Genomic DNA, 57,671 nt, shown 5'->3' on the forward strand with positions numbered 1-57,671 from the left:
ACTGCTTAAAAACCTGACCCACCGTGGCGCGGTCGGTGCTGACATATATGCAGGCGACGGCGCAGGCATTTTGATTCAAATGCCCGATGCTTTCTTGCGCGCAGAATGCGGCAAATTAGACATATCCCTCCCGGCCGCAGGCGATTATGCCGCCGGCATGGTGTTTTTGCCGCGTGACGCAGCCAATCGAGCGACTTGCGAAAAATTATTAACCGACATTATTGCGCGGGAAAAAGCCGTACTGTTGGGTTGGCGCGATGTACCTGTCGATAACCGCACACTGGGCGAGTCGGTCAAACTGGTCGAGCCGTTTATCCGGCAGATTTTTATTGGCCGTGGCGAAGATTGCGCAGACCAGGATGCGTTCGAGCGCAAGCTGTTTGTAATCCGCAAGCAAGTCGAAAACGCCGTCCGTGATTTGAAGCTGGATGGCGGTCATGCGTTTTATATCCCATCCTTATCGTCACGCACCATCGTATACAAAGGCATGCTGCTGGCAGACCAGGTCGGATCATTCTACGCCGACTTAAGCGATGAAAGCATGGTCAGCGCCCTGGCATTGGTTCATCAGCGCTTTTCAACCAACACTTTCCCAACCTGGGATTTAGCGCATCCTTTCCGCCTGATAGCCCATAACGGCGAAATCAACACTTTGCGCGGCAATGTTAACGGCATGGCGGCGCGTCGCCATTCTATTGCGTCCAAAGTATTGGGCGACGACATGCACAAACTGTGGCCTTTAATCGACGAAGCACAATCGGATTCAGCCTGCTTCGACAATGCGCTTGAATTATTAGTCGCAGGCGGCTATTCAATGGCCCACGCGATGATGCTGCTGATTCCCGAAGCCTGGGCCGGCAACGTCCTGATGGATGAAAAACTGCGCGCGTTTTACGAATATAACGCCGCCCTGATGGAGCCTTGGGACGGCCCCGCCGCCATCGCTTTTACCGACGGCCGCCAAATCGGCGCGACCTTGGATCGCAACGGCTTGCGCCCTGCCCGCTATCTGGTCACCGATGACGATTTCGTCATTATGGCGTCGGAAATGGGCGTATTGGAAGTTCCCCAACACAAAATCATCAAAAAATGGCGTTTGCAACCGGGCAAAATGCTGCTGATCGACACCGAGCAGGGCCGCATCATCGATGACGCGGAACTGAAAGCTAATTTGGCATCGCTCCACCCTTACGCTGAATGGCTGACCAAGACACAAATCCTGCTCGCCGAACTGCCGCCCGAAGTTTCAGCCATGGCACCGGACGCGCATACCCTTTTGGATCGGCAACAAGCATTCGGTTATACCCGCGAAGACATCGAGTTCATCCTGAAACCGATTGCGCAAACCGGCCAGGAGCCGATCAGCTCAATGGGGATCGACGCCGCGCTAGCGGTGTTATCGCAACGTTCGCGCATGCTGTACGATTATTTCAAGCAAGGCTTTGCCCAAGTCACCAATCCGGCCATAGACCCAATCCGCGAAGAATTGGTCATGTCCCTGGTTTCACTGATCGGCCCGCGCCCCAATTTGTTGGGCCTGGACGAAGGCGGCACTCACATGCGCCTGGAAGTGGAACAACCTATTTTATCCAATCAGGATCTGGAAAAAATTCGCCGTATCGAAACACGCACCGGCGGCGCATTCAAAACCAAAACCCTGACGCTTTGCTATCCTTCCGACTTGGGAGCCGGCGGCATGGAAGCGGCGATAGACAAGCTATGCCTTGCTGCGAAACAGGCGGTTGAAGAAGGCAATAACATCCTGGCGCTGTCCGACCGCGATCTGGATATTGCGCACATCGCGATACCCGCCCTGCTCGCAACATCGGCCGTACATCACTACCTGACTCGCGAAGGTTTGCGTACCAAAGTCGGCCTGGTTGTCGAAACCGGCGAAGCGCGCGAAGTCCATCATTTTGCGCTGCTGGCGGCTTACGGCGCGGAAGCGGTCAACCCTTACCTGGCGTTCGACACGATTTCAGGGCTATGCCAAGAGATCAGCGACCTCAGCGAATATGAAGCGCACAAGCGTTATATCAAGGCGATCTCCAAAGGCCTGCTTAAAGTCATGTCCAAAATGGGCATTTCGACATACCAGTCTTATTGCGGCGCGCAAATATTTAATGCAATCGGTTTGTCGGAACCTTTCCTGGATCGTTACTTCACCGGCACAACCAGCACCGTTGAAGGCGCCGGTTTAGCTGAAATCAGCGAAGAAACCACTCGCCGCCACCGTATTGCATTCAGCAATGCGCCGTTATACCGCGACGCGCTGGATATTGGCGGAGAATACGCATACCGGGTACGCGGCGAAGCGCATACCTGGACGCCTGCGACCATCAGCACCTTGCAACACGCAACACGCAGCAACAGCTATGAAAAATATGCCGAATTCTGTCGCCTGATTGATGAGCAAAACGAAGCCTTGTTGACCTTGCGCGGCTTAATGTCGTTCAAGGAAAGCGCTACGCCGGTGCCGTTGGACGAAGTGGAACCTGCTGCGGAAATCGTCAAACGTTTCGCAACCGGCGCAATGTCGTTCGGTTCAATCTCCTACGAAGCACATACCAATCTGGCTATTGCGATGAACCGCATCGGCGGCAAATCCAATACCGGCGAAGGCGGAGAACTCCCGGAGCGCTTCCAGACCTTGCCCAACGGCGATTCAATGCGCTCGGCAATCAAACAAGTCGCTTCCGGCCGTTTCGGCGTGACCACTGAATACCTGGTTAATGCCGACGACATTCAAATCAAGATCAGCCAAGGGGCAAAACCCGGCGAAGGCGGACAGCTGCCCGGCCATAAAGTCGACGCGGTTATCGCCAGAGTCCGTCATTCGACACGCGGTGTAGGCTTGATTTCGCCGCCGCCGCACCATGATATTTATTCGATTGAGGATTTGGCCCAGCTGATCCATGACTTGAAAAATGTCAACCCCGAAGCCCGGATCAGCGTCAAGCTGGTATCCGAGCACGGTGTCGGTACTGTGGCAGCGGGCGTTTCCAAAGCCCATGCCGATCATGTGACCATTTCCGGCTATGACGGCGGCACCGGCGCCAGCCCGATGACTTCGATCAAACACGCCGGTTTGCCGTGGGAAATCGGCCTTGCCGAAACCCATCAAACATTGGTATTGAACAAACTGCGCGGACGTATCGCCGTACAGGTCGACGGCGGCCTACGCACCGGACGCGATGTCGTCATAGGCGCATTATTAGGCGCGGACGAATTCGGCTTCGCCACGGCGCCGTTGATCGTGTCGGGTTGTTTGATGATGCGCAAATGCCATTTGAACACCTGCCCGGTCGGCGTAGCGACGCAAGACCCCGAACTGCGCAAACGCTTTACCGGACAACCCGAGCATGTGGTCAATTACTTCTTCATGGTCGCGGAAGATGTGCGTCAATGGATGGCGAAACTCGGCTTCCGTAACATCAATGAAATGATCGGACGCTCTGACATGCTTGACATGCAGCGTTCGCTGAACCATTGGAAAACCCAGGGGCTGGATTTCAGCCGGGTTTTCTACAGACCCGAAGTTGACGGTTCAACGGCTATTTATAACCACGAAAGCCAAGATCACGGCCTGGAACAAGCACTGGATCACACCTTGATTGCAGCGGCCAAACCTGCGCTGGAAAACGCGCAACCGGTGGTTATCAATACGCCGATCCACAATATTAACCGTACTTTCGGCGCGATGTTATCCGGTGAAGTGGCCAAACGTTATGGCCATAAAGGCTTGCCTGACGACACCATTGCGATTCACGTCAAAGGCACCGCAGGCCAAAGTTTCGGCGCGTTTTTGGCGCAAGGCATCAGCATCGATCTTGAAGGCGAAGGCAACGACTATGTAGGCAAAGGCATGAGCGGCGGGCGTATCGCCATACGCCAACCTAAGGACTGCCCGATTACGCCGGCGGAAAACATTATCGTCGGCAACACCGTGTTGTACGGCGCGATCAGCGGCGAATGCTATTTCAGCGGCGTTGCCGGCGAGCGTTTTGCGGTGCGCAATTCGGGCGCCATGGCGGTTGTAGAGGGCGTCGGCGATCATGGCTGCGAATACATGACCGGCGGCGTAGTCGTCGTACTCGGACAAACCGGGCGCAATTTTGCGGCGGGCATGTCCGGTGGCGTGGCTTATGTGCTGGATGAAGACCGCAGCTTCGAAAAGCGTTGCAATCTGGCGATGGTTGAACTCGAACCAATCCCGGAGGAAGACGACACGCTGGAAGCTATCGCACATCAGGGCGGCGACATGGAAACACATGGACGCGTCAACATTATGTCCGATATGACCCGGCATGATGCGCAGCGTTTAAAGCATTTGATTGAAAACCATAAGCGTTATACCGACAGTGCAAGAGCTCAGCACATTTTGGATAACTGGCAAGATTACTTGCCTCGCTTTGTTAAAGTCATGCCGGTCGATTACCGAGAAGCGCTCAAACAAATTCAGGCGGAACAAGCTACCGCGGCGGCATAATCGTTACGACACTATTGGCGCTACCAACTTAACGCAAAAACAACTCAAGGCTTAACCGCTTGCCCTAAACCTGTCTAAGGGCGAACGGTTAAACCGTTCATGGTTCGATAAGCCTCTCCTGAGCGCAGTCGAAGATCTCGCCACGAACGGCTTAACCTTAAACGTATCATGTTAAGTTAGTAGCCACACTATTTAAGTAGAAGGTATTAAAGATGGGTAAACCAACCGGGTTTATGGAACTACCACGCACAGAGCGGCATTACGCCTCTCCTAGTGATCGTATCCAGCATTATCATGAATTTACGCTATCCCCCAGCGATTCCGAAGTCGCTGAACAGGGCTCAAGATGCATGGATTGCGGCATCCCTTTTTGCCATAACGGCTGCCCTGTCAATAACATCATCCCGGATTGGAATGACGGTGTTTATCGAGGCGATTGGCAGCAGGCGCTGGATGTTTTACACAGCACCAACAATTTCCCCGAGTTTACCGGACGCATTTGTCCTGCGCCCTGCGAAGCGGCCTGCACACTCAATCTGCAAGATCAGCCGGTGACCATTAAATCGATAGAATGCGCGATTATCGACAAAGGCTGGGAAATGGGCTGGGTAAAACCGCAAATCCCGGAACTTCGCACCGGCAAGCGCGTTGCGGTAATAGGTTCGGGGCCTTCAGGATTGGCCTGCGCCCAGCAGCTGGCGCGCGCCGGACACGAAGTCACGGTCTATGAGAAGAATGACCGTATCGGCGGCCTGTTACGCTACGGCATTCCCGACTTCAAGATGGAAAAGCACTTGATTGACCGGCGCATTGCGCAAATGCAGGCGGAAGGCGTCAGCTTCAGGCCCAACAGCCATATCGGCAAAGACATTTCCGCGCAAAAACTGCTCGCCGAATACGATGCCGTGGTTTTAGCGGTAGGTTCTGAAAAGCCGCGCGACCTGGAAGTTCCCGGACGTAACGACTATAAAGGCGTTTATTATGCGATGGACTTTTTGCGCCAGCAAAACAAGCGCAACGCGGGCGACGCCATAGCCGAAGAGGATGCGATTACCGCGACCGACAAACATGTCGTCGTGATCGGCGGCGGCGATACCGGTTCCGATTGCATAGGCACGTCAATCCGCCAAGGCGCAGCATCCGTGGTGCAACTCGAAATCCTGCCGCAACCGCCTGAAAAAGAGAACAAATTGCTGACTTGGCCGCTGTGGCCCAACAAGTTGCGCACCACGTCTTCGCACGATGAAGGCATCAAAAAGCGTTACTTTAGCGTCAACACCCAAAGCGTTACCGGCAAAGACGGCAAAATAACCCACTTGAACGCGGTTGAAGTGGAATGGAAGCAAGAAGGCGGACAATGGAAAATGAGCGAGAAGCCGGATAGCGCATTCACGCTGGAAGCGGACATCGTGTTTTTAGCGATGGGCTTTGTTCACCCGGTACACGAAGGCTTGCTAAAAGAGCTGGGCGTTGAACTTGAGCGCAATAACATCAAAGCCACCGATAAACAATACCGTACTTCGGTCGACAAAGTGTTTGCCGCCGGAGATGGACGGCGCGGTCAATCGCTGGTGGTCTGGGCGATACGCGAAGGCAGGCAAGCCGCCCGAGCGGTCGATGAGTTCCTGATGGGCACATCGGAACTGCCGAGATAATGCTGTTAGGGCGGCTTTAGCCGCCCTTTGAACACAAAACTGTGCGCATTCTTAGATCGAAGATGCGCACAAGCATATCCTCCTCAAGATAAAAACGTTCTAAAGCGCTTTTGATTTCCTCTTTCCGCACCGTTTACATTGATAAACAGTGATCAACTTACCCTGTTTCACATCAAACTGCTTTTCGTTTAAGACTTCCCATTTATGAAAGCCGCTGCTGCATAGGGTATTGCCCTTATGCAGCTGAGATGGTTTGGGTCGTTTAAATGGAACCACGTCGCCCATGATTTTCCTCCAAGCGGAATAAACAAGCTTCCACAAGAAACCAGTGGCATGCAATCGGTTTTAATGCCAATAACAGACAAGCAAAGCGCAGTCCCAAATGAATGCACTTAATGCCTGACCCAAGACATCACTTTTTAACGATGGTATTCCAGGCCGCAAGCCAAGCTTGAGATTGATAAAAATCGGCTTTCCGGTCAAAAAAACCGGTCAACACCAGTCGCAGGGTATTATCAATAATACCGAAGAAATGAGCATAGCCTAGCTGAGGGGTGATATTACGAAGTTCTCCCGTCTTGATGCCTGCCTCAATGATCCTGATGATTTTTATAAAGGCGGCGGCTTCGTGCAACGGCTTCGCTTCCGGTAAAAATTCATCGGTTTTTACAATCAACAGAAACCGCATCACATCCGGCGCTTCGTCGGTTAACCTGAATAATAAGTCGACTATGCTTCGCAATTGCTCGGATGGCTTTTCATTCTTGCGCCTTATGTCATCGATAGAGATGTTTAAACTGTCGAGAATATTCGCCCGTAACTGCGCGGCAATTATTTGTTTGCTCTTGAAGTGCCGATAGATTGTGCCGACATCTTCTAGGCCGGCCGCCTCTTTAATATCGATTAGCGATGTATTGAAATAACCTTTTCCGGTAAACAATTGCAATGCCGCCAGCAATATTTCATCCTGCACTTCAGATTTTGTCTGAATGTCTTCTATTTCCTGATCCATGTTCTTCTTTAACAGCTGATTCAATGCGCTGTATTATGTGTTAGTAAAAAGCCAAGCGGTCTATAAGCCATAGACCCCATTTTATTTGGACAACACCGCCAGTGCCGCCCTTAAGTAATTAACCATCGACCATAAGGTCAATATGGCCGCAACATACAACAAACCGTAGCCGCAATAATTAACGGGCAAGCCCAGAATATCCTCGCGATATAACAACATGCCGATCGCCAGCATTTGTGCGGTGGTTTTCCATTTACCCAATTGAGAAACCTTAACCTTCGCCCTCTGGCCGATCTCCGCCATCCATTCCCGTAGCGATGCAATCGTTATTTCCCTGCCGATAATAACCGCGGCAGGAACAGCCAGATACGGACTGCCCTGTTGCTGGACGATCAGCACCAAAACCATAGCCACCATCAATTTATCCGCAACCGGATCCAAGAAAGCTCCAAAAGGCGTTTCCAGGCTCATTTTTCTGGCAAGATAGCCGTCCAACCAGTCGGTAAAACCCGCAATAATAAAAATCAGCGTACAGGCGAGATTCGAATATTCCCAAGGCAGGTAGAAAACCACTGTTATCAGCGGAATCAACCCGATCCTTAACAGCGTCAGATTGGTCGGTAAGTTAAATTCAATGGTCATCTTGATGATGAAATAGTTCGTAAATCCGTTGCGCCAGTTGACGGCTTATGCCGTCCACACTGCAAAGTGCATCCACGCCAGCCTGTGAAATACCTTGCAGCCCCCCAAATTGTTTCAATAAAATCTGCCGCCGTTTAGGCCCCAATCCCGGAATCGCTTCCATAGACGATTGTTTTTTGGCCTTGCCCCGGCGCTGCCTGTGTCCTGTTATCGCAAACCGGTGCGCTTCATCGCGTATATGCTGAATCAACAACAAACCGCTGGCTCCCGGTTTTATATCTATCGGCTGATCCTGATCCACCAGTATCAGCTTCTCCATGCCGGGTTTCCTGTCCGGCCCCTTGGAAACGCCGACTATCATAACATTGTTTATGTCTAATTCCGCCAGTGCCTTTTGCGCTTCATGCACCTGGCCTTTGCCGCCGTCGATCAGCAATATATCCGGTGCGGTATGTTCGCCTTGTTTCAATCGTTTAAAACGCCTGAACACCGCCTGATGTATGGCCGCATAATCATCGCCGCCGGTGATGCCTTCGATATTAAACCGGCGATAAGCCGATTTTACCGGCCCCTCACGATCGAAAACAACGCAGGAGGCAACCGTTTGATCGCCTTGGGTATGACTGATGTCAAAGCATTCCAGACGTTTCGGCAGTTCCTTGCAACCCAATTCTTCCTGCAAACTGAGGAACCGGGCATAAAGCCCCTGTTTATCGGACAACTTGCTCAGCAACGAATTTTCGGCGTTGGTGCAGGCCATTTGCAGCCATTTCAAGCGCTCGCCCCTGACGTTGTGGGCAATAGCCACCACATGCTTTGCCTGGGCCGCCAGCACCTCCATCAACAATTCGGCTTCTTCCGGCTGATGGCTGACGATCAATTCATGAGGCGCCTGTTTATCCAGATAATATTGTGGAATAAACGCCTGAACGATAGCCGCCGGATCGTGCTCGTCGGTTATCTTGGGAAAGAACACCTTGTTACCCAAATGCTGGCCGTTACGGATAAAGAACACCTGTACGCAGGCCACACCGGCCTTGGTCGCGCAGGCGATAATATCGACATCGCCGCGCTCGCCGTGAACAAAGTGCTTTTCCAGCACCGAGCGCAATTTCAAGATCTGATCCCTGAAACCTGCGGCCTGCTCATATTCAAGATTAGCCGCCGCCTGCTCCATCTTGGCAATCAACCGGTCGATCAGCAGGCCGCCCTTGCCTTCCAGAAACAGCACCGTGCTGTCAACATCCTGCGCATAGGCGGCCTTGTCGATCAGGCCGACGCACGGCGCAGTGCAGCGCTCTATCTGGTGCTGCAAACAGGGCCGGGAACGGTTGTTGTAGATGGAATCATCGCACTGCCTGATCGGAAAAATCCGTTGCAGCAGCTTGAGACTTTCCCTGATCGCACCGATGCCCGGATAAGGGCCGAAATACTTGCCCTTACGTTTTTTTGCGCCGCGATGCAGCGTGATCTGGGGGAAATCATGCTCGCTGGACAGAAAGATATAGGGATAGGATTTGTCGTCCCTCAAGCAGATATTGTAGCGGGGTTTATGGCGCTTGATCTGCTGGCATTCCAGCAATAACGCCTCGCCCTCGGTATGTGTGACCGTGACTTCAATATTCGCAATCTTGGCGACCATCGCCTGTTGCTTGGCCCCGGCGGTTTGCTTTTTAAAATAACTGGAAACGCGGTTTTTAAGATTCTTGGCCTTACCGATATAAATAATCTCGCCCCGATCATTCAGCATCTTGTAAATGCCGGGGCGAGTGGTCAGGTTTTTTAAAAACGCTTTTACGTCAAAACTGTTTTCTGGTAACTCGGGGCTCACACTTTATCCTAGTAACATTGTGCGTGGATTTTAACAGCAACAAGGCCCGCTATCCGCTTTATGCGCCGAGCCTTTGGTTTCTGAAACGGGTCTTAACGCACCCGGCGCATGACACCAGTTTTGCGGCGTTTTTTCCTGTGCCGGAGCGATGCCGATAAACTGGTCGGCATAAGCGGCGCCGGTCAGTAAGTTATAACTGCGCTCGCACACCGCGATTCGCTGGCCGCGCATGAAAACATGGCCTTCGTCATCATAGACCTTCGCAAAAGGCCCCCGGTAAATCACCGCATGGCCTTTATCCAGACACGGTTCATCATGGGGTTTTATTGCGGTAATAGTCACGGCTCGAAATTCGATGCCTTCAACCACCTGCCAGGGTTGGCCCTCCCATTTATCGAAGCCGACCGCAACAAAACCTGCGGCTATAAAAGCCTGCAAAAACTCATGCTCCTGCAAAGCGCCCGAAATACAGCCGCTCCACAGATCTTTTAAATGCTGCGGCACCGGCTCGTCGCTGACGATATCGGAAATAGCAACGCGCCCGCCCGGCTTGACAACCCGGAAGATTTCCCGGATCAACTGCCCCTTGTCGCTGTCATGCACCAGGTTCAGCACGCAATTGGACACCACCAAATCGACGCTGTTGTCCTTGATTAACGGCTGCTCTTTACGCTGTTGTTCCTGCCAGGCGCGCAAGGCAATCACGTCTTCGGCGCGGTGTACCGGGTGTTCGGCCAAATGCCGGTTCATCGCGGCCAAATCCAGGGCCAAATCCTGAATCTGCCCCTTCACAAACTCCACCCGATCCGAGCCTAGTTTTTCAGCCATTTCCGGCTGATATTTTCTGGCCAGCGCGAGCATGTCGTCATTCATATCGACACCGATAACCTTGCCGGTGCTGCCTACCAATTGCGCGGCCATGTAGCAGATTTTGCCCGATCCCGAGCCCAAATCCAGCACCACATCGCCGCTTTGCACATAGCGGGACGGATCGCCGCAGCCGTAATCCTTGTCGATAATTTCCTGCGGCAGTAAGGCCAGCAACTTGCGGTCATAATCGACCGGGCAACATAAGTCCGCTTGTATCGATTCCGCGCCTTGCGAATAACGCTCTAAAACTCCGGTTTCTATAGTCATGTGGCCTCCAATGGTTAGAAAAAGCTTTCACCACGAAGACACGAAGGACACGAAGTTTTATGTTTTTTTCTTCGTGCTCTCCGTGTCTCGGCAATTGCTCCTGCATTGCTCTACCTCCTGCATCCATGCAGTCGTTCGTGGTAAAAAAAATACCTTATAAAATTAGTTGATTGCGCCCCCGCAACTGCTGCCTTGCCCTGCCGTGCAGCCATAACAATGTTGCATTGTAGCAATGGTTTTACCTGTTAATTCCGCCACCTGAGCCAGGTGTGTTTTTTGCTTACCGCCTAACGGAAGTTGCAGCATTTGATTAAAGTCGCAATCATAAACAAAGCCTTGCCAATCCACGCTCAAGGTATTCTTGCACATAAGCTTATCCAGATTGGGCGCATGAAAATTATTCTTGAGCAACTGCATATACTCATCAAACCGGCCGGTGCTGAGCAAAACGCCGCCAAAACGTTGTATCGGCAAGTTGGTCATCGCAAACAAATGATCAAACACGATGCCGTAATGCTCGTTCAGATGTTGTGTGTAAGCAAGCTCTAACGCCTGCTGTTCAGGCGGCAAGGTTGCGCCTTGCGGATTGAAAACCAGGTTTAAGTGCAGTCCTGTATCGGCTTTACCGTAACCCAGTTCGTTCAGCAGTTGCAAAGCCTTGATGCTGGCATTGAACGTGCCTTTGCCGCGCTGTTTATCGACGTTTTCTTTAAGATAACACGGCAATGATGCAACGATTTCAACTTGGTTTTCCGCCAGGAAACCAGCCATGTCCTCAAACCCTTTTTCCAACAGGATAACCAGATTGCAACGGTCGATAACCTTTAAACCTCGATCCCGTGCCTGGGTCACCAGATAGCGAAAATGCGGATTCATTTCCGGCGCTCCGCCGGTTAAGTCCAGCGTATGCAGCGCATGCTTATCGATAAAAGCCAGGACCTGCTCGATGGTGGCTTTATCCATTAACTCGGTGCGTTTAGGCCCGGCATTGACGTGGCAATGGCTGCAACTCAGGTTACATAAATAACCTAAGTTGACTTGCAGAATTTCCAATTTGTTGCGCGTAATAGCAGGAAAATCGGAGTCTTTCAGATAGGGTAGCGAATCGATCACATTAAAATCCTGTAAGAGATTTTCACCTCGAACGACATGGACAGATATTTGCTCCTGCAATATCTGCATTCCCCACATCCCTGTGGGTTATGCAGAAGGTAGAGCAACGCATGGAGCAGTTGCCGAGACACGAAGAAATAAAACTTCGTGTCCTTCGTGTCTTCGTGGTGCATTTATACAAGCCTTACATCAAGCTATATCCGCCAAATTCCCCTTGGTTTCCAGCCAAACTTTCCGGTCTTGCGAGCGCTTTTTAGCCAGCAATAAATCCAGCCGGCCGTTGGTGTCATCGCCTTCGGTTACCGTTAACTGCACCAGCCTGCGGGTATCGGGATTCATCGTGGTTTCCCGAAGCTGGCTGGGGTTCATCTCGCCCAAGCCTTTAAACCGCTGTACGTTGATCTGGCCTTTGAGTTTTTCAGCGGCGATCCGATCCAGCACGCCCAATCTTTCGGCTTCGTCCAGTGCATAAAACACCCTTTTGCCGACATCGATCCGGTACAACGGCGGCATCGCGACAAAGACATGCCCGGCTTCCACCAGCGATTTGAAATGTTGGTAAAACAATGCGCAGATCAAAGTCGCGATATGGTTGCCGTCAGAATCGGCATCGGCCAGGATGCACACCTTGCCGTAGCGCAGGTTCTGCAAATCCGAAGATCCCGGCTCTATGCCTAAAGCCACAGCAATATCATGGACTTCCTGCGACGCCATCACCTGGTTCGATTCAACTTCCCAGGTGTTCAAAATCTTGCCGCGCAACGGCATGATCGCCTGAAAATCACGTTCCCGCGCCTGTTTTGCCGAACCGCCGGCCGAGTCTCCTTCGACCAGGAACAATTCGGTACGGGCTATATCCTGCGCCGAACAGTCGGCCAGTTTGCCCGGCAATGCGGGACCTGAAGTGATTTTTTTGCGGATGATTTTTTTATTGGAGCGCAGCCGCTTTTGCGCGCTGGAAATAATGATTTCGGCGATTTTCTCGCCTTCGGCAGGATTCTGGTTCAGCCATAAACTAAAACTGTCTTTCGCCACGCCGGACACAAACGCCACGCATTCGCGGGAGCTGAGTCGTTCCTTGGTTTGCCCGGAAAACTGCGGATCTTCCAGTTTTACCGACAACACAAAATGGCAGTTTTCCCAGACATCTTCCGGCGCGACTTTAACGCCGCGCGGCAGGATATTCCTGATGTCGCAAAACTCGCGCATCGCTTCGGTCAGACCTGCGCGCAAGCCGTTGACATGGGTTCCGCCTTGCGCGGTCGGCACCAGATTAACGTAACTTTCGGCCAGTACTTCCGCCGGATTTTCAATCGCCCAAACGATGCCCCATTCGACGGCTTCATGATTAGCGGCCATGCTGCCCATAAACGGCTGTTCCGGGCTATAGTCAATATCGCCGATGCGGTCGAGCAAATATTCCTTCAGGCCGTCCTGATAACACCAAAAATACTCTTCATCGGTTTGATCGATTTTTAAGGATATTTTTAAGCCCGGACATAAAACCGCCTTGGCGCGCAACACGTGCTTAAGCTTTAAGACCGATACCTTATTGGAATCGAAATATTTTTCATTCGGCCAGAACCGGACGGTCGTGCCGGTATTATTCTTGCCGACCGTACCGGTCTCGGTCAGTTCGGTTTGTTTTTCGCCGTCGGCATATTCCATTTGATAAATCTTGCCGTTCCTTTTGACTTCTATTTCCAGCTTTGCCGACAAGGCGTTGACGACAGAGACGCCGACGCCATGTAAGCCGCCGGAGAACTGGTAGTTCTTATTGGAGAATTTTCCGCCCGCATGCAGCTGGGTCAAAATCACCTCGACGCCGGGAATACCCTGCTCGGGATGAATATCGACCGGCATCCCCCGGCCATTATCGCTGACCAGTACCGAGCCGTCCTTATACAAGACCACATCGATACTCGTCGCATGACCCGCCATCGCCTCATCGACGCTGTTATCGACGACTTCCTGCACCAAATGGTTAGGCCTTGTGGTGTCCGTGTACATGCCGGGGCGCTTCCGCACCGGCTCCAGGCCGCTTAAAACTTCGATTGCCGCCGCGTTATATTCGTTACTCATACTTCCTAATCACTCAAAATTCAATTTCATATATAATGCAAAGGTTCAGCTATACATCGTATCATTAAACATATTTTTATCTCATGCCGAAAAAGAAAACCCCGACTTTATTCGAAGATTCACTCGCCGAACTTGAGCAGTTGGTTAACCAGCTTGAACAAGGCGATATTTCGCTGGAAGAATCGTTAAAGTCATTTGAGCGCGGCGTTAACCTGACCCGCACCTGTCAAAAAGCCCTGCAAGAGGCCGAACAGAAAGTTCAAATCCTGATTGAAAAAAACGGCACTCAAACCCTGGAGCCCTTTACCGATGAGTAATGCGTTAAAAGAATATCTTGATTTTTGTCAAAACCGTGTAGAAAGAGCTTTGGACGCCCGTCTTCCCGGCGAAAACATACTGCCGCAAAAACTGCACCAGGCAATGCGCTACAGTACATTGGATGGCGGCAAGCGGATGCGCCCGATGCTGACCTATTGCACCGGCAAAACCCTGGGCATTGCCCCGGAAGCATTGGATGGCCCGGCTTGCGCGGTTGAATTCATACACGTTTATTCTTTGATCCATGACGATCTGCCTGCGATGGACGATGACGATCTCAGACGCGGCAAAGCCACCTGCCATGTGGCTTTCGATGAAGCGACCGCTATCTTAACCGGCGACGCCTTGCAGGCTTTGGCTTTTGAAACACTGGCCAATGATCCCAGCATCACCGCAACTGCCGAAAACCGGTTGAAAATGATCAGCGTTTTAACCAAAGCCAGCGGCTCTCAAGGCATGGTCGGCGGTCAGGCGATCGATCTGCAATCCGTAGGCACCAGCCTGACCCTGCCTGAACTGGAAAACATGCATATCCATAAAACCGGCGCATTGATCCGAGCCAGCGTCAATATGGCGACGTTGGCTAAAGCCGATATAGACCCCGATGTTGCCAAGAAACTGGATAATTATGCCAAGTGCATAGGCTTATCGTTCCAGGTTAAGGACGACATACTCGACGAGGAAAGCGACACTGCGACCTTGGGCAAAACCCAGGGCAAAGACAAGGACAACAACAAACCCACCTACCCTGCTCTTTTAGGCATGGACGGAGCCAAACAAAAAGCGCAGGAGCTGCATGAACTAGCGCTGGACAACCTGAGTATTTTTGGCAGCGAAGCCGATTTATTACGCGACTTATCGCTGTATATTATTCAACGGGATCACTAGAACTAAAGGATTTTCACCACGAAGACACGAAGACAATATTCAGTACATTAAAAACTTCGTGTCCTTCTTATCTTCGTGTTTATTAATTATCAAGTCCCGCCTAATAAATTTTCTGCATCTCTTTAAAAAAAACCTAACTGCCGATAACAAGTTAAGGGAAAGGAGTTGCCGGTTTATTGTCATCCCTCCCAAAAAGCAACGCATTAAGATACGCTAGTGCAATGTATTACAAAAATATTTTGAAAACGGCATTTTTTTTGCTTAGTGCATAATGAATTTAGTTTAGCTATTTTTTAGGAGTACGACCATGACAACGCAAAACACAAATACAGTAGATTCATCCTGGACAATGTTTATCGAAATTTTAAGTGATGAATTTGCCGCGAAAACCGGATTTGGGGTATATGCCCATATCACGCCGGTGGATGCTGATCAGGCTTACCAACAATATCAACTACGCAACGCGCCGATGCGGCTATTCGTTCGCGAGTATGTCCGGCGTTATGCTTAAGCCAAGCTCTAATTCCTTTGCGCTCGGCAAGTTTTGTCCGGCGCAAAGGGTTGGCGTTGGCGACTACGATCAAAGCGGATACAACAACCCTGCCGCTACCGGGATGCTGGCAGCCGATTTATCTGATAATACCAAGCTGGGCTAGAAATTTTTCAGCTTCCATATAGCCGATAACCCGGTATGACTCGCGTTCTCGCTGATCAGGTCCGAAAAAAAGTATCGCAGGCGGGCCGGGCAGATTAAATTTTTTCAGCAACGCCTGATCGGTCTGTAAGTTTTGCGTAACATCAGCCTGTACCAACACAACAGACGATAAAGTTTCCTTAACCTTGGGATTGGAAAACGTATAAAGCTCCATTTCCTTGCATAAGGCGCACCAGTCGGCATAAAAATCCAGCATGACCCAACGCCCTTGCGCATGAGCTTCAGCCAGCATTTGCTGCAACTCGTCGGCTGATTTGATCTGTTGAAACGGGAGCTTCGGCTGCTCTGCGCAGACGATTGCCGCAACACATAAAAGCTGCATGGCGTCGCGTTGCCGATGCGTGGCAATCCCTACCAGCAAAAAGATCGCGTATGTCAATACCACCAGCCCGGCGCCTTTCCAGAGCTTCTTCCAACCCAGATACATCAGCGGAATAATCAGCAGAGCCAGCCAAAGCGATTGGGTAACCACCTCCGGCATGACACGTCCCAATAGCCAGATCGCGACGGCCAACAGCCCTACCCCAAAAACAGCTTTCGTGACATTCATCCAGACACCGGTTTTGGGTAACAGTTTTCCGGCGGAAGTCCCGATAATAAGCAGCGGCAGCCCCATACCTATCCCCAATGAGAACAGCGCCAATCCTCCCAACATCGCGTCGCCGGTTTGTCCGATGTAAATCAGCGCACCCGCTAACGGCGCCGTAATGCATGGCCCGACAGCCAATGCCGAAAGCATACCCATAACCGCCGCACCCAACAGATTTCCGCCCCGTTGCTTGGCGCTGATAGTCACGATTCTTGATTGAACAAAGGCAGGCATTTGCAGATGAAAAACTCCAAACATCGAACAGGCCAACAAAACAAAAATCCCGCTGAACGCAATAATGGCCCAAGGCTCCTGGAAAAAAGCTTGCAGGTTGCTGCCGAAAAGTCCCGCTAATACGCCGAAAATCGTATAAGTCACAGCTGAAGCAAATACATAAGCCAGAGACAGCACAAAGGCACTTCGCGTCGTCAGTCGCGCCCCCTGACCGACGATGATACCGGAAAGAATCGGAATCATTGGAAACACGCACGGCGTAAACGCCAGCAACAAACCAAATCCGAGGAAACTCAGGATAATCAGCCACAACGATCTGTCCGCCAGCGAGGCGGCGATACTGTCCTGTTCCGAGATAAACGGAGCTAAATTATCGGAACCGGAAGTCATTCCCCACCAATGGAAACTTTCATCCGCCAAATCGAAAGAAACGGTTTGTTGAACGGGCATATAACAAACGCCTGCATCCGCACAGCCCTGGAAAGTGACCTCCAATACCAGCTTGTCCTGTTTTGGGTCCTGCCGCTGAAGAGTGACTTCTACCTCTAAATGATCCCGGAAAATTTCCACGTCACCGAAGAATTTATCCTGTTTGGTATGGCCTGGTGGAAATATCTGTTCTCCCACTTTTATATCGGGAGTCAGCGAGACAAATTTGAATTTGTTGCGATACAGGTAATAACCGTTCGCAATGTCCCAGGACAGCACCAGCCTGTCCTCTTTTTTCACCTTGGATGTGAGTTGAAAAGCTTGCTCGGCCGGCAATAAATCCGCCGAGTCGACAGCGAACGCCTGACCGGCAAAGCAGAATATCAGGCAAAATAGTAATTTTAAGGTTGCAGGTTTAACCATAAGCAAGCTCTCCAACGAGTTAGATTGAAAGCAGGGGAAATTCAATGTTGTAAGGCGATGTCCAGTGAAGAATCTGCCCGGTCTATTTTTCACCACGAACGACTTGCATGGATGCAGGAGGTAGAGTAATACAGAAGCAATTGCCGAGACACGAAGGACACGAAGTTTATATTTTTTCTTCGTGCTCTTCGTGTCTTCGTGGTGAATAATTCTAGGATGTCCTATTTTTCTAACCGCTGAAAGTGGCCGATGGTCAATAATCCGGGGCGGCCCGGAAGGTCCAAATAACGGAAAGGTTACCGAAGAAGCCGTCACCCAGCTGCACCTGCTGGTACTGTCCTCTGGCGTTTGTCGCCTTCTGGGAATTTAGGTCCTCGTAAATCGGTAAACCGACCGATCCCCGCAACTTGAAGTTGCCGCCAAAGGCATTCAGGAACCGGTAGTCGGAAACGAACGCCAGATTGGTGGACGTACCTCCTGAATTGCCGATCTTGCTGCCCCGATCTTTATTTTTATCTGTGTAGCTGGCATCCATTTCGATACCGATCATCCAGTCGTAGTTTGGCGTGTAATGCAAGGCCAGGCCGGCTGTAGCAACGTCGCCGAATTCAAAATTGTCGCTATTTTCCGGGTTGACATTATAAAGGGCTGTAGCGTGTAACCAGAAATCCTTCCAGCGTTGGGAATAGAGCATCCCACCCGTGAAAGTCGCGGTACCTTTGCCGAGTTGCAGCCCCGGCGCTTGGGAAATCAAGCCGGTCGCGGCATCACGAGCGGCATTGAATTGACCGGTAGGCAAGCTGGTGCCGAGCAGGACGGTGGCGAACTGATCCCAGCGGGTGCTGCGCCATAAGTTGTAGCGCCCTTCGAGACTAATGTCGCCGAGTCCGTTGGTGTTATCGACCGTTTCCCCAAATGTTCCTGCTGTAGGTTGCAGCAGAGTATGCATCCTTTTTTCAAACCAGGGTGCGTTCATGAACAGCGCGAGATTGTCGGTCGGCGAGTAATTCACCGTCAAGGCTTGTTGCTGCACCTGCATTTCTTTCGGAGTTTTCGGCTGAGCCCTGTTGCTGCGAATATAATTATTCGGGTCTTCACCATTGGAGCCAATCTTAAGCTGGTCTTTTTGAGTATAACCGTAGACCATGCCGACGCTGAAGTTCCCTTTACCCGGCGTCACCGCGGTACGGATACGAAACGGTGCGGTTGTGCCTACCGGCGAAACATCATCGTAGGCAATGTTAAAATCGATCAGTTCGCCGCCTTCCTTGGCGGCAAACGCTTCGGCCTCCTCGCGCTTGGCGAAAGCAATGTAGTTGGGCACCATATCGGGAATCACCTTACTGCCGAGCACATAAGTAGCCGTTTGCGCATCCACCAACTCGCCTGAAACCCAATCATGCACTTTTACCGACTCAAATGCGGATATGCCGCCGGCATCCTCAACTTCCCTCAGCATACAGGCGACGCCGCAGGTATATTCCTTCTTGCCGTCCTTGTAGACCAGTTCGGCGGCGCTCTTCTGATATTCATCGATCCACATGCCGCAAACCCGGCAACTTTCACGCTTGTGCGCCTCTTCGGCCGATACAGAGGCCGACAGCAATGTAAACTGGATTAACACCAGTATGAACGCTGTTTTAATGACCGTTTTCATAAAAAACTCCTTTATTCAGAATGGTTGTAAAGCGTTTTTCAAATTCTTCGATGCCGGCTTCCCCGGTGATCTTGTCCCGGACAATACCCTCCTCGTCGATAATGAAAGTGGTCGGCAAGCCGATGACGCCGAACTGTTTGGCCACCAATCCGTATTCATCGATCAGCATCGGATAGGTCAGGTGAGCGAATTTTTTGAGTCGCTCGTCGGTTTTGTCGGTTCGGCTTTCATTAATGGCTACCGGCATAAATTCCCGGTCTTTGTACTTTTGGTAAAGAGGTTCCAGCGACAACAGAATCTCTTTGTCGCAAAAACAACAATCGACACCCCAAAAGCGCAGCAGCGCGATTTTGCCTTTAATGTCTTTAGGCAAGGACACCGATTTCCCCTGAAAGTCGGTCAGCGTGACATCAGGGATAACATCGCCGATCTGCAAGCCTGCCCGCTTATTGCAGCCGCCGAGCGCCGTAGCGATCAGCAGGGCCAGCAGCAGTAGTTTCACCGGGTTGATCATGCTCATGTCCTGCGATCCAACGATTCGATAACGGCGGGGGTTACCTCCTGAAAGCGGATGATGGATTTGCCTTTATGATCCTCCAGGAATTCCTGGGCCGCTTCCCTATCCTTGAACGGCAGCAATTCATGCCCCATCGGACCCAATACATCCGAACCGAGCACATAAAAGGCCGATTTGGCATCGATCAACTCCACTTCGTAATAATCGGTAACGTAAATATCATTGATGTTTTCCGCCGCTTTTCCGGGCGTATATTTTGCTGTGTCGAAGATATGCTTGAACATATCTTTCGCGCCGTCGTAAAAATAGTAAGAACCGTCCGTGAACATGATTTGGGCTACCCATTTCGGGTACTTGTAGACAAACATGCCGCATACCGGACAGCGGTCGGTTTTTTTGATCGTAACCGTAGGTTCGTCGCCATAGCTGATGTTGATACTGAACAGCAGAAACAGCCCCAGCATTATTTTGGGATATATCCCCGTTCCCGGCTTAGGGCGTGCAGGAACCGATTTAATAGACAACTTCATAGGCAATCACCAAACTTGAGGAAACGATTTCATAACTGACCAGCGCGGTAAACGCGGCATATAAAACGACGGAAGCCAGAGCCAGTTTGCGGATGAACCCGCCGAGCATGGCTTGCAGGCTTTCCACCTGCCGAAAGGGAAGCAGCGCGCCGACGCCGAGACCCGACACCACTGCGCCGAACAACAGCATATAAAGCAGGTAGCCGATATAGCTGTAGTCTTCCATGATGATGCAGAACGGACAGTGATGGGTCGGCAGTTCATAGATGTACAGCGAGATGAAAGATACGATGGAAACCAGCGAGACGAGAAACATCAGCAGACTCAACGCGGCATACAGATAGCCGCCTAAACCTTTTAAATAGAAAAAAATCCCGCAAAGCAGCGTACCCGACATGGCGCTGTAAAAAATCCACATCATCGGCAATGCAGGCATTGATGCAATTTCAGAACCTATGCCCGTTACCCGCTCGCTGCTGAACAAACTGCCGCAACAGGAGGTAATCACATCGGCCTCCATGTTCAAAAAATAGGCGCTTTCCAGTATCGTCTCCAGGATAATAAAGGGCGCGATGAACGCCAGCAGCAGGTATTTCTTCTTGATCAGCGGATAATCGTAACCCTGGTTATCGGCATAATTCAAAACCAGCCAGAGGCCCGCCAGAATAAAGCTGAAAATCTTCAGCACCAGCGTCGGATAGCCGAAACCGTCGACGTTTAAGGTGCCGGCGGCGCACATTGCGCCGACGAACAGCGGGGTCAGGCTGTCGGCGGTAAATATGTACAAAAACAGCGACAGCAGTTGCAGGCCGAAAACATACGAGAGCAGCGTCGAAATCAGGTAGGTTTTGCGCTCCAGCACCAACTGCAATTCGTGGCCGCTCTGTATATCCCAATGTCTTAGGATTTGCACGCCGTAAAACACCGCATACAAAACCATACCGCTGCCTATATAGGCGGCCAGCAGATTGGCGATAACAGTGGGATGCAGAATCACAACTAACCCTCGATTTGGCCGTCGCGGAGGTTGACCACCCGGTCCACCATCGAAGATTCATAGACCAGCGGATCATGGCTGGTGATGATCACGGTTTTACCTTCCGCCTTGAATTTCTCGATGATTTCCATGAACCGGTACGACAGCTTGGTATCGAGATGGGCGGTCGGCTCATCGGCAATGATGATATGCGGATCGTTGATCAGGGCGCGCACGATAGAGGCGCGCTGGGCTTCCCCGCCGGACAACCACTCCACCTTAGAAGCGGCCTTGTTGGCGATATTAAGTTCGGACAGACCGTTCATCGCCTTGATTTTCAGATGCGAACGCTTTTCCCCGAGCGGGTAGGCAGGCAACATCACGTTATCCAATACCGATATACCCTTAATCAGGTTCGGTTGCTGAAAAATAAAACCGAAAGTCTTGCGGCGAATATCGGTCAAAAACCGTTCCGGCAGACTGGTAATTTCGCGTCCTTGCAACTTTACCCGCCCCGCCGAAGGACGGCTCATGCAGCCGACGATGCTGAGCAACGTCGTTTTTCCCGAACCGCTGGGGCCTTTCAGCACGGTGACCTGGTTTTCCTCGATAAACAGATTGACGCTGTTCAGCGCCGAAAACTCGCTTGGATTGCCCGCGTTAAACACTTTTTTAACATTGACCAGTTCGATCATGACTATTCTCCAGTAAATCGCATCGCCGAATCAGGGTCGATGGTCGCAGCCCGCCAGATCGGAACAATGGTCGCCACGGTGTAGGGAACCACGGTCAGGAAAAACAGCGTCGTCAGCTGTTCGAGATTGACAAACGGCGTCAGCTCGAAATTCGGATAAAGACTCGACCAGCCCTTCAGCGCCGGCTCGAAAACAATGGAACCGGTAAAAAAGACATGCACATAAGCCAGAATCACGCCGCTGAAAAAAGCCGTCAGCGAAACCACGGCCCCTTCCCAAAATTTCATCTGGATCACGTCCGACGTTTCCCAGCCCACCGCCTTGAGTATGCCGATTTCCCGCCGCTCCCCTGCGCTCAGACCCGAAGCCTTGTCCCAGGCGAAAATAACGAAGGCGAGCACCGCCGCCGAGAAAATGACGATCATCATGCCGCCGCGCCAGTTGAAGATGGAATCGTAAGTCCTCAGAATCTCGTCGCGAATAATCGGCCGGGCATCGGGCAAGTGTTTCTTTATTTTCGACGCCACCATTTCCACTTCGCTGGGATTGTTGACGGCGACGGTAAGATCGGTCACATGGCTCTGGTCGATGCCGAACAGTTTTCTAAAATCTTCGCCGGTAATCAGCATCAAATCGGAGGAAACCAGTTCCGATTGCGAGGACAGGACGCCCGCGATCCTGAAATTCATCACCTTGCCGTCAAAGGCGCGAAACGGCATGTAATCATCCTTACCGATGTTGCGAAGACGCGCGACGCCGTTGCCGATAATCAGCGTTCCCGGTTCTAGCACCGCGCCATTGAGCTCATACAAGGGTTTGGCCGGCTGCCCGCCGGATTCGCTTTCAACCACCGTGGTCTTCGTGGACGGCTTGGCGGCATCGTTGCTTGGCGGCGTCAGCAGCGTGTAATTGGCGCTAACCAGACTGTCGTAATAATAGCCCCACAACCGGCTTTCGACGGAGGCCACCCCACGGATGTTTTTAATGGTTTCGATATAACTGGCCGGAAAAAGATCGTGCCGCCCGGCGACGATTTTTTGCACCACAATTTCCGGCGCGCCCTTCAGGATCAGCGAGGCTTCTTTTTTAATCGCATAAGTGAAGAACATCGTCGAGGCCAGAATAAAGACGATCAGCGTATATAAAGCCAGCAAACCGAAGTTTTTCACTTTTCTGCGCAGCAATGAAGAGATAGTAAAGTCTATGATGTAACGTTGTTTTTCAATCCAGTTTCTCATGGGCGATCGATAATCCTTTCGGGGGGTTGGGTGAACGAACCGGACGGAAAGTGTTCCAGCGACAGCGGATGGTCCTGGAACGCGGTATTTAAATCGGCTTGCGACAGATGTCGGGTGTAGCGGGCTTCGGTGAACAGGCACAGATCGGTCAGTTTTAGCGCTTTAACCAGCGCCGATTTTTCTCCGAGGCTTTCCTGCTGCGCCTTTGCGCTAAAAGAGGCATGCATCAGCAGCAGACCCAGAAAAAAAACGCCGGTCGATAAATACAAAAAAAATAACGAGGAATTTCTCATCGGCAATGCTCAAAAATGTGCCAGTCGTTCAAGGATTGTTCTGTGCGTAATGGGTAACTGAATTACCCGCTTTATAAAGGCGGTTCAATTGCTCTTGCTTTTAAATTATCGGCAAATGATCCAGGTCTGGCAACAATATATTCGATTATTATAAAACTTTAGTATAAAACACAAATATCACTAAGCGCGATTCGATTAAGAGAGCACAATATATGCCTTTTATATTTAATTAAAATTAATCAAAACATTAGAAAAAGAACGAAAAACAAACCCAATTAAACTATGTTATATCCCACGTTAATTACGTTAAATAACACAGTTTAATAAAAGAATTAATATCCTTAATAACTACTTATTTAAACCGATCGTAGCTATTCGGCAGAGATTAGTTAGACCGGCCGGATTTTTAAAACACGGAAGCACAGAACCGGACGAATTTGATTTTCTTTTTTATCGGCGTTTATCCGTAAAACCCGCGCCATCCGCGTTCCCGGCAACCGCCGGGCAGTTGGAACCCATCATTCCGGCATAACCCGGCGCCACAACTGCTTCAATTCCCGAATCAAGCGTTGCTGCTCGGTTTCTGTTGCCGGAATTTCCTGCTCCACAGGCTGCGTTTTTTCCGCCCTACCCACTTCAGGCTCGTTGTCAACGACAATAAAGGTTCCGGGAATCATCCCCATCCAGCAACTCCACGGCACCACGCCGGTCTCGGGGGGCGTGAACTCAATGACCTGAATGCCGGGCTCGAACTGAATATCAAGCCCGTACTGCGGCACCACGATTGCCTTGTTGCATTCGTTTAGTTCCTTGGCGTTGATCACCCATTTGACCGGAACGCCTTTGCGTAATGTAAATTTGTTCGGTTTGAATCCGGTTTTAATCACATCCATGTTGATGATTTGTTCGGTTTCGCAGGAAGGGCTTTCAGCGACCGTCGGCGACAATTGCTGCGACACGCGGGCAACCAGGGTATTGAAATCAACGCCGGTACCGGTGACCGCCAAGCCGCGGTTCAGCATGATTGCGCCCAGCGCCATGACGATCACCCCGGAAGCTTTCAGCAGTTTCGGCGTCAGATTGGTCGAAAGCAGACTGGTCAGAAAGCCGAAACCCAGCAATAACGGCAAAGTGCCGATGCCGAAAAAGAACAGAATCGCCGCGCCTTGCGACCAGCTGCCGGTGCCGGCCGCCATCACATACATCGCTTGCAGCGGCCCACAAATAATCATCAAACCGTTCAGCAAGCCGATCACAAATGGATTGCTGTGCCTGCGGTACTCCTTGCCGACAAAGCGCATCAGGAACTTCGGCGCTTTAAACTGAAAACGGCTCAACGACGGAAACACTTCCAGCATGTGCAATCCGAACAGAACAAGAAAAACCCCCGCCGCGACGCCGACTGCACCTTGCGTGTAAGGGGTGAACGCAACGATTGAGCCGAACGCACCAAACAGCGCGCCGATCAATGTATAAGAAATCGTTTTACCGATACCGTAAAGAAAATGCGTGGCGTAGGATTTATGTCCGTTGGTAGCCGATTTTGCCGTGTAACCGAGAATCAGCGGGCCGCACATGCCGACGCAGTGAAAGCTGGTCAGGAAGCCGATCAGGATCAACAGGCCATAACTCATGTCGCGACTGAGTTTAGGCATGTCGGAATGACTCATGAACCAGCTGTCGAGCCAAAGAATCAAGCCGATGCCAAAAAGCGCAAATGTGACCGCTACGACTTTTTTTAATACCGAAAACAAAGCGTTAGGACGATGAACCGGATCAGGTTGAAAACTCTCGTTGTTACTAGTCATGACTGGATGTTAAGCATCGGTAAAATCCTTCGGATTGGCATAGAACCGTAAGAATAAATCCATTAACAATAGGATTATTGAAGTAAATCGGATATAGCTTATTAAATACCCAGCATAGGGGTCAAGTAAGAGTTTATTTTTACCCAGCAGATCTATTGCACAACGAAGTTCAGTGGAGTACATTTAAACAAACTGTCAAGTTATATATACGGCAGTAAGTTTTTCTGCTTTTGATAATATCCTTACTGCAATGACATAGAAAACTGAATATTAATTGACTTAATTATAAAAATTGTCTTAAATAAATTTTAGTTACAATATAGGGTATTCGATGAATCACATATCTACAGAAACACATTCGACCCCGAACCAGGGAAAAACGGCCATGACAGCAAGCCATTCGACTAAAGGCGAGCTGGTAGTGAAAGGCGTTGCAACGACCATGGCGGCGGCAACAATCCTGGAAACGGGCAAAGGCGTCATGACTACGCTGGCCAAACACCCGCTTGTGATGTTCGGAATGGGTTTTGTTGCCGGTTATCTGACGCATAAATACCGTAAAGAAATTATTGTGCTCACTAGCAAAACCGCCGAACAAAGCAAGGATTTTGTCTTGAAGCAAAAAGAACATCTTCAAGACTTCCTTGCGGAAAGCCTGCAGGATGCCGAAGACACTGACGCTACAAAATAAGGTAATCCCGTAGCGCGCGATAAGCCGATAATGACGTTCTGGAGTTCAAAGCCGGCTTTGAACAATTTACAAGTACAAGGCTAGCCTTGTACTCCACCATATTGTCATCGCCATCTTTACGGATATTGCGCGCGGGTAACCATTGAACAGATACAGAATAAGCGGTTAAGAGCAAACTATCGTCCGGCTCAAAATGTGTATTCAGCTTTTGAGCCCTGTTAATAACATTGAATAAGGAGCGTAAATTATGGCGCATGTACACGGAGCAAAGGCTGTAGCCGAGACTGGAACGGCAAAAATGATGGACTCAGCGATGGAGAAAATGACTCTGGGCTCAATGATGAGCGAGGGCATGGGATCGATGATGAAAACGCCTGCAATTGCTTCGGGCGTTGCCGTATCCGCCGGTTCCAGCGCAGGGAAAAGCGTTATCAAAAAAATCATCACACATCCCTTGACGCTTTTCGGTCTCGGTGTCGTTGCAGGCTGCTATATTTATAAGTATCGCAAGTCTATCATTTCGGCTTCCGACGAAACCCGGTAACAAGAATAAACCTAAAAAGATCAGTTGGAATGCGCAAAATCCGTTCGTGCTGAGCTTGTCGAAGCATGAGCGGCCCCCATTCGACAAGCTCATGACAGGCTCAGGCAAGCGGTTAAGCCTTGAGGCGTGCATCCCGCCACCTTAAAGTTGGCAGGCTTTTACTTAAGGCATAGCCGGTAAAAGTTCTGAAATATCACTATCATGGACACTGAAATGAAAGCTTCTGATACCGGCAGTTTAACCCACGGCAAAGTAGTTCATGCACTGAACCGGCGAGTCCGTATTATTGCCCCGATTCTGCGCAAAGATCCTGAACGGGCATGCGTTCTGGAGATCCTGCTGCAAAAGCGGGAAGGCATCGAAAAAGTCCGCACAGTTCCCGATATTGCTTCCATAGTCATCCACTTCGATCCCGATAAACTGCCGAAAACAAAGCTGCTCTCCCTGTTGGATGCGTTACTGGCGAATCTGGGCAAAAAAACCACAACTGTTTTCAATAACGCTACGCAATTAATACCTGCCGAGGGCGATGAACATCTTGCCGAACAGGAGTTCAATCTCAGTGTCGATGGGATGAGCTGCGTATCCTGCGCACTTTTAATCGAGATGCTGTTGAACCGGGACCCGCGCATTTCGTCGGCGAACGTCAATTACGCCACCGAAACCGCTACGGTGGCCGGTCGAACCACTAAAGAAAACGTGTGCATGCTGATCGGCAACATGGGCTACAAAGCGCAGAATCTGGATAGCCTGGCTCAGCGCCAAATTATGATCGCGCGCGAAAAACAACGCCTGATCGATGCCCGGCGGCGCGCCATTTTGGCCGGTGTGCTAAGTTTGCCCGTCATGATTATCGGCATGGCCGCACCCACGTCCCGGTTTTGGCACTGGACGCAGCATTTGCTCGCCACGCCTATCGTGCTCTGGGCAGGATGGCCGTTCTTTGATAAAGCCGTAAAACTGGCCCGGCAACGGGCCACCAACATGGACAGCCTGATTGCGATGGGAGTGGGTGCGTCTTACGGTTACAGCGTGGCGTCCCTGCTGGCCGGTAAACGGGGGCAGTACTTCGATTCAGCAACCGGGATCATAGCCTTCGTCCTGATCGGCCGCTACCTGGAGGAAAAAGCCAAAGGCAAAGCCCATGAAGCGATCCGCTCGCTGGTCGATTTACAGCCGCAAAACGCAACCGTCATGCATGGCAACAGAAAAGTCCTGATCAGCGTTGAGCAGGTTCACGTCAATGACATATTGCTGATTCGCCCCGGCGAAAAAATCCCGACTGACGGCATCGTGATTGACGGCCTTTCGACTGTCGACGAATCCATGATAACCGGCGAAAGTCTGCCGGTTGTAAAAGAGCATGGTCACCACCTGGTCGGCGGCTGCATTAACGGCAACGGCGTTCTAAAAATGCGCGTCACCGCTGTCGGCACGGACACCGTCCTGGCAAACATTATTCATATGGTGGACCAGGCCCAGTCGTCCAAATTACCCATCCAAAAAACCGTGGATCGAATTTCCGCTGTTTTTGTACCCTCCGTGATAGCGGTATCGTCACTTACCTTCCTGGCCTGGCTGTCGGTCGGCGTGGGTTTTCGAATCGCCTTCAGCAATGCCGTAGCGGTACTGCTGATCGCCTGCCCCTGCTCGCTCGGCTTGGCGACGCCGATGGCGATCATGGTCGGCACCGGGCAGGCGGCGCGGCGCGGAGTTTACATCCGCAACGGGGAAAGCCTGGAGATGGCATCGAAGCTGACTACGATCGTATTCGATAAAACAGGAACCATTACCGAAGGCAAGCCTCAGGTTACCGATTTCATTACCGTTGCTAAAAAGAGCGAGCAGCGCATATTAACCTTGGTTGCTGCGGCCGAATCCGGCTCCGAGCATTTTCTGGCGAAAACAATCGTTGCTTATGCTCAGGAACATCATGTCAGCCCGGTCAAGGTCGAAGCATTTACCAATGTCCCCGGCCACGGCATTCATGCCAGGGTGGACGGTTGCGATGTCTTGATCGGCAATCGCTCCTGGCTTGAAGAATCGGGCGTTGATTTAAAAACCTTGGCAAAACGCGCCCTATCCTTGGCCGAACAAGGCAAGACTCCGGTTTATGTGAGCATGGACGGCAAAGTGGCGGCGCTGTTCGGCATCGCCGACCAACCGCGGGCGAACGCAGGGGAAGCTATCGAAAGACTGCGCAAGCTGGGGCTCAATCCCATGATGGTCACCGGCGATACCGAACAAACCGCCCGTTACATTGCCGAACAGGTGGGCATCGATACCGTCATTGCAAACGCCAAACCGGACCGGAAACTCGAAATTGTCCGCGAGTTGCAAGCCCAAGGTAATAAAGTGGGCATGATCGGCGACGGCATCAATGATGCGCCCGCCCTGGCATCGGCCGATGTCAGCTTTGCGATCGGCACAGGCACCGATGTCGCGATCGAAACCGCCGATCTTACCCTGGTCAGCGGCGACATCAGCAAGGTCGCCGATGTGATGGAATTGAGCGGCGAGACCTTGCGCGTGATCAAACAAAACCTGTTCTGGGCCTTGGGTTACAACACGATAGCTATTCCGGTGGCGGCTCTGGGCAAGCTTAACCCGATGATTGCGTCGGGTGCGATGGCCTTAAGTTCCATTTCGGTAGTGCTTAATTCCTTGAGGTTGCAGCGCAAGTAGATGGATGGGGGCAAGGCTTCAAAAAATGTTGGGCATGCTGTTTATGCCCAACATTTCGATGGTTGAATATGGACATGACTAGCCATTTGCCCATACCCAAACACTGAAACTGCCTGAATTCGGCCCTTTTCTGCCTATCACCCCTTCTAATTGACCGACGCCAATATAGTCTTAACCGGCCATAGATTTTTGACGTTTTTGTTAATACACTGAAAGGAAAAATCCTTACAAAGATCACTCAGTAATTGTTACAAAGCAAGTTTCGTGGTAGATATACAGAAAACTATATAATCACTTGTTGGGCCAGCAGAAAACGATATGAGTTCCTCAAATAAAAAAGGATATCAGTTCCAGCGAGACGTAATGGGACTGTTGGAAAAACTTCAACAACGCCACCCAGACTTAGTATCCTTTTCTTCGCAGCCTAGAATTGAGCTTCAAAATGGGGAACTGGTTATTCCAGATTTTCAGTTGGTTATTCACTACACTGCCGAAACGCGCCATTATTTAATTGAGTGCCAAGACAGAAAAAAATACTCCCACGCTATTCTTCATAAGATTCAGCATATCCGCAATAAACAGCCACTGAAAGTTATTTTCTTTGTTTATGGCGAATGCATTCCCGATGAGCTGCAAAGAGCCATGACTGAGGAAGGGATAGTATTTCTTGTTATTTCCGAATTTGAGCAGTTTTTGTTACAAGTGGCTGAACAACTTCAGAATCAGCCAAAACGACCAGCCAATTATTCAGCACCGAGATACGGGGGAATTAATGGTAACCAATTGCTATGCTCATTCGATAACGCTTTGTCCCGAGTTTCTCAAGTGAAAGCTGAATTGCCCGCTGCTCAATCGATAGCGGTTGCGCTCTATTTCGTATATTCGCGAACAGAGTCTAATACCGGTAATTTGATAAAAGGGATTCGTGAATTTGATCGCAAGCGGATCAATCCCTTCGCATCGTACTATCCTGGCTGGTTTGATTATGGAAGCGGCGGAACCGTTCTACTCGCTGATGAACCGGATTTCTTTGAGCGTGCGTACTGGGCAGAACTGTCTTCCCTGAAGCAACAGCTAAAAGGTGGCTTTAAAGATAAGGGCCACGATATGTTGCTTATTGATTTGAGCATTGACGGAAAATTGCTTTTTTCCCGATGTCTTCACGTTTCGCTTTCATCGCTGTCACGTCAAGGCATGCCATTATGGGACGCATTATTAAACATGAGCCTATACTTTAACGACATGGAGTTGAAATCATCCGAGCACGCTAGGTCGTACAATACCGGCCTCGTGGTGAGCAAGAGCAGTGTTGTTGATGCTTTCTTGCAGTTTCTTCAGTCGAAGCAGGTGGACATTGAAACTACTTGTGAGAGGATTGCTGGCGAAGATATTGACGTGTTGCCAGGTGATTTTGGTGAAATTGAAATATAAGCTTTTTTGCCCAACAATCGCATGCACTCGGACCGCAAAGAGCACCGCTCGTTCCTCGCTCTGCTTTTTGCGTCCGGTGATGCGTGGCGTTATGAATGAGCAGCCGGGTCGGGCAACCGCTTTTTGTTGCCCGACATTTCAGTCTAAAAGCAAATTATTGGAATATAAAAATGCCGCCTAAGATTAAAGAACTTGTTCGTGATTTAGAAATGGCTGGTTTTGTTAATAGAGGCGGCAAAGGTAGCCATAGAAACTATGAACATCCAAACGGTAGCCGCATTACTATTTCTGGGCAACTCTCAGATAATGCTAAACCCTATCAAATTCGCGAGACAAAGAAAAAGATTGTGGAGTCAAAATAATGAAAGAAAGTGACCGCTATATCAAAATTGTTGAATGGTCCGATGAAGATGGATGTTTTGTTGGTTCTTGTCCCGGAATAATTGACACTTGCTGTCATGGAGATGATGAGATTCAAGTTTATACCGAGCTTTGTCAGATTGTGAATGAATGGGTTGAAACTATCAAAAATGATGGGAAGCCTTTGCCATCTCCTACGGTGAGCAGGAATTTAGCCAGTAAATTATTGAATGTAGCCTAACCCAACGCTCCAGCGGAGCTTCACGTTATGAATGAGCAGTTTCTAACATAAACCGGCCATTCCAGAACCCTCCTTGGAAGACAGGAAATGGCCGAAAGCAGGTATTCATAGTTTTGATCTTTAGATAATGTCGGCATAAGTCCGAATTCGATTTCATTTATGCCGGATCGAATCCGGACTTTTACAGTTTATTCATTGACTCCTGATTTTGAACCGCATGCCTCAGTGCGACAAAATCAGCTTGCGACATTTAACTGTCCTGAATGTTTTTTATCAAGCCGGTATAGTATTCAAGCATTTGTTGCAGAAACAGAATAACCGCATCGATTTCATTTTTTATATCGTGGATGAAATTATGTTGCTGGAAGCTTTCGGCAGCATAGAACGACAATCCCATATAGATCGTGTTGCAGCCCATCGCGATCATAATCAGCGCGGCAGACTTCAACATCAAGCCTCTAAATTGGGCGCTCATTTTGCCGAACGCCACGCTGACAAACAGCATGGTAGGCAAAGTGCCTGCGCCGAACGTCAGCATCAGCAAGCCGCCTTCCATAATGGTCGTCGCCGATGTCGCTTTAACCGCCATCGCAAAGGTTAACGGACACGGCATCAGGCCGTTTAACAATCCGGCAATCGTTGCGCCAAGCAAGGGGCCTTTGCTTCTCGATTCGGCATAACCCCGGCGCAACACATTCATCGGCAACAGCTTTACCGAGCCTTGAAAGGGAATCCAGCCTAAAATACCCAGGGCGAGAACAATCACAACAGCACCGATGATCATTTGCAGGATGCTTTGAACTTGACCGAACACCCCGCTGGAAACCAGCACGACGCCGAGTGTGGCCGCTGCAAATCCGACCAGGGTGTACACGAATATTCTGGCAAACTGATACGCAAAATACGGCAAATAACTTTTTGACATGCCTGGTTTCATAAAACACCCTGAAACCAGCGCGCCGCACATTCCGACACAGTGGCCGCTGCCCAGTACGCCGGCCATAAAAGCAAGGCCGTAATCAAATCCGCCGGCAGCGGCAACGACATGCTGCATGCCATGATCCATCGTTGAATGATCCATTGCGTTCCTATTTTTTATTTAATCTTAATGAGTTAACAATAACCGAAACCGAACTTAAGGCCATCGCCGCTGAGGCTATCATCGGGTTGAGATTTCCCATCGCCGCAACCGGAATGGCAATGACGTTATAACCGAATGCCCAGAACAGGTTTTGCTTGATGATCCTGATGGTATCGGTGCTTAACTGGATAGCCTCGGTCACCTTGGTGATGTCGCCGTGCACCAGCGTCATATCGGCCGACTCAATCGCGATGTCGGTGCCGGTGCCGATCGCGAAGCCGACATCGGCAGCCGCCAATGCAGGTGCGTCATTAATGCCGTCACCGATCATGCCGACCTTTTTGCCGTCATCTTGAAACTGGTGAATGATGGCCAGTTTTTGTTCCGGCTTGGCATTGGCAATGACCGTTTCAATGCCCACAATAGCGGCAATATAATTTGCGGTTTTTTCGGTGTCGCCGGTTACCATCAGCGTGTGTACGCCCAGTTTTTTCAGGTGCTGAATGGCTTGTACGGCCTGAGGCCTGGGCTTGTCGGCAATGCCGAATACAGCCGCCGCTTTGCCGTTGATTGCCATAAATACCGGCGTTTTGCCTTGCCCTGAAAAATCGCCTGCCGTAGCCAGCAAACCGTCAACCACGATGCCTTTCTCCAACAGCCAGGCTTGATTGCCCAACAACAGCATTTTGCCGTCTACTTCGGCCTCGATGCCCCGGCCGGTTTCGCTGTAAAAATGCGTGCATTCCTGCAATTCGATAGACCGTTCCTTGGCATAGGTAACGATCGCCTTGCCCAAAAAATGCTCCGAACTGTGTTCCGCCGAGGCCGCCAACCGGATTATTTTTTCTTCGCTGATCCGGGACAGTTTGAGCAAATCGGTGACTTTAGGCTTGCCCTCGGTAATCGTGCCGGTTTTGTCGAAAACAACGACATTGAGTTTCGCGGCCGTTTCCAGGCTTTCTCCGTTGCGGATATAAATACCTTCGCGCGCGGCCTGCCCCGCGCCCACCATAATCGCCGCCGGTGTCGCCAAGCCCAATGCGCAAGGACAGGCGATCAGCAATACCGTGATCGCGTTACCGAAAGCGAAGCCGAACGGCGCACCTACCAGCAGCCAACCGGCCATGGTTAAACCCGACAGAACCATCACTGAAGGCACAAACACGGCGGAAATTTTATCGACCTGTTTTTGGATCGGCAACTTGGTCGCCTGCGCCTGATCGACCATATGCACTATGCCCGCCAACACGGTATCCATGCCCACCGCCGTTACGCGGATACGCAACGCGCCGTTGCCGTTGACGCAGCCGCCAATGACCTGATGGCCCACGTCTTTGACGACGGGCAGGCTTTCTCCGGTCACCATGGCCTCGTCAACCGTCGATACGCCGTGGATGACGATGCCGTCGGTCGGTATTTTCTCGCCGGGACGCACCAGCAGCACATCGTCTATCGCGCAATCGTCAACGGCAATGACTATTTCCTGTCCGTCGCGAATCAGGGTTGCGGTTTGCGGTTGCAAGTCGACCAGTTTGCGTATCGCTTCGCCGGCTTTACCTTTGGCTCTCTCCTCTAAAAAGCGCCCCAACAGCACAAAAGTGATGATGGCCGCGCCCGCTTCGAAGTAGATATGACCGCTGCGCCTGAATAATGCGGGCAAGCTGTAGCCGTAAGCCGAGCCGACGCCGAGAGCGATTAACGAGTCCATATTGGCCGTTCGTTGCTTTGCCAATCGCCAGGCTTTGGTAAAAAACGTCCAACCCGACCAGAAAACCACCGGCGTGGTCAGCGCAAACTGCATCCAATGCAGCCAGCGCGAGGTCGGCATGCTCATGCCGACAACGACAACCGGAAAACTCAAAACAGCGGACCAGATAAACCGGCGTTTAGCGACAACAATCCTTTGCTGCTCTTTTTCGATCAGTTTTTTACGTTGCGATAAGGTATCCATCGCGTAGGTTTGATAGCCTAAAGTCGCAACCTTGGCGCTCACGTCATCCTTGGCTAACTGACCATGAACGGTCAGGGTTGAAGTTCCGAAGTTTACGCTGGCTTGCTTGATTCTGGGGTCGCGCTTTAGCACCATTTCGATCAGCAAGGCGCAGGATGCGCAGGTCATGCCTTCAACGGCAAGATCGACTTCCTGTACCGGACCATCGAAGACCTTTTTTTGTTGTTCGTGCTGTTCGGCCTGTTTCCGGGCAATATTACCCAGCACCGCATCCAACATAATCAGTAAATTCTTTTTGGGCAGATGGGTCGGGTCGAACTGAATAACGACAGAACCCAACGCGTATACTGAGCGCACCCTTTTTATTTCAGGCCGCTTTTTTAAAAGAATCTCGAAAATATAGCCGCGCTCCTGATCGTTTTTCAAGATCGGCGAGATGATTCGGATACGTCGGGTTAATTGATGGACTAGCTGGAAATTTTTCGGCGTAGAAGCTTGTGTATCCATAGCGAAAGTTTTCAGAGGGGCTGGAGAGTATAGCGAAGAAAGTCTCTAACGAAACTGATCACCACAAAGTGAGAAATGAAAGGCGAAAGACTAAAAAAACAATCTTCAACATGCTCCTTTCGCCTTTTGCCTCTTTCTATTTTTGTCTGCGTGAACGGACTAACAAAAAGAACATATAAAACAGAGCCATCCATTCATAACGATGCGCAAAAGGTCTTACCAGCCAATGTTGAGTAATATTGTTCCAGTGCAGCCTGATAAGAAAGATCACCAAAATATCGTTTAAAAAATCAATGATGGCTTTTTCCGGGTCTTTCATGAAAGCCGCAGGCTTTTTCATGCCCATCTTGGTGATGATTTTAGCGGCCTGAACGGTTTCTTTCGCATCCCCAAATTTTTCTTTGGCCCACCGTGTCGCTTTAAAACCGTCTAATTTCGATTTGACTTTTTCCTTCCACAGCACTGACTTTGAAACAGGCTTCGGATTTAAGTCGCCGTTTTTTTCCAGATCGGCGAGCAATTGAAACAATTGCCGGGCCAACGACTTGAAATCGCAAACCGCTTCATCGAAGCGAATAGATAATTTCTGCTGCCCGCGATAGAGCTTGGCGCGATACACACCGTCTATTTTGGAGATGCCATCCGTCACCGCTTTGGCTGCATCAACATTGCAAACCTGAGCGGGTATTTGAAATCTTACATGCCCGTCCACACGATAACGCAGCACAAACTCTTTTTGGATAGACATAACTTAAGAAAACCCCTGAAAAAACAAAACGGGCGCCCTGGCTTTATGCAGACAGGAAGAACACCCGTTATTCTGTAAGAAATGAACCGACGTTGACTGAAGAATCTGTTTGTTATTCTTTGCTTTCCGCGACGATGTCTTCCAGATTTTCTTTTTGTTGCAGCACAAAATCTTTACCGGCGTCTACTGCCTTGGTGGTGCCGGAAATTATTTCTTTTCTGTATTTGTAGACCAGATAGCCGGCTACCACGCCCATACCGAAAACAAGAACCGGATGTTTAGCAACATTACTCATTAGTCTACTCCCCGTATGTACTGTAGATGAAACAATTGACCCTTTAGCTGCGAGCTTCATATTGATTTTTCCCTTAATAATTCAAACAATTAATCCTGGTCAGGATCGGGCAGAATCTGATCTTCATTTAACAATTGATAAATGCCCTTACATCCTTCACAGCAAAACGCTTTATCGCCTTCTTTTGTTTTCAATGTAAAACTCGGTGTTTCAACATCCAATCCGCAAAGATCGCACACTTTTTTAGTATCGGTCATTATACTTAAACTATGTTATTTAACCTGTTTGCCAATGCTAGCAAAATATGAATCTCCCTACAACAGCATACGACTTATTCACATCGCTAACTGGGTAATTGCATCGTTCAAGCAGCATGACTAACAAATGAGCTGAGGCAAAAATTAAAGCTGTTCCATTATAACCCATCCATTGTATATTTTGGCATACAATGTCTGAGCAAAAAATAACAACTCCGGGATTACTTAAGCGGCCTTAGACACATCAGCCCTGCCACTCACCGCCCGACTTGAAGCCTTCATCAGAGCAATTCTTAACGCCCCTGTCAAACTAGCGCCCAGACCCAGCCTGACAGCCAAAGCCGGCACTAAAATCATCGACGCAACAACTAAACCGGTTCCTAATAACAAAGAGCCGTTATTATTTTTGTTAACTTCTGTGGATGCTGCTTGCTGACTCATATTTCACACCTCTTCTATACAATTAAGTAATAAAACGTACAAAACAGAGAGCACAATTAATGCCAATTTATAAACAACTGATTTTATTAAAAATAAATAGAATTGATTGCACGCCAACTTATTGAACTAGGTTAAATAACATAGTTTAATGAGTTGGTGCGCCATATCCCTTATATTGCTCTACACCCCTTTATTTGACCTGCAAAAATAAGTAATGGGTATAAGCCGCAGTTTGCTCTATGATTAGCCCCCGCTAATATCGACAACACCCACAAATTGACAATGACAGACGACCCACTCCTTAAATCAGAATTCAACAATATTTTTATCGCAACAAATGAAATTTAAATGACGCTCCCACCCCATTCAATCCCATCCCAAACGACCGACACGCATCACTGCGAGCAGCAGGCCGACCAGCTCAATAGCCAATGCCGTTGCGTATCGCTCAACCGGGAAGCAATGCATGCGGAACTTTGGCAAGCGCAAGACGATACCAACCTGTATCGAATGATCATGGAAGAACGCCCGCATCTTTTTGCCGAATCCGCCGTTTTTGTTACCGACAGCAGTATAAAAAAACAGCGCGAGATCATTACTGCCGTAGAAAGTGTTATCGCTTTACCCGCTTATCAGGAACGCGTCCTTGCGTATGCTCCCGATGCGGCGAAATTTATACCGAAGGCGCACAGTGTTTTTTTCGGTTACGACTTCCACCTGAGCCCCGAAGGACCACAATTAATTGAAATCAACACCAATGCGGGCGGAGCTTTACTTAATGCTATCGTGGCGCGCACGCAAAAAACCTGTTGCGATTTAGCCGTGGAAGAATTACTGGCGCAGATAACATGCGCAACAGGCGCCGATAATCCTGAACAAGCCTTTATTGCGATGTTTCTTGAAGAGTGGCAAGCGGAACGGGGTGAACAGCCTTTAGGTTCTATCGCTATTGTCGATGAAAATCCGGAAAGCCAATACATGCTGCCGGAATTTATTTTGTTCAAAAAACTGTTTGAACAAAATAACATAAACGCCGTTATTTGCGATCCATCTGAACTGGTATTTCATGAGCAAGCGCTTTGGCACGAAAACCAGCGTATTGACCTGATCTACAATCGGCTGACGGATTTCGGATTAGAAGCAGCGGCGCACGAATCTTTATTAAAAGCCTACTTGGCCAAAGCGGTAGTCGTAACCCCTCACCCAAGGGCTCACGCACTTTATGCCGACAAAAGAAACTTGGCGCTGCTGACTGACGAAGCAGCACTGCTGGATCTCGGCGTTGATGCGAAAACCAGAACCCTGCTTCTTACCGGTATCGCCCATACCGTTTCGGTCAATCCTGATGATGCCGAATCACTGTGGGCTGCCCGCAAACATTTGTTTTTTAAACCCGCCAAAGGCTACGGCAGCAAAGCCGCCTATCGCGGCGACAAGCTAACCCGGCGGGTTTTTGGCGAAATATTGCAGGGCGATTACGTTGCACAGACGCTGGTGCAACCGAGTGAACGTCAATTGGAAGTGGAAAACAAAATCGTCGATTTCAAACTTGACCTGCGGCATTACGTTTATAAAGGCCGGACACAATTGATAAGCGCCCGCCTCTATCAGGGACAAACAACTAATTTCCGCACTCCCGGCGGAGGCTTTGCCCAGGTTATTGTGGTTCCGTGCCGAGATAATAAAAATACTCAGCCAGAAGACTGTGAGAATAGTTTATAAGACTATTCTCACAGATTCACACCTTACAGTTATCTGCTCTCGCCGAATTTCATCCAACGCAGGCGGTTGGCGTTGCTGACCACGGTCACCGAAGACAACGCCATCGCCGCACCGGCAATCATCGGGTTTAGCAAAACGCCGAATAACGGATACAACAAACCTGCCGCAACCGGAATGCTGACGGTGTTATAGAAAAATGCGCCGATCAGGTTTTGCTTGATATTGATCACCGTCGCCTTGGATAACTCGATGGCTTCAGGCACTTTTAACAGCGAGCCTTGCAAAATAACCACATCGGCGCTTTCAATGGCGACATCGGTTCCGGTACCGATTGCAAAACCAACATCGGCCTGCGCCAAGGCGGGCGCATCGTTGATACCGTCGCCGACCATGCCGACGATTTCACTTTGCCGTTGCAGTTCCTTAACCACCTCGGCTTTATCCTGAGGCAACACCTGCGCCCGCACTTCGGAAATGCCCGCCTGCCTGGCAATCGCATTAGCGGTTATCTGATTGTCCCCGGTCACCATGATGATGCGCACACCCTGGTTTTTCAATATTTTCACCGCATGCGCAGAATCCTTTTTAATCGGATCGGAAACGGCGATAATGCCTACTATTTGATCGTCTACGGCAAGCAGCATCGGCGTTTGGCCCAAAGCCGACAGCTCTTCCAACCGGTCGTTAAAGCGCGTGTAGCTAACGCTTTGCTCTTCCATCAACGCCTTGTTGCCGAACAGTACGCGCCGTTCGTTAATGGTCGCCATGACCCCGTGGCCCGCAACTGCGGCAAATTGTTTAACTTTTTCGAGCTTTATTTGCCTGGCTTCCGCTGCCGATATAATAGCGGTCGCCAGCGGGTGTTCCGAGCCCGATTCAATACTGGCCGCCCATTGCAACACCTGCTCTTCGCTAATGTCGCCGATGGCGTCAACCGTTGAAACAGTCGGCTTGCCCTCGGTTACCGTGCCGGTTTTATCGAGTACCAGGCAGGTTAATTTACCGGCCAATTGCAAGGCTTCGCCCTTACGAATCAATATGCCTGATTGGGCGGCACGGCCCACCGCGACCATCACCGAAATAGGCGTAGCCAAACCCAACGCACAAGGACAGGCGATCACCAGAACGGTCATCGAGGTGACGAAGGCATAGCCCAGTGAAGGCTCCGGCCCAAAAGCGTACCAAATCAAAAAAGTCAGCGCCGAAACCGCGACGACAACCGGTACAAAAACACCGGAAATTTTATCCGCCAGACGGGCGATTTCAGGTTTGCTGCTTTGTGCTTGCCGGACGCTTTTAATAATCTGCGCCAGTGCGGTATCGCGGCCGATCCGGGTTGCGGTAAACAAAAAACTGCCGGTCTGGTTCATGGTTCCGGCAACCACTTCCGCACCCACGGTTTTCTCTACCGGCAATGATTCGCCGGTCAGCATCGACTCGTCAACCGTGGAATGCCCTTCCAGCAACACGCCGTCCACGGCGATTTTTTCGCCGGGCCTGACTCTTAATGTCTCGCCCAAGCCCACGTCTTCGATAGCTATGTCTATTTCTTCGCCATTCCTGATCACGCGGGCGGTGCGCGGCTGCAACCCGATCAGCTGACGAATGGCGCTGGAGGTTTTGCCTCTGGCCAATGTTTCCAATCCCGAACCCATGTTAATGAAGGCCAGAATCATCACGGCGGCTTCGAAATAGGCATGTTTCGCCAGAGACGGCAGGGTGGCGTAATAATCGATAACAATACAGGAATACAGCCACGCCGAGCCTGTACCCAACGCAATCAGGGTGTCCATGTTGGCCTGCCCTAACGTTAGCGCCTTGTACGCACCGCTGTAAAAATGCCAGCCTGAATAAACCAGGATACTTAAGGTAATCAGCGCGATTTCCGGCCAGAGCCATAGTCCTGTCGGAGAACCGATTTCCGGCAACCAACCGAAATGATCGCCTACCATCAACAGCGTACCGAAGATTGCCGCTACAACGGCTTTTTTCATCAATTGCCGGTAACGTTGCAGTTCTTGCTCTTCCTGCTCGGAAGGATCTTCAAATCCCTCCATCACCGCTGCATCATAACCGGCCTCCTTAACGGCCCGCTTTAACAGCTCGGGATCGGCGCCGCCTTTAACCAGCGCGGAATGGTCGGCGAAATTGACGCTGACCGAGGTCACGCCATCAACCGCAGCCAGAGCGCCCTCAACGACGCTGACGCATCCGGCGCAACTCATACCCAAGATAGATAACCGCAATTCATCGGAAGTCTTGGCGCTCATAACATCACCTCTTTAATTACGATGTTTCCACGGTAAAACCCGCATCAATGATAGCGTCGGTAATAACATCCAAACTGGTTTTTTCTGTATCAAATTCAACGTCGACTTCCTTGTTTTTGCTTGATGCATTAACCGACAACACGCCGTCGACAGCGTTCAGCTTGTTTGTCACATTGGCTTCGCAACCGCCACATTTCATGCCGGTAACAGTTAACGATACGGATTCAATCATTTTAGTCTCCTTTGTTGACAGAGGCGCGGCCTCTCTAAGTAATGCCTATATCATACTCGACTGATAGTCGATAATCATGGTATAAATTAAATATTATATGTGTGATTATCGTTGTGTTGGCCCGAGATTACCTATAAATTTCTAACAAACCACCTTAAACAATTTTAAATGGCAGACATAATAATCGGGCGACAACAGATTTTTGACCAAAAGCTGAATATTTACGCCTATGAACTGCTTTTCAGGGGCGATGATTTCGACCTGAATCATAAAGATGGGGCAACGCAAGCAACCAACCAAGTCATTACCGATACCATTTTAGAAGTGGGACTCAACACCATAGTCGGTCCTCACAAAGCCTTCATTAACTTTACGACGCAAAACATCCTGGACAAGACGCCGCTACACCTACCCAAAGACCGGATTGTCATTGAAGTGCTCGAAAACGTTGAAATCGATTCAAGAATTGTCGCCAACTTGAAAGAGCTGTCAAAACTAGGCTATATCATTGCGCTGGATGACTTCGTCTTTTCCGAAGAATGGAAGCCGCTAGTGGAATTTGCCGATATTATCAAGCTCGATATTATGGAAATGGGCGAGTCCAAGACTCGCGAACTGATCAGCCGGCTGAAGCCCTACAATGTCCAATTACTCGCGGAAAAAGTAGAAACATACGCCGAATATCAATACCTCGTCGAATTGGGCTGCGATTATTTCCAGGGTTTCTTTTTCAACAAACCCAATATAGTTTCAGGCAAACGCATAAGCGTTAATCAATCGGCAGCCATTCAATTGTTAAACACTGTCAACAACCCGGACGTTGAATTTGAAGACCTGACCAAGATAATCTCGTTGGATGTCGGGCTCAGCTATAAACTGCTGCATTACATCAATTCCGCGTTTTTCTCCCTACCCAATAAAATCTCATCCATTAGCCATGCCATTTCTTATCTGGGATTGAAGGAAATAAAACGCTGGATAAATATATTGACGTTGGCGTCCTTATCCAACAAGCCGGAAGCTGTCATACAAAATGCGTTAATACGCGGCAAAATGTGTGAGGAATTGGCGAGCCTGACCGGCAATAAATCCGACAACTTCTTCCTGATCGGCATCCTGTCCAATCTGGACAGTTTGCTGGACATACCCTTGGATGAAGCAATAAGCCAGCTGCCTTTGGCCGACAATATCGTTTCCGCGATATTGCACAAAGAAGGGCTGGGCGGAGAAGCGCTTAAGTGCGTTATCAGTTACGAGCATTGGGATATTTCATCAATATCATTTAAGGATATTGACCAAGCCATCATTGGCGACACTTATATTCACAGCATCAACTGGGCAAAAGACGTTATGGGCAATATAAAATAACTATGTCATTAAATACAATCACCAACCAAACTATCGCTCTTGCCGGCATTGCCCAGACAGCGGCGCTGGTTCAACAACTGGCAACGACAGGCGCCGCCGACACAAAGGCCCTTGAAGCCAGCATTGGCAGTCTTTTCGTTAGCGATGAACATGGCGTGGCAAATGTCTACGGCGGATTACCCGGCCTTAAACTGGGCATTGAACGGCTTAACGATCAGATGAGCGGTCTCAAAATCGCTAACCCCGAACAGGCCCGCTATGCAGCCTCGCTGGTTTTTCTGGAAAATCAACTTTCCAAACAGCCCGCCATGCTGAAAACCATTTTCGCCGGCATTGAACGCGCCCAATCGCAATCCGAGCATTTCGGCCTGCTGCATGAAAATGTATTGGCGAATCTCGGCAACATTTATCACACCACTATCAGCACCATGCAGCCTAGAATCATGGTCAATGGTGAACAGGAATATTTATCCAAACCAGACGTCGTTAATAAAATACGCGCCTGCCTGCTGGCCGGGATACGTTCGGCCATTCTTTGGAAGCACTGCGGCGGCGCCCGTTGGAAATTTCTGTTCTACCGCAAAAAGATTCAGGCTGAACTGCAAATCCTGTTGAAGCAACTTTAACCGACGGCATGACAGCCCTGATCGAAGCCGAACACCTGACCCGCTATTACGGCAAACATTGCGCCGTCAACGATGTCAGCTTTGCCTTAGCCAAAGGCGAAGTGCTCGGCTTTTTGGGCGCCAACGGTGCGGGTAAAACCACCACCATGCAAATACTGTGCGGCAATCTCGCTCCCAGCGCCGGGCAAATTAAAATCAACGGTTTCGATCTGCTGGATCAACCCAAGGCCGCCAAACTGAGCTTGGGATACTTGCCCGATACGCCGCCGCTATACAAAGAACTAACGGTTCAGGAATTCCTGCTTTACTGCGCCCGGCTGCACGGCATCGCCAAAAATTCTATCCCTGATTCAATCAAACGAGCCCAAGAGCGTTGCGGCTTAACCGAGGTGGCCAATCGGCTGATCGCCAATCTGTCCAAAGGCTTTCAGCAGCGCATCGGCATTGCCCAGGCTATCTTGCACAACCCTGAAGTTATCGTGCTGGATGAGCCGACGGTCGGACTTGACCCTATTCAAATCCGTGAAATCCGCGCCTTAATCCGGGAACTGGGACAAGATCACGGCGTCATCCTGTCCACCCATAGACTGACCGAAGTGCAGGAATCCTGCTCACATGTGCAGATCATCGATCAAGGACAGCTGATACTGAACGAAACCGTAGCCGGACTTAACCGGCAAATGGATACCGGCACCCTGCAAGTCCTCACCCGGCTGCCATCTGACATTAACAAGTTATCGGCCATCCCCGGCGTCAACTCTATCGAAAGCATTTCAGCAAACCGGATCAGAATCCACCACAGCGTCACCGCCAATCCCGCCGAACACATTGCCGAACAGATCATTGCCGCCGGATGGGGCCTGCAGGAACTGACGCCGGTAAAAAGATCGATGGAAGATATTTTTATCAGCTTGACCAAAGAGCATCGCGAATTATGAGCATGATTTTAGCCATTGCTTCCCGTGAATTCAGAAGCCTGTTTTTATCGCCGATGGCCTGGACGATATTAGCCGTCCTGCAATTCATCCTGGCGTTTTTGTTTTTAACCCAGGTTGAAGCCTTCATCTCGCTCCAGCCCAAACTGGCTTCGATTGAAGGCGCACCCGGCCTGACCGATATTATCGTGCCGCCCTTGTTCGGCAACGCGGGCATCATTCTGTTACTGGTCACGCCGTTATTGACCATGCGCCAGATCTGTGAAGAACGCCGCAACAAGACCTTATCCCTGCTGCTTTCCGCGCCTGTTTCCAATATCGACATCATACTCGGCAAGTATTTAGGCCTACTCGGACTGATGCTGTTGATCATTGCGCTGATCACCCTGATGCCGTTATCTTTGTTGTCCGGCGCCGAGCTCGATTTCGGCAAACTATTCGCCAATATCCTGGCGCTGCTGCTGCTGGTTACCGCTTTTACCGCAATCGGCCTGTTTATGTCCTGTGTCGCCGGCCATCCCACCGTTGCCGCAATGGGCGCCTTCGGCATGTTGTTGCTGTTGTGGATTCTGGATTGGTCTGCCGGCATGAACGATCAACGCAGCGAGCTGTTTGAATACCTGTCGATCTTAAGGCACTTCCAGAATATCCAAAGCGGCCTGATCAGCTCGGCCGACCTGAGTTACTTCGTGCTGTTTACCGCCACCTTCATCACCCTGAGCATTCGCAGCCTGGATAACGACCGCTTGCAAAAATGAAAATATCCCGCCATAAGCACCAGCAAATCAGCTTAAAAAACGGACTCATCGTCCTGGCTTTATTGTGCGCTTTCGGCACGCTGGCTTGGTTAAGCAACCGTTATAAAGTGGAAACCGATATAACCGGCAACAACAGCAACAGCCTGTCCCAGGCTTCGCAAAAACTGCTGGAGTCGCTGCCCGGCGACATACGCCTGACCGCCTACATTAAAAAAGAACCGGCATTAAGAAGCCAGATTGCACAATTAGTTGACCGCTACAAACGGCATAAAGCCGATCTGACGCTAAGCTTCATAGACCCCGATTCGCAGCCGGACAAAACCCGCGAATTGAATATAGATGCAACCGGCGCCGTTATTGTCGAATATCAGGGCCGCAGCGAAAAACTGAACTTTATCGACGAATCATCGCTGACTAATGCCCTGTTGCAACTGGCTAACGCCGGTGAACGCTGGGTCACCTTCCTGACCGGTCACGGCGAACGCGCACCTGACGGCATCGCCAATTTCGATTTAGGCCAATTCGGCAAGGAACTGGATCGCCGTAAAATCAAGGCTCAAACCATCAATCTGGCGACAATGCCGGACATTCCCCGCAACTCCGCATTGCTGGTGCTTACCGCTCCCGCCGTTCCGCTACTGCCCGCCGAGCTTGAACTGATCAAACGCTATATCCGGCAAGGCGGTAACCTGTTGCTGCTAACCGATCCGGGCAACCGCCATCTGGACGCATTGCAACAGCTCATAGGTTTGCGCCAGCTTCCGGGAACTCTCGTAGATAGCAGCTCCAAGCTTTACGGCATTAACGACCCCAGCTTCGTACTCGCCAGCGACTATATTCGCCATCCCGTCACCCAGGGTTTTCAGACCATCACCGTTTACCCGGTTGCCGCCGCGCTGGAAATCGGCGAAGAAACGGATTTCCAGGCCGTAGTCCTGCTTAAAAGCGCATCGCAGTCATGGACGGAAACCGGCCCGATAGCCGGGAAAATTCTTTTCGATGCCGACGGCGACGAAAAACAAGGGCCGCTTGCCTTCGCCTATGCGTTGACCCGCCCTTCGACAAGCTCAGGACAGGTTCTTTCGACAAGCTCAGACAAAGAACCTTTGGAACAGCGCATTATCGTGGCTGGCGATGGCGATTTCCTGTCCAACAGTTATATCGGTAATGTCGGCAACCTGGACATGGGACTGAGAATGGTCAACTGGCTGATTCATGACGACCGGTTTATCGACATCCCGGCAAAAATCGCAACCGATAAAAGCCTGCAACTGAGCCAGATCAGCGTCGCCGTGATCGGTTTCGGCTTTTTGGTTGTCATACCGTTTTTATTAATGGGCGCAGGCTTTTACATCTGGCGTAAACGCAAGCAGCGTTAGCCAAATCCTGCATCGCTGCTGCGCTCCAAGGTACGAATGAAGTATGTGGCCCCAGGTCGCTGAACAAAGTGAAACGCATCTTTCGCGATAGATGCGCTTTGTACCTGAGCGCATCTATGCCCCCTCTGTTTTGCAAGCTTTTTTCCATTTGATTGCTACAGTCAGTCAACGCAGTTGCGGCCTGTTCCTGTTAATGAGCTGGCTCTGAGAATTATCTCTATCGTCCTATCGGCCTCGAAGACCCACGCGCCAAGCGGATTCCTCTTTGACACACGCTATGCCGTAGGAAAAAGGGGGAGTCCATACCATTATCCTACGCGCCAAGATAGATACTACGCAGCCCGACTTTTACTTTCGCGCTTGTTGGCATACATGGCTTCGTCGGCATGTCGCAATAATAGCTCAGCGGTATCGCCGTGTTGCGGATAAGTAGCAACACCGACGCTGATATCGGTGCTGACTGCGTTGCCCCGGTAGTTAAAATTGGTGGCAACCAATGTTTCCTTGATGCGTTTTGCCACCAGCTTCGCTTCTTCTGCGGTGGTTTCAGGCAGCAATACCGTAAATTCGTCGCCGCCGTAGCGGGCTGCGGAATCGCAGCCTCTTAGACAATGACGGAAGTTGTCGGCGACCGAGCGCAACAGCAGGTTGCCTGCTTCGTGCCCGTATCGGTCATTGACGATTTTTAAGTTATTGCAATCACCCAAGAGTAAGCTGAATGTGCGTCCGCCGCGCCGGGCTTGATGCAATTGTTTTTCCAATAATTCCATAAAAGCGCCGCGGTTGTAGAGGCTGGTTAATTCATCGGTTTGCGCGGAAGTTTTGACACGGCTGAAAGCGTGGTAGATGTCGTTAGACAGCATGGTCGTGATGTAACCCACCAACAACATCGGAAACAGCCAGGTCAGCAGGACGCTGCCCTCGCTTAAGGAGAACAGCCCATTGCCGGTTACGCCGCTTTTGCCCAAATAGACATAACAAGTGCCGATTAATATCACTTCCAGCAAGGTAGTCAGCTTACCCAAAGCCAAAGAGCTGGTGATGATCGGTAGAAAGTACAGGTTAAGCAGCAGGCTGTTTTGGCGCCCGGTATGCCAAACGAACCAAGTGATCAGCAGGATCATGACCCAGGTTTCTATAGCCAATTTCCAAACATTGGCTTTGGCAAAAAAGTTGAAGTAATGGAATACCATGACGAAACTGGCAAAAGCGCAGAGTCCGCCCAGTAAAAAGACCTTTACCTCTTCCTCAAGATGCCCTACCACCAGATAAAACATCATCAAAACCAACAGTAACCATTCGATTTCCGCGACGGTTCGGGAAAAACCGTTCAGGGCGTCGGGTTCTTGGTTGAGGCGAAAAAAAGGTTCCTTGGTCATGTGGATTTTCCCGTTGATAATATTGGGCTGCAAAACGTAAAGAAATCGGTTTAATATTCTAACACATACTATATGCAACCCGTGACCTAGCACATCCGCCTAGCAAAGGCCGCTACCGCTCAAAGCAGGCCTGCCGCACAGTCCTTACCTCGCTCATTGGCCTTGGGCAAGTTCAGGTAAAACTATCCGCTTTAATTACAGCCCAAGCCAGACTCGCCCGAAACTTGCCGGCATTCACAGTTTAAAAATCTTTGAATCGGCTGCTTAACAATTCCCGCGCCCGATTATCCGCACCCGACGGAAGCTTGTCGGGACCGTCGTTAATCCAGGCGGCGATGTCTTTCCATGCGGTGGGCGCTTGCAAATCGCGCAACAGCATGTGGTAGCCGTGCGGATAAATCGCCACGGTTTTTCCCATCGTATTCGCCTGGAGGAATTGCTGCAAGAAGGCATACGTCGGTTCCTTGGGGATAATTTCATCTTTCTCGCCGTAAAGCATCAGGGCATTTCCGTGCAGCGACTCGGCGCTGTTAAATGCCGCATCCATCAAGTTGGTCAAACCGTATACCGTTTCGACGCGAGTCGCCTTGATAACCCAAGGGTCGCGCCCTAGGGCGCGGAGCATTTCGATGTTATCCGACGCCACGACATGTACGCCCTCCCCGGTCAAGGTCAACCAAGGCATAGTATGCGCCAGCGTCCAAAGCAACCCGGTTTGGTACCAGGGCATGGTTGACCTGGCCCATAATGCCGGCGCAGCAAGAATAACACCTGCGACTTCCGGCATATCTACCCGACTCATGGCGGTGATGACAATCGCGCCGCCCATGCTTTCTCCCAGCAAATAAACCGGACGTTTGGGGTAACGTTGTTTTACCAATTGCACCAAAACCTGCAAATCCTTGGTATAGGCATCGCCGCCGGCCCACAAACCGCGCTGCGGAGCGGCGCCGAAACCGCGCTGGTCATACGCGAAACAGGCGATACCCAGCTTGCTGAAATACTCCCCCGGCGACTCGAAAAAACGGCTGTAATCGTTAAACCCGTGCAGCGCGATAATGATCGCATGCGGTTCGGTTTTCGGCAGCCAACGCCGTAATGGCAATCTTGCGCCGTCTTCTGTTAGAAACGTGTTCTCGCCAAGTTGCGCCGCATTGTTTTTTTCACCGGGCGGATAAATCATCGGCATACAGCCGCTTTGGCTAATAATCAGTAAAAAAGCAATCAGTAGGTATCGGAATTTCATACGTTTGGTTCAGCATCGTGTACGGTAGGAGCTATTATACCCGTGTCAGCCGGATTCTGACTGTATGGACATATTGACCAAGGCTATCCAGCCCGACCCAAAGGCTTTATGATATGGCCGGACGTATTGCAAGAATCCCAACCAAAACAAAAGCCGACCATTAACCTTCTTTTTTACCTTGGCAAGACAATCCCGCTACTCCAGCCGCAGCAACTTTCGCTCATTATCCTTCAAGGGAATACTGCGCAGGGCGGCGCTTTATTTGCTGTTCACCTTTCTGGCCTCATCGATCGGCCTGTGTCTATTTTTACGCTGGGTGCCGGCGCCCACCTCGGCGTTTATGGTGTATCGGCATGTTGAAGACTTGATTGACGACGGCTCGTTCAAAACTATTAGATACTCATGGGTCAGCGCAAAAAAAATCTCGCCTTACGCCGCCTCGGCAGTCATTGCTGCCGAAGACCAGCGTTTCTTCCAACATTCCGGGTTTGATTTGCATGCCATACAATCATCTATTGATATGTATATCGATGGCGGACGGCTTAGGGGCGCGAGCACAATTTCCCAGCAAGTGGCCAAGAATTTATTTTTAACACCGTCAAAAAGCTTTGTCCGCAAAGGGCTGGAAGTCTGGTTTACAGTGTTGATCGAACTACTCTGGAGCAAGGATCGGATATTGACGGTTTACTTGAATATCGCTGAATTCGGCGACCATCTGTTCGGCATAGAAGCGGCAAGCCAGTATTATTTTGGCGTCCACGCAAATCAAATCAGCAGGCCGCAAGCGGCATTATTGGCGGCAACCCTGCCTAACCCGATACTGCTGCGGGCGGCACAGCCATCAAGTTATGTACTTAAACGCCAACACTGGATACTCAGACAAATGCAAAATCAGTGAGTTTTTTAGGGACTGTGTCTGGTATAATTTCAGAATTAATAACCGTCCGATACAGACGCCCAATCAATTCAACAGCAAAGTAAGTAGAGATAAGCCATGAGTATGCAAAAAACCATTATCAACGCCCGTTTATTCATGAGCAGTCTTGTTATATCTAGTGTACTTGCGGGTTGCGCGACAACGCAGGAAGTCAATGAAAAAGACCCTTGGGAAGGTTGGAACCGCGGCACTCAAGAATTTAATGACGATCTCGACCAAGCCGTTATCAAGCCCGTAGCGAAAGGCTATTTGTGGATAACCCCCAAATTCGTTAATGACGGCATAACCAATTTTTTCAGCAATCTTAACGACATCGGCGTAACCGTCAATGATCTGCTACAGCTTAAAATGCTACAGGGCGGTATGGACGCCAGCCGTTTTCTGGTTAACACTACTGTCGGTGTCGCAGGCTTTATCGATGTAGCGAAAATGATCGATTTGCCAAAGCATAATGAAGATTTCGGACAAACGCTAGGCTTCTGGGGCGTTCCGACGGGCAACTATCTGGTGGTGCCGTTTATGGGAGCCAGTTCGCCTAGAGAAGTCGCCGGGGCTGTTGGCGACGCTTTATTGAACCCGCTCACCTATACCTTTGTATTTGCCGGCAGCGGCGCTGCCATCAGTGCGGTCAATACCGGCGCTAAATCCGTCGATGTGACCGACACCCGGGCCGATTTGATACCGACTGAAAAAATCGTTGATGAAGCCTCTGTCGACCGCTATTCATTTATCAAAAACTCTTACCAGCAGCGTCGCGAATACTTGCTCCACGACGGCAATGTGCCTGAAGAAGATGAGCTGCAACTGGAGGCTGAAACCGAAGGCACGAACGTTGCAAAAACTAACGGCGCTGCTTCGACAGCCACCGGCAGCGGTAACGGTTCAGCTCCGGTTATCGATAACTCCAAACACCTTCTAAATTTGTCGGCGCCTGTTAAAGAATAAGTAATGCACAGGGCGGCCGGTCTGGCCGCCCCTTTGATGATTGGTGAGCAGTCCGTATTTCGCGCGCTTCGGACGAGTGAGAGTGATATTGTGATCGCCGATTTTAAAATGAAATTTCCATTATTCATCTTGTTGCTGGGTATTTTCTCCGAATGCTCTTCATCCCCTGCCGCAAATAACTGGGCAACCATCAAACAATCCGTGCAGATCGGCGACAGCGCGCAGAGCATTGGCTCTTACACGGCCGGCTGCTTAAGTGGCGCCGTCTCGCTACCCCAAAATGGCCCCGGCTATCAATTGATGCGCCCCACGCGAAACCGGTCATACGGTCACCCCGACTTGATACGGTTTATCGAAAGCATAGCCAAGACCACGCATTCACGGCATTGGGGAGTCCTGCTGATCGGCGATCTAGGACAGCCGCGCGGCGGCCCTACACCAAGCGGGCATCGCAGCCATCAAAGCGGGCTCGATGTCGACATCTGGTATCTGCTGTCGCAACAAGCCGCAAACCGGAGTCTGACGTTTAATGAACGCGAAACCTGGAGCGCTCCGTCGGTGCTTGCTGCTCAATCGGATGCTATCGATGACCGCCAGTGGTCATCGGCTCACGAAAAAATCCTTGAAATGGCCGCAGGTAAGCCGGAAGTAGACCGCATCTTTGTCAACCCCAGCGTCAAACGCCTGTTATGCAGACGTAAATCCGACCATAGTTGGCTAAAAAAAATCCGTCCATGGTGGGGCCATGACGATCACTTTCATGTGCGTCTTAAATGCCCATTGAACAATCAAAACTGCACAGCACAGGAGCCGCTTCCTGAAAGCGACGGTTGCGATGCATCGCTGGCCTGGTGGTTTTCAGAGGAAGCCAAAACGCCGGCTCCCACAGCTAAAAAACCGGAACCACCGGTACTTCCGGCGCTGTGCGATGTTGTTTTGAATGCAACTAAATCAGGCCTTTTTCATCCCTAATCGGGACGATAAAGCCCAGTCCGTCATCCGTTGCAATATATTCGGACAATTCCAGCCTCAACTTATCCAGCGCCTCATCAAGCGCTTCGTGCTTTACCTGGTGAAACGAAGGCAACATGGTTGATGCGTTGTGATACTTTAAAATATCCAGCAATATTCTGGCTTGTTCAATGTTGTATCGATGTTTCACAACTTCTCCGTGGGTACTGCACCGTGTAAACTTATCCAAGTGTCCACTCATATCGTCTAGATTCCAATTTATTGATCAGCAATTTGCTTTATTTTCTGACAAGCTAAGGCAGTTTCGTAAAACCTCACCCTACCTACTTGACAAACAAAAGTATTATAACTTGAGACGTCCATAGTAAAAAAGCCGCTTAATAAGTTTTCATCAACCCATCCAGCGTTAATCCGCAACTGGGTGCAAACGTTTTCATAAAAAAAATCACTTCCGGCTGCTCCGACGCCCCAATCGTCACAGCCAATTGCTCGGCAGCGGTTTCAAACTCGGAATTGCCGGCCTTTAATTCGGCTTGACATTTAAGATAAGCCGAAATTTTATCTGCCGCCTTGATGATCCGCACATGCTCCGGCGGCATCTGGTCGTGATGAATCAGCGCCTGAAAATCCTCCCGCAACTCCACCGGCAAAAGCGCCAATAATTCAATTTCAGCCTGATGTTCAATCCGCTTGTAGGCTGCGCTGATTTCCGGGGAATGATACTTGATAGGCGTCGGCAAATCGCCGGTAATCACCTCGGTAATATCGTGATACAAAGCCGCCGTAGCAATCGCATTGGCGTCGACTTTGCCGTCGTAATAGCGGTTTTTAATCAAAGCCAGGGTGTGGGCGATAACCGACACCTCCCAGCTATGCTCCATCACATTTTCATCATGCGCATTGCGCTTTAGCCCCCAGCGTTTAATCCATCTGAGCCTTGATAAATAGGCGTAAAAACTGCTTGTTATCTCTTTCATGATTCAACCGACTACTTCAATAATATGGCCGGGTAATTCTCGCCCGGAAATTTCTGAGCTGCCGTTTTTGTTGACTCCGTGTACAGCCCACCGGCGCCTCTGATACATTAACTATTTTCATCTATTAAACCTTTTATATATTTATAGCTGTTGATTATAGGGTTATGGTGCTTAAATAGTCCATTTTGGTTACATAGTTAAATATCATGCTTATTCAGTGGTACCCCGGCCATATGCACAAGGCCGGCAAAGAGATCAAAGAAATCCTGCCTCAGGTTGATCTAATCATCGAAATCCTGGACGCGCGCATTCCGTTCAGCAGTCAAAACCCGATGCTCACCACCCTGCGCAGCGACAAACCCTGCATCAAAGTGCTCAGCAAAAGCGACCTTGCCGACCCCGAGATCACACAGCAATGGCAAACCTATCTGGAGCAGGAACAAGGCGTAAAAACCCTGGCGCTGACCACCGAGCAGCCGGAAAAAATGCGCCAACTGCCTGATTTGTGCCACAAGATGCTGCCGAATAAAGCCAGCAGCGACAAACCGATCCACACACTGATCATGGGCATACCCAATGTCGGAAAATCCACATTGATCAACACCCTGGCCGGAAGAATAATCGCCAAAACCGGCAACGAGCCGGCCATCACCAAGACCCAACAGCGCATCGACATCGGCCACGGCATTATCCTTTTGGACACGCCCGGCATGCTGTGGCCCAACGTCGAAAACAAGAACAGCGGCTACCGGCTGGCGACCACCGGCGCGATCAAAGACACAGCGATCAGCCACGAGAATGTTGCCTTCTTTGCGGCCGAATACCTGTTGCAGCACTACCCCAACTTACTGCAAATCCGCTTTCAGCTGGACCAACTGCCGGAAGGCGAACAACAGCTGATGGAAGCCATCGGCAAGAAACGCGGCTGTCTCCGCTCTGGCGGACACATCGAGATGGATAAAGTATCCAAAATCCTGTTATCTGAATTACGTGCCGGCACTATCGGCAGAATCAGCCTGGAAACCCCCGCTATGATGGAACAGGAACTGGCCGAACTGGTTGTTATTCGCGAACAGAAAGAAGCAAAGAAAAAAGCGCGGAAGCAGAAATGGAAAGGATCAAACTAAATGCCATATGCAGGCGCATTAACGTTCAATGGCTGCACTTATTAAGCTGAGCATATATAGCCCCACAGCGACACACTTTCCACAGGATGCCGCCAATAACACAATTGGGCTAAGCCAAAAACATCGCATCGCCATAGCTGAAGAATCGGTAAGATTGATCAATAGCATGGCTGTAGACGCTCATGATAGACGCGTAACCGGCAAATGCTGAAACCAGCATCAATAAGGTAGACTCAGGCAGATGAAAGTTGGTCAACATTGCATCGACCGATTTGAATTGATAGCCGGGGGTAATGAACAAGTCGGTATCGCCAAAACCGGCTTCAAGCCGACCGCTTTGGGACGCCGACTCCAGCGCCCTGACCGCCGTCGTGCCGATGGCGATAACCCGCCCCCCTCTTGCTCTGGCTTGCTGAACGGCCGCCACCGTTTCCGGCAGCACCGCAAAATATTCCTTGTGCATTAAATGTTCGGATAAATCTTCCACCCTGACCGGCTGAAAGGTGCCGCTGCCGACGTGCAGGGTCACAAAAGCGCTTTGCACGCCTTTGGCTTTAAGCTTTTCCATCATGGTTTGATCAAAATGCAGGCCTGCCGTGGGTGCCGCGACAGCTCCCGCCTCTCTGGCAAAAACCGTCTGATAGCGGGTCAGGTCGGATTCGTCATCCGCACGGGTAATATAAGGCGGCAATGGAATATGGCCGATTTGCTCCAGAATATAAAGTAAACTGTGTTCCCCTTTAAATTCCAGCTGAAACAGATCGTCCGACCTGCCCAACACTTCGCAGCAATAGCCGCCATCCAGTTCTATTAGAGTACTTGCTTTTGCCGCTTTACTGGCTCTGACATGAGCAATTGCGCAGTGATCATCCAGGATACGCTCGATAAGTATCTCGACCTTGCCGCCACTTTGCTTTTTACCGAACAATCTGGCAGGAATTACTTTGGTATCGTTAAAAACAAGCAGATCCCGCTCATCAATCAAATCGATAAGATCGGTGAATTGCCGGTCGGTTATCCGTCCGGTATGACGATCCATACACAACAAACGGCTTGCATCGCGCTCTGCCAACGGTTTTTGTGCGATTAATGCTTCGGGTAACTGGTAGTTAAAATCACTTTTTTTCATAGCGGTGATATTATCAGGTTAGGCTTTCGAATACATCTTTAAAAAGATTTGCATCGATTATAACATTTGCCTATAATGTCCGTTCTTTGCCGGGGTGGCGGAACTGGTAGACGCGCCGGATTCAAAATCCGGTGATGGTGACATCGTGCCGGTTCGATTCCGGCCCTCGGTACCAAACATTGGTTCAGAGCCGTGCAAAGAAGTACACAAACCCGCAAGCTGTAAAGCTTAGCGGGTTTTTTATTGTCCGAAGAAATCCAGTGAAACACAGGGTTATCCGATAAAAAGTGTTACCTTTTTTGTTACCTTCCCTATAATACCTAAAAAAGGTAACAAATGAGGGGGTAACAAATGGCGGTTAATCTCAACAAAGACACTGTTTACAGGGCAGCAAAATCCAAAGAAAAGGATTACACCATTAATGATGGCGGCGGTCTGTTTCTTTTCGTTGGAGCGGGCGGTTCTAAATTGTGGCGGTTCGTCTATCAGTTTGAAGGGAAACGTAAGAAAATCGCTTTTGGTGCCTATCCTGATACCAGTTTAGAAAATGCGAGGCGCAAAGCCGAAGAAGCCCGCGCACAAATCGCAAATAATATCGATCCCAGCCAACTCAGAAAGCAAGTTAAGGCAGTCAAACGTATTACCAAATTAAATGAAGATCGAATAAACGAAGGCTTGCCAATCCTGGACAGTTTCGCCGATGTTACCCGCAAATGGTTGGATTCCATTTCACACCTGACAAGCGCAACCACGCATCAAAAGAAAACAAGCCGGATTGAACGCTTAGCTTTTCCGTTGTTGGGTGATAAGCCTATCAAGGAAATCAAATCCGCCGATGTGCTGGCTGTGTTAAAGCCGATGATCGATAAACAGCAACTTGAAACGGCACATCGTTTACACGCGGAAATCAGTTCGGCATTTGCCTATGCGATTGTTCACAATTACACCGACTACGATCCGGCGCAACCCGTAGCCAAGCAGATACCGGCGCAAAAGGTAAAACACCGAGCCGCGATTATTGACCCCAAACAAGTCGCCCTACTCTTGCGGGATATATCAAATTATCAAGGCACCTTTGTTGTGCAATCAGCTTTCAGGTTATCGCCGTTGTTGTTTCAAAGACCGGGTGAAATCCGGCAAATGCTTTGGGATGATGTTGATTTGGCGGCGCGAGAATGGCGGCCTTATGTTTCCAAAACCGATTTTCATCATATCGTACCCTTATCAACTCAAGCGGTGGCGATCCTGGAAGCAATCCACCCATTAACTGGAAGCGGGCAATATGTATTTCCATCAATCCGTGGTGATGGGCGGCCTATGTCGGACGGCACCATTCGCACGGCGCTTAAATCGCTAGGCTATGATTCGGATGTTATGACAGCTCACGGATTCAGAACCACCGCATCAACCCTGCTCAATGAACAAGGATGGAGTCCTGACGCGATAGAACGGCAACTAGCCCACGCGCCACGGGATGCGGTTCGGGCTGCTTATAACCGGGCGCAATACCTGGACGAAAGGCGGCGCATGATGCAGTCCTGGGCTGATTATCTGGACGCATTAAAAAAAGGCGCGGAAGTAATCCCATTCCGGCAAACCGCTTAAATAAACAAATAGCACATTAAATTTTAAAGATATGACATCGTTAAACAAATTACTGGACGCCTACCGTCAAGCCGCCCAAGCACAACGAGAAAAAGGCACTTATTTTGAAGACTTGATTATTTGCTACTTACGCAACGAAGCCAGTTATAAAGATTTGTATAGCGATGTTTGGACGTATGCGGATTGGGCAAAGGAACAAGGCATGGATGCCCGCGATACCGGAATTGATCTGGTCGCCAAAACAGCGGGAACCGATGAATACCACGCCATTCAATGCAAATTTTACGCGCCGGATTACCGCGTTCAGAAAAGCGATATTGACAGTTTTTTCACCGCATCCGGCAAAAAGCCTTTTACGCATCGAGTGATTATTGTCACGACCAATCACTGGAGCGAACACGCGGAAGACGCGCTGCAAAACCAACAACCGCCGGTCAGCAAAATAGACCTCAACGATTTGGAAAACAGCCAGATTGATTGGGCGCGTTATCAACCCGATCAAGCGCCGGTATTAAAGCCCAAAAAGACCATTCGCCCGCATCAGGAACCAGCGATAAGCAAAGTGACTGAAAAATTAGCCATTGCCGACCGTGGCAAGCTGATTATGGCCTGCGGTACCGGCAAAACTTACACCAGCCTGAAAATCGCCGAACAACTGGCAGGCAGAGGCAAGCGCGTGTTGTTTTTAGTGCCGAGTCTTTCGTTATTGTCGCAAACGCTGACCGAATGGACACAGGAAGCCAATGTACCGTTACACAGTTTTGCCGTGTGTTCGGATAGCGATGTGGGCAAAAAGCGCAAAAATGACAATGACATCGTGCAAACCTATACCCATGAATTACGCTATCCGGCCACCACCGATGCCGGACACTTAGCCAAGGAAATGAGCAAGCGCCATGACAGCCACGACATGAGCGTGGTGTTTTCTACTTATCATTCCATAGCCGTTATCAGCAAAGCGCAAAAAGAATATGATTTAGCCGGTTTTGATCTGATTATCTGCGATGAGGCCCACCGCACCACCGGCGCAACTTTTGACGGCGAAGACGAATCCAACTTTGTTAAAGTGCATGATGCTGATTTTATTCAGGCAAAAAAACGCCTGTACATGACCGCCACCCCGCGCATTTATGGCGATGTCGCCAAGGCCACGGCAGAAAAGGATAACGTTACCCTGTGCTCAATGGATGATGAAACGCTGTTTGGCGAAGAATTGCACGTTATCAGCTTTTCAGAAGCCGTGCGGCAAAAGTTACTGGTCGATTATAAGGTTATCGTGCTGGCGATTGATGAGGCGCATGTTAGCCAACGCCTGCAAAAATTGCTCGCCGATGATGAAAACCAACTGAAAGTCGATGATGCCGCCAAAATCGTTGGCTGCTGGAAAGCGCTATCCAAGCAAGGCGCAAGCGAAGACCTGACAGATGATAATGCAGCCATGCGTCGTGCAGTGGCGTTTTGTCAGGTGATTGAACCCAGCGACAAGGCGAAAACTCACAAGGTCAGCTCCAAGAATATCGCCCGCATGTTCAAAACCGTGGTAGATGCCTACCGGGAAGAA

The 57,671-nt window shown here is 50.2% G+C and carries 51 protein-coding genes and 1 tRNA gene (2 of these 52 cut by a window edge); 24 read left to right on the forward strand and 28 right to left on the reverse strand.

Annotated elements, in window-relative coordinates:
* Nucleotides 1–4,489, forward strand: the 3' portion of a protein-coding gene (gltB, locus tag V3O24_RS12480; RefSeq protein WP_331307470.1) for a glutamate synthase large subunit. The gene continues 131 nt to the left of window position 1, outside the view; 4,489 of the gene's 4,620 nt are visible here — the last part of the coding sequence; its start codon lies beyond the left edge, outside the window; the stop codon is at nucleotides 4,487–4,489.
* Nucleotides 4,490–4,701: 212 nt separating this feature from the next.
* Nucleotides 4,702–6,144 carry a glutamate synthase subunit beta gene (locus tag V3O24_RS12485; RefSeq protein WP_331307471.1) on the forward strand — a complete coding sequence of 481 codons (1,443 nt, stop codon included), beginning with the start codon at nucleotides 4,702–4,704 and terminating at the stop codon, nucleotides 6,142–6,144.
* A gap of 412 nt (nucleotides 6,145–6,556) precedes the next feature.
* Here the strand turns inward: V3O24_RS12485 and V3O24_RS12490 are convergent, their stop codons facing one another.
* The 6 genes from V3O24_RS12490 to parE form a co-directional block, all read right to left on the reverse strand.
* Nucleotides 6,557–7,156: a TetR/AcrR family transcriptional regulator gene (locus tag V3O24_RS12490; protein WP_331307473.1), complete on the reverse strand. Its 600-nt coding sequence runs from the start codon at nucleotides 7,154–7,156 to the stop codon at nucleotides 6,557–6,559.
* A gap of 81 nt (nucleotides 7,157–7,237) precedes the next feature.
* Nucleotides 7,238–7,798, reverse strand: coding sequence for a CDP-diacylglycerol--glycerol-3-phosphate 3-phosphatidyltransferase (pgsA, locus tag V3O24_RS12495; protein ID WP_331307474.1), 561 nt, complete (start codon nucleotides 7,796–7,798; stop codon nucleotides 7,238–7,240).
* Nucleotides 7,788–9,629 (reverse strand): excinuclease ABC subunit UvrC, encoded by a 1,842-nt coding sequence (gene uvrC / locus V3O24_RS12500; RefSeq protein ID WP_331307475.1) that lies wholly within the window; start codon nucleotides 9,627–9,629, stop codon nucleotides 7,788–7,790. Before uvrC ends, pgsA begins: the two co-directional genes overlap by 11 nt.
* 30 nt (nucleotides 9,630–9,659) lie before the next feature.
* Nucleotides 9,660–10,766 (reverse strand): methyltransferase domain-containing protein, encoded by a 1,107-nt coding sequence (locus V3O24_RS12505; RefSeq protein WP_331307476.1) that lies wholly within the window; start codon nucleotides 10,764–10,766, stop codon nucleotides 9,660–9,662.
* A 162-nt stretch (nucleotides 10,767–10,928) separates the two neighbouring features.
* Entirely contained in the window at nucleotides 10,929–11,879 is a 951-nt protein-coding gene (gene arsS / locus V3O24_RS12510) for an arsenosugar biosynthesis radical SAM (seleno)protein ArsS (protein WP_331307520.1), read from the reverse strand.
* A 189-nt stretch (nucleotides 11,880–12,068) separates the two neighbouring features.
* Entirely contained in the window at nucleotides 12,069–13,961 is a 1,893-nt protein-coding gene (gene parE, locus V3O24_RS12515) for a DNA topoisomerase IV subunit B (RefSeq protein ID WP_331307477.1), read from the reverse strand.
* 83 nt (nucleotides 13,962–14,044) lie between these two features.
* Between parE and V3O24_RS12520 the strand changes: the two genes are divergently transcribed.
* From V3O24_RS12520 to V3O24_RS12530, 3 genes are all read left to right on the forward strand, one after another.
* The gene (locus V3O24_RS12520) at nucleotides 14,045–14,278 is read left to right on the forward strand and encodes an exodeoxyribonuclease VII small subunit (protein WP_104424381.1); all 234 of its coding nucleotides are present in this window, start codon (nucleotides 14,045–14,047) and stop codon (nucleotides 14,276–14,278) included.
* A complete protein-coding gene (ispA, locus tag V3O24_RS12525) occupies nucleotides 14,271–15,167 on the forward strand; it encodes a (2E,6E)-farnesyl diphosphate synthase (RefSeq protein ID WP_331307478.1) in 897 nt (298 codons plus the stop codon). Before V3O24_RS12520 ends, ispA begins: the two co-directional genes overlap by 8 nt.
* A gap of 307 nt (nucleotides 15,168–15,474) precedes the next feature.
* Entirely contained in the window at nucleotides 15,475–15,678 is a 204-nt protein-coding gene (locus V3O24_RS12530; protein ID WP_104424383.1) for a hypothetical protein, read from the forward strand.
* 118 nt (nucleotides 15,679–15,796) lie between these two features.
* Here V3O24_RS12530 and dsbD read toward each other — a convergent pair whose 3' ends face one another.
* The 9 genes from dsbD to V3O24_RS12575 form a co-directional block, all read right to left on the reverse strand.
* Nucleotides 15,797–17,557, reverse strand: coding sequence for a protein-disulfide reductase DsbD (dsbD, locus tag V3O24_RS12535; RefSeq protein WP_331307480.1), 1,761 nt, complete (start codon nucleotides 17,555–17,557; stop codon nucleotides 15,797–15,799).
* A 253-nt stretch (nucleotides 17,558–17,810) separates the two neighbouring features.
* Nucleotides 17,811–19,214 (reverse strand): nitrous oxide reductase accessory protein NosL, encoded by a 1,404-nt coding sequence (locus tag V3O24_RS12540; protein ID WP_331307481.1) that lies wholly within the window; start codon nucleotides 19,212–19,214, stop codon nucleotides 17,811–17,813.
* Nucleotides 19,198–19,734, reverse strand: coding sequence for a TlpA disulfide reductase family protein (locus tag V3O24_RS12545; RefSeq protein WP_331307482.1), 537 nt, complete (start codon nucleotides 19,732–19,734; stop codon nucleotides 19,198–19,200). The genes V3O24_RS12540 and V3O24_RS12545 overlap by 17 nt, the downstream gene beginning before the upstream one ends.
* Complete coding sequence (locus tag V3O24_RS12550) at nucleotides 19,731–20,261, reverse strand: nitrous oxide reductase accessory protein NosL (RefSeq protein ID WP_331307483.1); 531 nt, start codon at nucleotides 20,259–20,261, stop codon at nucleotides 19,731–19,733. The genes V3O24_RS12545 and V3O24_RS12550 overlap by 4 nt, the downstream gene beginning before the upstream one ends.
* Nucleotides 20,245–21,258 carry a hypothetical protein gene (locus V3O24_RS12555; RefSeq protein WP_331307484.1) on the reverse strand — a complete coding sequence of 338 codons (1,014 nt, stop codon included), beginning with the start codon at nucleotides 21,256–21,258 and terminating at the stop codon, nucleotides 20,245–20,247. Before V3O24_RS12555 ends, V3O24_RS12550 begins: the two co-directional genes overlap by 17 nt.
* Before the next feature lie 2 nt (nucleotides 21,259–21,260).
* Nucleotides 21,261–21,932, reverse strand: coding sequence for an ABC transporter ATP-binding protein (locus V3O24_RS12560; protein WP_331307485.1), 672 nt, complete (start codon nucleotides 21,930–21,932; stop codon nucleotides 21,261–21,263).
* Between the two features lie 2 nt (nucleotides 21,933–21,934).
* Nucleotides 21,935–23,170 carry an FtsX-like permease family protein gene (locus V3O24_RS12565; protein WP_331307486.1) on the reverse strand — a complete coding sequence of 412 codons (1,236 nt, stop codon included), beginning with the start codon at nucleotides 23,168–23,170 and terminating at the stop codon, nucleotides 21,935–21,937.
* Nucleotides 23,167–23,463, reverse strand: a complete 297-nt coding sequence (locus tag V3O24_RS12570) for a hypothetical protein (protein ID WP_331307487.1) — start codon at nucleotides 23,461–23,463, stop codon at nucleotides 23,167–23,169. The genes V3O24_RS12565 and V3O24_RS12570 overlap by 4 nt, the downstream gene beginning before the upstream one ends.
* Nucleotides 23,464–23,981: 518 nt before the next feature.
* Nucleotides 23,982–25,271 (reverse strand): sulfite exporter TauE/SafE family protein, encoded by a 1,290-nt coding sequence (locus V3O24_RS12575; RefSeq protein WP_331307488.1) that lies wholly within the window; start codon nucleotides 25,269–25,271, stop codon nucleotides 23,982–23,984.
* Nucleotides 25,272–25,656: 385 nt separating this feature from the next.
* Here V3O24_RS12575 and V3O24_RS12580 point away from each other — a divergent pair, with 385 nt between their 5' ends.
* The 6 genes from V3O24_RS12580 (at nucleotide 25,657) to V3O24_RS12605 (ending at nucleotide 31,223) form a co-directional block, all read left to right on the forward strand.
* Nucleotides 25,657–25,962, forward strand: a complete 306-nt coding sequence (locus V3O24_RS12580; RefSeq protein WP_331307489.1) for a hypothetical protein — start codon at nucleotides 25,657–25,659, stop codon at nucleotides 25,960–25,962.
* Nucleotides 25,963–26,209: 247 nt separating this feature from the next.
* Nucleotides 26,210–26,506: a hypothetical protein gene (locus V3O24_RS12585; RefSeq protein ID WP_331307490.1), complete on the forward strand. Its 297-nt coding sequence runs from the start codon at nucleotides 26,210–26,212 to the stop codon at nucleotides 26,504–26,506.
* Between the two features lie 213 nt (nucleotides 26,507–26,719).
* The gene (locus V3O24_RS12590) at nucleotides 26,720–29,191 is read left to right on the forward strand and encodes a heavy metal translocating P-type ATPase (RefSeq protein WP_331307491.1); all 2,472 of its coding nucleotides are present in this window, start codon (nucleotides 26,720–26,722) and stop codon (nucleotides 29,189–29,191) included.
* A gap of 318 nt (nucleotides 29,192–29,509) precedes the next feature.
* Nucleotides 29,510–30,622, forward strand: a complete 1,113-nt coding sequence (locus V3O24_RS12595) for a hypothetical protein (protein ID WP_331307492.1) — start codon at nucleotides 29,510–29,512, stop codon at nucleotides 30,620–30,622.
* Nucleotides 30,623–30,717: 95 nt separating this feature from the next.
* Nucleotides 30,718–30,984: a type II toxin-antitoxin system HicA family toxin gene (locus V3O24_RS12600; RefSeq protein ID WP_331307493.1), complete on the forward strand. Its 267-nt coding sequence runs from the start codon at nucleotides 30,718–30,720 to the stop codon at nucleotides 30,982–30,984.
* Nucleotides 30,984–31,223 (forward strand): type II toxin-antitoxin system HicB family antitoxin, encoded by a 240-nt coding sequence (locus V3O24_RS12605; RefSeq protein ID WP_104424393.1) that lies wholly within the window; start codon nucleotides 30,984–30,986, stop codon nucleotides 31,221–31,223. Before V3O24_RS12600 ends, V3O24_RS12605 begins: the two co-directional genes overlap by 1 nt.
* Before the next feature lie 250 nt (nucleotides 31,224–31,473).
* Here V3O24_RS12605 and V3O24_RS12610 read toward each other — a convergent pair whose 3' ends face one another.
* The 6 genes from V3O24_RS12610 to V3O24_RS12635 form a co-directional block, all read right to left on the reverse strand.
* On the reverse strand, nucleotides 31,474–32,304 hold the full coding sequence (locus tag V3O24_RS12610; RefSeq protein ID WP_331307494.1) for a sulfite exporter TauE/SafE family protein: 831 nt from the start codon (nucleotides 32,302–32,304) through the stop codon (nucleotides 31,474–31,476).
* Between the two features lie 7 nt (nucleotides 32,305–32,311).
* Nucleotides 32,312–34,762, reverse strand: a complete 2,451-nt coding sequence (locus V3O24_RS12615) for a heavy metal translocating P-type ATPase (RefSeq protein WP_331307495.1) — start codon at nucleotides 34,760–34,762, stop codon at nucleotides 32,312–32,314.
* 136 nt (nucleotides 34,763–34,898) lie between these two features.
* The gene (locus V3O24_RS12620; RefSeq protein ID WP_331307496.1) at nucleotides 34,899–35,510 is read right to left on the reverse strand and encodes a hypothetical protein; all 612 of its coding nucleotides are present in this window, start codon (nucleotides 35,508–35,510) and stop codon (nucleotides 34,899–34,901) included.
* 112 nt (nucleotides 35,511–35,622) lie between these two features.
* Complete coding sequence (locus V3O24_RS12625) at nucleotides 35,623–35,805, reverse strand: hypothetical protein (RefSeq protein WP_258076664.1); 183 nt, start codon at nucleotides 35,803–35,805, stop codon at nucleotides 35,623–35,625.
* Nucleotides 35,806–35,894: 89 nt separating this feature from the next.
* Nucleotides 35,895–36,062: a heavy metal translocating P-type ATPase metal-binding domain-containing protein gene (locus tag V3O24_RS12630; RefSeq protein ID WP_104424398.1), complete on the reverse strand. Its 168-nt coding sequence runs from the start codon at nucleotides 36,060–36,062 to the stop codon at nucleotides 35,895–35,897.
* Nucleotides 36,063–36,287: 225 nt separating this feature from the next.
* Entirely contained in the window at nucleotides 36,288–36,503 is a 216-nt protein-coding gene (locus tag V3O24_RS12635) for a hypothetical protein (RefSeq protein WP_104424399.1), read from the reverse strand.
* A gap of 348 nt (nucleotides 36,504–36,851) precedes the next feature.
* Between V3O24_RS12635 and V3O24_RS12640 the strand changes: the two genes are divergently transcribed.
* Nucleotides 36,852–38,225 (forward strand): hypothetical protein, encoded by a 1,374-nt coding sequence (locus tag V3O24_RS12640; RefSeq protein WP_331307497.1) that lies wholly within the window; start codon nucleotides 36,852–36,854, stop codon nucleotides 38,223–38,225.
* A gap of 29 nt (nucleotides 38,226–38,254) precedes the next feature.
* On the opposite strand, the gene V3O24_RS12645 is transcribed toward V3O24_RS12640, so the two are convergent.
* Entirely contained in the window at nucleotides 38,255–40,495 is a 2,241-nt protein-coding gene (locus V3O24_RS12645; protein WP_331307498.1) for a heavy metal translocating P-type ATPase, read from the reverse strand.
* A gap of 16 nt (nucleotides 40,496–40,511) precedes the next feature.
* Nucleotides 40,512–40,727: a heavy-metal-associated domain-containing protein gene (locus tag V3O24_RS12650; protein WP_104424401.1), complete on the reverse strand. Its 216-nt coding sequence runs from the start codon at nucleotides 40,725–40,727 to the stop codon at nucleotides 40,512–40,514.
* Between the two features lie 168 nt (nucleotides 40,728–40,895).
* On the opposite strand from V3O24_RS12650, the gene V3O24_RS12655 reads away from it, so the two are divergent.
* From V3O24_RS12655 to V3O24_RS12675, 5 genes are read left to right on the forward strand one after another with little or no spacing between them, the layout of a single operon-like run.
* Nucleotides 40,896–42,095: an HDOD domain-containing protein gene (locus V3O24_RS12655; RefSeq protein WP_331307499.1), complete on the forward strand. Its 1,200-nt coding sequence runs from the start codon at nucleotides 40,896–40,898 to the stop codon at nucleotides 42,093–42,095.
* 2 nt (nucleotides 42,096–42,097) lie between these two features.
* A complete protein-coding gene (gene hflD / locus V3O24_RS12660) occupies nucleotides 42,098–42,721 on the forward strand; it encodes a high frequency lysogenization protein HflD (RefSeq protein ID WP_331307500.1) in 624 nt (207 codons plus the stop codon).
* Between the two features lie 8 nt (nucleotides 42,722–42,729).
* Nucleotides 42,730–43,659 (forward strand): ABC transporter ATP-binding protein, encoded by a 930-nt coding sequence (locus V3O24_RS12665; protein WP_331307501.1) that lies wholly within the window; start codon nucleotides 42,730–42,732, stop codon nucleotides 43,657–43,659.
* A gap of 2 nt (nucleotides 43,660–43,661) precedes the next feature.
* Nucleotides 43,662–44,414 carry an ABC transporter permease subunit gene (locus tag V3O24_RS12670; protein ID WP_331307521.1) on the forward strand — a complete coding sequence of 251 codons (753 nt, stop codon included), beginning with the start codon at nucleotides 43,662–43,664 and terminating at the stop codon, nucleotides 44,412–44,414.
* Nucleotides 44,411–45,793: a DUF4350 domain-containing protein gene (locus V3O24_RS12675; RefSeq protein WP_331307502.1), complete on the forward strand. Its 1,383-nt coding sequence runs from the start codon at nucleotides 44,411–44,413 to the stop codon at nucleotides 45,791–45,793. The genes V3O24_RS12670 and V3O24_RS12675 overlap by 4 nt, the downstream gene beginning before the upstream one ends.
* Before the next feature lie 332 nt (nucleotides 45,794–46,125).
* On the opposite strand, the gene V3O24_RS12680 is transcribed toward V3O24_RS12675, so the two are convergent.
* Both V3O24_RS12680 and V3O24_RS12685 read right to left on the reverse strand, forming a co-directional pair.
* Nucleotides 46,126–47,172 carry a GGDEF domain-containing protein gene (locus V3O24_RS12680; RefSeq protein ID WP_331307503.1) on the reverse strand — a complete coding sequence of 349 codons (1,047 nt, stop codon included), beginning with the start codon at nucleotides 47,170–47,172 and terminating at the stop codon, nucleotides 46,126–46,128.
* A gap of 241 nt (nucleotides 47,173–47,413) precedes the next feature.
* On the reverse strand, nucleotides 47,414–48,418 hold the full coding sequence (locus tag V3O24_RS12685) for a lysophospholipase (RefSeq protein WP_331307504.1): 1,005 nt from the start codon (nucleotides 48,416–48,418) through the stop codon (nucleotides 47,414–47,416).
* A gap of 178 nt (nucleotides 48,419–48,596) precedes the next feature.
* Here V3O24_RS12685 and mtgA point away from each other — a divergent pair, with 178 nt between their 5' ends.
* The 3 genes from mtgA to mepA all read left to right on the forward strand — a co-directional run bounded on the left by mtgA (nucleotide 48,597) and on the right by mepA (nucleotide 51,272).
* Nucleotides 48,597–49,316 (forward strand): monofunctional biosynthetic peptidoglycan transglycosylase, encoded by a 720-nt coding sequence (mtgA, locus tag V3O24_RS12690; protein WP_331307505.1) that lies wholly within the window; start codon nucleotides 48,597–48,599, stop codon nucleotides 49,314–49,316.
* Between the two features lie 96 nt (nucleotides 49,317–49,412).
* Nucleotides 49,413–50,300 carry a VacJ family lipoprotein gene (locus tag V3O24_RS12695; RefSeq protein WP_104424409.1) on the forward strand — a complete coding sequence of 296 codons (888 nt, stop codon included), beginning with the start codon at nucleotides 49,413–49,415 and terminating at the stop codon, nucleotides 50,298–50,300.
* Nucleotides 50,301–50,408: 108 nt separating this feature from the next.
* Nucleotides 50,409–51,272 carry a penicillin-insensitive murein endopeptidase gene (gene mepA / locus V3O24_RS12700; RefSeq protein ID WP_331307506.1) on the forward strand — a complete coding sequence of 288 codons (864 nt, stop codon included), beginning with the start codon at nucleotides 50,409–50,411 and terminating at the stop codon, nucleotides 51,270–51,272.
* On the opposite strand, the gene V3O24_RS12705 is transcribed toward mepA, so the two are convergent.
* Both V3O24_RS12705 and yfbR read right to left on the reverse strand, forming a co-directional pair.
* Nucleotides 51,247–51,462 (reverse strand): hypothetical protein, encoded by a 216-nt coding sequence (locus V3O24_RS12705; protein ID WP_331307507.1) that lies wholly within the window; start codon nucleotides 51,460–51,462, stop codon nucleotides 51,247–51,249. The two genes, mepA and V3O24_RS12705, sit on opposite strands and share 26 nt — an antisense overlap.
* A gap of 187 nt (nucleotides 51,463–51,649) precedes the next feature.
* Nucleotides 51,650–52,249 carry a 5'-deoxynucleotidase gene (yfbR, locus tag V3O24_RS12710; protein WP_104424411.1) on the reverse strand — a complete coding sequence of 200 codons (600 nt, stop codon included), beginning with the start codon at nucleotides 52,247–52,249 and terminating at the stop codon, nucleotides 51,650–51,652.
* 206 nt (nucleotides 52,250–52,455) lie between these two features.
* On the opposite strand from yfbR, the gene ylqF reads away from it, so the two are divergent.
* A complete protein-coding gene (gene ylqF, locus V3O24_RS12715; RefSeq protein ID WP_331307508.1) occupies nucleotides 52,456–53,376 on the forward strand; it encodes a ribosome biogenesis GTPase YlqF in 921 nt (306 codons plus the stop codon).
* A gap of 109 nt (nucleotides 53,377–53,485) precedes the next feature.
* On the opposite strand, the gene queA is transcribed toward ylqF, so the two are convergent.
* A complete protein-coding gene (gene queA, locus V3O24_RS12720; protein ID WP_331307509.1) occupies nucleotides 53,486–54,505 on the reverse strand; it encodes a tRNA preQ1(34) S-adenosylmethionine ribosyltransferase-isomerase QueA in 1,020 nt (339 codons plus the stop codon).
* Between the two features lie 88 nt (nucleotides 54,506–54,593).
* Here queA and V3O24_RS12725 point away from each other — a divergent pair.
* From V3O24_RS12725 to V3O24_RS12735, 3 genes are all read left to right on the forward strand, one after another.
* Nucleotides 54,594–54,680: transfer RNA gene (locus tag V3O24_RS12725), tRNA-Leu, on the forward strand.
* Between the two features lie 176 nt (nucleotides 54,681–54,856).
* On the forward strand, nucleotides 54,857–56,110 hold the full coding sequence (locus V3O24_RS12730) for an integrase arm-type DNA-binding domain-containing protein (protein WP_331307510.1): 1,254 nt from the start codon (nucleotides 54,857–54,859) through the stop codon (nucleotides 56,108–56,110).
* A gap of 31 nt (nucleotides 56,111–56,141) precedes the next feature.
* On the forward strand, nucleotides 56,142–57,671 hold the 5' portion of the coding sequence (locus tag V3O24_RS12735) for a DEAD/DEAH box helicase family protein (protein WP_331307511.1). It continues 1,680 nt past the right edge of the window; only the first 1,530 of its 3,210 coding nucleotides appear in the window; the start codon lies at nucleotides 56,142–56,144; its stop codon lies beyond the right edge, outside the window.

Origin of the sequence: Methylobacter sp. Wu8, from assembly GCF_036440755.1 — a bacterium.
GTDB classification, from domain to species: domain Bacteria; phylum Pseudomonadota; class Gammaproteobacteria; order Methylococcales; family Methylomonadaceae; genus Methylobacter_A; species Methylobacter_A tundripaludum_A.

Excerpts from the sequence above, each read along its gene's own strand:
- V3O24_RS12485 (WP_331307471.1), top strand. The coding sequence starts at position 4,702 with ATGGGTAAACCAACCGGGTTTATGGAACTACCACGCACAGAGCGGCAT.
- V3O24_RS12490 (WP_331307473.1), bottom strand. The coding sequence starts at position 7,156 with ATGGATCAGGAAATAGAAGACATTCAGACAAAATCTGAAGTGCAGGAT.
- pgsA (WP_331307474.1), bottom strand. The coding sequence starts at position 7,798 with ATGACCATTGAATTTAACTTACCGACCAATCTGACGCTGTTAAGGATC.
- V3O24_RS12505 (WP_331307476.1), bottom strand. The coding sequence starts at position 10,766 with ATGACTATAGAAACCGGAGTTTTAGAGCGTTATTCGCAAGGCGCGGAA.
- parE (WP_331307477.1), bottom strand. The coding sequence starts at position 13,961 with ATGAGTAACGAATATAACGCGGCGGCAATCGAAGTTTTAAGCGGCCTG.
- V3O24_RS12520 (WP_104424381.1), top strand. The coding sequence starts at position 14,045 with ATGCCGAAAAAGAAAACCCCGACTTTATTCGAAGATTCACTCGCCGAA.
- ispA (WP_331307478.1), top strand. The coding sequence starts at position 14,271 with ATGAGTAATGCGTTAAAAGAATATCTTGATTTTTGTCAAAACCGTGTA.
- V3O24_RS12530 (WP_104424383.1), top strand. The coding sequence starts at position 15,475 with ATGACAACGCAAAACACAAATACAGTAGATTCATCCTGGACAATGTTT.
- dsbD (WP_331307480.1), bottom strand. The coding sequence starts at position 17,557 with ATGGTTAAACCTGCAACCTTAAAATTACTATTTTGCCTGATATTCTGC.
- V3O24_RS12540 (WP_331307481.1), bottom strand. The coding sequence starts at position 19,214 with ATGAAAACGGTCATTAAAACAGCGTTCATACTGGTGTTAATCCAGTTT.
- V3O24_RS12545 (WP_331307482.1), bottom strand. The coding sequence starts at position 19,734 with ATGAGCATGATCAACCCGGTGAAACTACTGCTGCTGGCCCTGCTGATC.
- V3O24_RS12550 (WP_331307483.1), bottom strand. The coding sequence starts at position 20,261 with ATGAAGTTGTCTATTAAATCGGTTCCTGCACGCCCTAAGCCGGGAACG.
- V3O24_RS12560 (WP_331307485.1), bottom strand. The coding sequence starts at position 21,932 with ATGATCGAACTGGTCAATGTTAAAAAAGTGTTTAACGCGGGCAATCCA.
- V3O24_RS12565 (WP_331307486.1), bottom strand. The coding sequence starts at position 23,170 with ATGAGAAACTGGATTGAAAAACAACGTTACATCATAGACTTTACTATC.
- V3O24_RS12570 (WP_331307487.1), bottom strand. The coding sequence starts at position 23,463 with ATGAGAAATTCCTCGTTATTTTTTTTGTATTTATCGACCGGCGTTTTT.
- V3O24_RS12575 (WP_331307488.1), bottom strand. The coding sequence starts at position 25,271 with ATGACTAGTAACAACGAGAGTTTTCAACCTGATCCGGTTCATCGTCCT.
- V3O24_RS12580 (WP_331307489.1), top strand. The coding sequence starts at position 25,657 with ATGACAGCAAGCCATTCGACTAAAGGCGAGCTGGTAGTGAAAGGCGTT.
- V3O24_RS12585 (WP_331307490.1), top strand. The coding sequence starts at position 26,210 with ATGGCGCATGTACACGGAGCAAAGGCTGTAGCCGAGACTGGAACGGCA.
- V3O24_RS12590 (WP_331307491.1), top strand. The coding sequence starts at position 26,720 with ATGAAAGCTTCTGATACCGGCAGTTTAACCCACGGCAAAGTAGTTCAT.
- V3O24_RS12595 (WP_331307492.1), top strand. The coding sequence starts at position 29,510 with ATGAGTTCCTCAAATAAAAAAGGATATCAGTTCCAGCGAGACGTAATG.
- V3O24_RS12600 (WP_331307493.1), top strand. The coding sequence starts at position 30,718 with ATGAGCAGCCGGGTCGGGCAACCGCTTTTTGTTGCCCGACATTTCAGT.
- V3O24_RS12605 (WP_104424393.1), top strand. The coding sequence starts at position 30,984 with ATGAAAGAAAGTGACCGCTATATCAAAATTGTTGAATGGTCCGATGAA.
- V3O24_RS12610 (WP_331307494.1), bottom strand. The coding sequence starts at position 32,304 with ATGGATCATTCAACGATGGATCATGGCATGCAGCATGTCGTTGCCGCT.
- V3O24_RS12615 (WP_331307495.1), bottom strand. The coding sequence starts at position 34,762 with ATGGATACACAAGCTTCTACGCCGAAAAATTTCCAGCTAGTCCATCAA.
- V3O24_RS12620 (WP_331307496.1), bottom strand. The coding sequence starts at position 35,510 with ATGTCTATCCAAAAAGAGTTTGTGCTGCGTTATCGTGTGGACGGGCAT.
- V3O24_RS12625 (WP_258076664.1), bottom strand. The coding sequence starts at position 35,805 with ATGAGTAATGTTGCTAAACATCCGGTTCTTGTTTTCGGTATGGGCGTG.
- V3O24_RS12630 (WP_104424398.1), bottom strand. The coding sequence starts at position 36,062 with ATGACCGATACTAAAAAAGTGTGCGATCTTTGCGGATTGGATGTTGAA.
- V3O24_RS12635 (WP_104424399.1), bottom strand. The coding sequence starts at position 36,503 with ATGAGTCAGCAAGCAGCATCCACAGAAGTTAACAAAAATAATAACGGC.
- V3O24_RS12640 (WP_331307497.1), top strand. The coding sequence starts at position 36,852 with ATGACGCTCCCACCCCATTCAATCCCATCCCAAACGACCGACACGCAT.
- V3O24_RS12645 (WP_331307498.1), bottom strand. The coding sequence starts at position 40,495 with ATGAGCGCCAAGACTTCCGATGAATTGCGGTTATCTATCTTGGGTATG.
- V3O24_RS12650 (WP_104424401.1), bottom strand. The coding sequence starts at position 40,727 with ATGATTGAATCCGTATCGTTAACTGTTACCGGCATGAAATGTGGCGGT.
- V3O24_RS12655 (WP_331307499.1), top strand. The coding sequence starts at position 40,896 with ATGGCAGACATAATAATCGGGCGACAACAGATTTTTGACCAAAAGCTG.
- hflD (WP_331307500.1), top strand. The coding sequence starts at position 42,098 with ATGTCATTAAATACAATCACCAACCAAACTATCGCTCTTGCCGGCATT.
- V3O24_RS12665 (WP_331307501.1), top strand. The coding sequence starts at position 42,730 with ATGACAGCCCTGATCGAAGCCGAACACCTGACCCGCTATTACGGCAAA.
- V3O24_RS12670 (WP_331307521.1), top strand. The coding sequence starts at position 43,662 with ATGATTTTAGCCATTGCTTCCCGTGAATTCAGAAGCCTGTTTTTATCG.
- V3O24_RS12675 (WP_331307502.1), top strand. The coding sequence starts at position 44,411 with ATGAAAATATCCCGCCATAAGCACCAGCAAATCAGCTTAAAAAACGGA.
- V3O24_RS12680 (WP_331307503.1), bottom strand. The coding sequence starts at position 47,172 with ATGACCAAGGAACCTTTTTTTCGCCTCAACCAAGAACCCGACGCCCTG.
- V3O24_RS12685 (WP_331307504.1), bottom strand. The coding sequence starts at position 48,418 with ATGAAATTCCGATACCTACTGATTGCTTTTTTACTGATTATTAGCCAA.
- V3O24_RS12695 (WP_104424409.1), top strand. The coding sequence starts at position 49,413 with ATGAGTATGCAAAAAACCATTATCAACGCCCGTTTATTCATGAGCAGT.
- mepA (WP_331307506.1), top strand. The coding sequence starts at position 50,409 with ATGAAATTTCCATTATTCATCTTGTTGCTGGGTATTTTCTCCGAATGC.
- yfbR (WP_104424411.1), bottom strand. The coding sequence starts at position 52,249 with ATGAAAGAGATAACAAGCAGTTTTTACGCCTATTTATCAAGGCTCAGA.
- ylqF (WP_331307508.1), top strand. The coding sequence starts at position 52,456 with ATGCTTATTCAGTGGTACCCCGGCCATATGCACAAGGCCGGCAAAGAG.
- queA (WP_331307509.1), bottom strand. The coding sequence starts at position 54,505 with ATGAAAAAAAGTGATTTTAACTACCAGTTACCCGAAGCATTAATCGCA.
- V3O24_RS12730 (WP_331307510.1), top strand. The coding sequence starts at position 54,857 with ATGGCGGTTAATCTCAACAAAGACACTGTTTACAGGGCAGCAAAATCC.